We start from the raw sequence: 47627 nt of genomic DNA, 5'->3' as shown, positions 1-47627 counted from the left end.
AATGATGCCTAGTAAATAATCTCTCCAGTCGCTCTGCTTCTTTAATGGCTGGTCGAGGTGAAATTCAAATCCATTATTAAAAGTATCACTGTATATCCTGCAGAAGTTTTCCGTATCATTTATTCTGAATTTGAAACTTATTTGCTTATCGATCGCGGTTGGCATCGCGAAGCCTTCATTATAATCTGTATGTTCTCCAATCAAATTGATTCGACCAGGAGAATTAACGAGTAATTCCGCTTGGAAATCATCAAAAACCGAAGGCTTCGTAGAAAAAGATCTGATATTTGTCAAGACTTGATTAATTTTGAGTAATTCAAATATAATAAATGTCATAATTACATTTATTGTTTCAGAATATAATTATGCACACTAAGAACTCACAACCGGAAGTTTTCGAGCCAACAGACCTTTACCAGATCAGGGAGAAAATGTATGTCGCAACAGACTGTATTATTTTTGGCTTTCATGAGGGCAAGCTTAAATTGCTGGTTTTCGAGCGCCAGGTAGAGCCCTTCAAAGGTTCCTGGTCACTTGTAGGCAGCTTTGTACGGCTTGATGAAGATCTTGAGCTGGCAGGGCAGAGAGTTTTAGAAGAGGCTACCGGATTGAAAGAGGTTTTTATGCAGCAATTAAAGACTTATGGTAAACAGGACCGTGATCCGGGTTACCGATGTATTTCTGTGGCTCAGTACGCTTTAATTAGAGTGGAGGATTATATAGACAAGCTAGAAAAGCATTATGGTGCCCGCTGGTTTGAAATTGATGATCTTCCCGAATTGGTTCTGGATCATGATCAAATGGTACAGGATGCATTGGAACAACTTAGACATAATGCGCGTCACAGGCCCATTGGATTTGAGCTGCTGCCAGAAAAGTTTACGATTCCACAATTACAAAACCTATATGAAGCGATCTACCAGAAGCCACTGGACGCTAGAAACTTTAGAAAAAAGGTTTTATCCCTTAATGTTTTAGAAAAACTGGAAGAAAAAGATAAATCGGGTAGTAAAAGAGGAGCATTTTTGCATAAATTCAATAAAGAGAATTACTTACAATTATTAGAAGCAGGATATAATTTCGAGATTTTCTAAAGTCTGAAAATAGTTTCTTTAAATAATAATTGTATGAATTACATTTATTATTAATTTAGGAAAAACATTTCAGGATGGCTAAAGATCAATCTCGTAGAACACTATTAAAGAACCTGGGAATTGGAGCTGGGTTACTCGCCATTCCATCATTTTCGAATGCATCCGGTTTCGATATTGCAATTAACAATCGACAGGACTCTACTTCAAAGATCAATCATTCTGTTTGTCGCTGGTGTTTTGCAGATATTCCACTTAAGGAGTTTGCCAAGGCCTGCAGAGAATTAGGAATTAGCGCTATTGATCTTTTAAAACCTTCAGAATGGGAAATCGTGCAGGAGGAAGGTCTGGCATGTTCCATGGCTACCGATGATTTTATCAGTTTAACCGATGGATTCAATGACCCTGAAAATCATCAGAAATTGCAAACTTCTTATAGAGAACTCATCGACAAAGCTGCTGATAATAATATTGAGAATGTCATCTGTTTTTCCGGAAGTCGGCGTGGGATGGATAATGAAACTGGCTGGAACAACTGTGTAGAAGGATTAATGCCCTTGTTGGACCATGCTCAATCACGCAAGGTCACGCTCGTCATGGAATTGCTAAATAGCAAAGTAAATCATCCAGATTATATGGCAGATCATACGTCGTGGGGAGCTGAGCTTGCCAGAAGGCTGGACCGACCCAACTTTAAATTACTCTACGATATTTACCATATGCAGATCATGGAGGGTGACGTTATTCGAAACATTAGAGAATTTCATCCGTACATCAATCATTATCATACCGCGGGAAATCCGGGGAGGAACGAGATCAATAATTCTCAGGAATTGAATTACCCTGCAATCATTCAGGCAATTCTTGATACCGGTTTTAATGGTTATATCGCACAGGAATTTATTCCAACCTATGATAATAAGCTAAAAGCGCTTGAAGAAGCCATTGGCATCTGTACACTCTAAACTTTAAATTTTAATGTCTCGTATATTCGATTGGATTACTGTTCTTACTGTACTTTTTTTAACTATTTGTCCTGTTTTTTCTCAAATAACTACAGTTGTAGACGAACATGGGATTATTCGCTGGGAGCCTTCCGGAGAGGAGGTAAAGGGCTTTGGAGTCAATTATTCGGCACCATTCGCGCATGCTTACCGTTCTGCCGAGAAACTTGGACTTGAAATCAAAGCTGAAATTGATAAAGATCTCTACCATTTTTCCCGACTCAACTTTGATCTGTATCGTCTTCACGTCTGGGATACAGAAATTAGCGATGCAGAGGGGAATTTACTGCAGAATGAACACCTGGATGCGTTTGATTATTTATTGAGTGAACTTAAAAAACGCGAAATCAATTTTGTGATCACTCCTATCGCATATTGGGGAAATGGCTGGCCGGAACCAGACGAGGATACTCCGGGATTTTCCAATAAGTATGGCAAGGAAGGAAGTTTGACCAATCCCAAAGCGGTCGCTGCCCAGCAAAATTATCTCACGCAATTTATGAACCACGTGAATCCTTATACGGGAATTGCCTACAAAAATGATCCGAATCTAATCGCTATTGAAATTAGCAATGAACCACATCATCGCGGTACTCCTGAAGAGGTAAAAGAATTTATTAATAAACTCGCGAAGGCTGTTCGGGATTCCGGTTCTCAGAAACCTGTTTTTTATAACGTCACCCATAGTGTTCACCTTGCAGATACTTATTTTGAATCTGATATTCAGGGTGGTACTTTTCAATGGTATCCAACCGGACTTGGTTTTAAGAAGGAGATCCCGGGGAATTTGCTTCCCAATGTGAACGATTATAATATTCCATTTAGCAGTGCTATCGAAAATAATAATGCCGCTAAACTGGTGTATGAGTTTGATGCTGCCGATGTTAATAAATCATATATCTATCTCGCAATGGCACGCAGTTTTCGAGAAGCGGGAATACAGATCGGGACGCATTTTGCCTATGATCCATCTTTTCTGGCCTATGGGAATACAGAATATAATACCCATTATATGAATCTCAATTATACTCCGCATAAAGCTTTGGGTCTTATGATCGCCGGGGAGATATTCCATCATACCAAATTAGGCGAAGAGCAGGGAACCTATCCCGAAAACTTAAAATTTGGAGACTTTCTCATTCAGTATGAAGATGATCTTGCTGTCTATAATTCTGCGGAAAAGTTTATTTACACGAATTCTAATGCTGAAAAACCTAAAGCGATTTCAGAACTAAGAGAAATAGCGGGTCACGGTAGTTCTGAAGTGATCGAATATGAAGGAAAAGGAGCTTATTTTTTGGATAAACTAGAAGAAGGAGTCTGGCGTCTGGAAGTAATGCCCGACCCATTTCTAATCAAGGATCCCTTCGGAAATAATAGTCTTGAAAAAACAATTGCCGTGATCAGGTACAATTTGAACGAGATGAAAATAGCTATTCCCGGGCTTGCTGGAAACTTTGAGTTCCAACAGATAAATATTGCGGAATCTGAAGTTCAGGAGGCTGAAGCTGGTGCGATTTCAATTTCTCCTGGTACCTATTTACTAACTCAAAAAGGGCAGAATTTTGATGTCAAAAATTATAAAGGAGACTTTCGTTTGGAACTCGACAATTTTGTGGCGGTGGAAGAGTCGGTTGACCGTACCTACGTCCTGCATAAAGCAGTTAATGCCGCGGGGACCAATCAGAGTTTTTCTATTGATGCAGAGATCGTTTCAAATGAGGAGATTAATAAAGCCGAAATATGGTTTCAGAATGGAAATAGCTACGAAGTAGTAGAAATGAAAGCAGAAAATCAATACGATTATTCCGCAGATGTACCACAAAATCTACTTGTGCCAGGAATACTTACTTACCGCATTATTCTGGAAACAACGAATGGAAAACGAACATTCCCGGGTGATGTTTCGGGTAGTCCGGAGAACTGGGATTTCTATTCAGAAGATGTTTATTCTACTCGTATTTATGATAAAGGTTCTGCTATCTCACTTTTCGATGCGTCTATGGATGCAGATATGGTGGTTCATTCATGGATGCCTGGCAACCAAATTGTTCCCCTAAATTCAGTTGAAAACGAATTTCAGGTAAGACTGGATGAATTATTTTCAGAAGATATAGAGTACAAAAACGCAACTCCAATTTATGATTACTCTTTTCGGTTTAATTTTCAGAAGAAAATAGGAGCAAGGCTTCCTGGAGATCAGAAGGAACTCATCATTAAGGCTCGTAATCTTAAAACGGGTACCGAGAAACTTCAGGTTGCTTTATTGATGAAAAACGGTTCGGCTTTCGGGAAAGTGATCGAATTAGATCAACATTTAAAAGAGATACGGATCAGACTTGATGAGCTTAAACCAGTGAAAACGGTTACGCTGCCACGTCCTTATCCTGGTTTTCTACCCTATTATTTTGAGCACCAGAACCCGGAAGGTTTTGATCTGCAGGAGGTGGAAGCGCTTCAGTTTTCTATTGGTCCCGGGATCGAGCCTGAAAATCTTCAGAAGAAGCATGAAATTGGTATTGTAAAGGTTAAACTTCAGTAGTAGAAATATTCAAACAAAAAAAGGTCTCGTTCTCACGAGACCTTTTTTTCAGTTTAACACTCACAACAATTAAATTATCCACATTTTGAAGAGCCACAATCTTTACAGGTGAGGCAACCTTCCTGGTAAATAAGATTAGAAGAATTACAGTTATTACATTTCTCCTTCTTGGCGACGGTCCCATCAGCGATAAAACGTTTTAGAGCACGTACCACTCCATTTTTCCAGGTGTTGATGGATTCACTGTCCAGCTGCAGACTGTTAATCAGGTCTACAACCTTGTCGATAGACATTCCATGACGCAGCGTACTGGAGATCAATTTCGCGTAATTCCAGAACTCTGGATTGAATTTATGTGAAAGTCCTTCGATCGTAGTTTTGTAACCACGCTTGTTCTCATATTGGAAATCGTAACGAGAGGATCCGTCTTCATTTCTGGCTTTGATGATATAACCTTCAGTCACCCAGCGAGGAATAAGAATACCTTCTTCATCATCTGCAAAACCGGTAAAAATCTCGTACGGTCTGTCATCTACAAGTCCTATAAATGCGATCCATTTATCCTTGTTATTCTGGAAACGAACCACATCTGCAGTAAGAACGTCTGGTCTTTTTAGAGGGAAAGATCCGGATGTCTGTTCTTCGTCTTCCTCTTTTTTCTCGTCGTTAGAGATTAAAACACCAGATCTTGAACCATCACGATATACAGTAACACCTTTACAACCAGCTTCCCATGCTTCCAGGTACAGTTTTCCAACCAGTTCCTCGGTAGCATCGTTTGGAAGGTTGATGGTCACACTAATAGAGTGATCGATCCATTTTTGTACAGCTCCCTGCATTCTCACTTTGCTAAGCCAGTCTACATCATTAGACGTTGCCTGGTAGTAAGGCGAAAGTTTAACCAGTTTGTCAAGTTCTTCGTTCGAGTAATTCTTATCGGTATCATAACCTTTGGCGCTCATCCACTGCTTAAAACGATGGTGGAAAACCACATATTCTTCCCATGAATCTCCAACTTCATCAACAAAATCTACGCGAGCCTCCTTGTCATTTGGATTTACTTTTCTTCTTCTTTTGTAAACCGGTAGGAAAACAGGCTCAATTCCCGAAGTGGTTTGCGTCATAAGACTGGTCGTTCCAGTTGGAGCGATCGTTAATAGCGCGATATTTCTACGACCGTGCTCAAGCATTTCGTAATACAACTTTTCATCAGCTTCTTTCAATCGAAGAATGAATGGGTTGTTTTTCTCTCTTTCTGAATCAAAAATTCCAAAAGCACCTCTTTCTTTCGCAGTTTCTACGGAAGCTCTATAGGCTTCAACAGCAATATTCTTATGAATGTCTACAGAGAAATCGATTCCTTCCTTGCTACCGTATTTAATACCTAAACCGGCAAGCATATCACCTTCCGCAGTGATACCTATTCCAGTTCTTCTACCTTCATGTGCTTTTTTACGGATATTAAGCCATAGATTTTTCTCTACTGCCTTTACCTCTTCATTTTCTGGATCTGCATCGATCTTACCAATGATGTTGTCGATCTTTTCCAGTTCAAGATCAATGATATCATCCATAATTCTTTGAGCAGCAGAAATATGTTTTTTGAATAGTTCGTAGTTAAAGTGCGCATTTTCTGTAAATGGCTCTTCTACATAAGAGAAAAGATTGATCGCAAGCAAACGGCAGGAATCATAAGGACAAAGTGGAATCTCTCCACAAGGATTGGTAGAAACCGTTTTATAACCAAGATCTGCATAGCAATCTGGCACAGATTCGTTGATCACTGTATCCCAGAAAAGAATTCCAGGTTCAGCCGATTTCCATGCATTATGTACGATCTTTTTCCAGAGTTTATCTGCCTCGATCTCTTTTGAAACCTTTGGCTCTGCGGAAAAGATTGGATATTTCTGAGTATACTTAGTGTTGTTCTTTACGGCTTTCATGAACTGGTCATCGATCCTAACCGAAACATTGGCACCTGTAACTTTGCCCTGCTCCATTTTAGCATCGATAAAGTCTTCAGAATCGGGATGATTTACTGAAACCGAAAGCATCAAAGCTCCACGACGTCCATCCTGTGCTACTTCTCTTGTTGAATTAGAGTAACGTTCCATAAAAGGAACAATTCCGGTAGAGGTAAGCGCTGAGTTCTTCACAGCCGATCCTTTAGGCCGTATGTGGGAAAGGTCATGACCTACGCCACCACGTCTTTTCATTAACTGAACCTGCTCCTGGTCGATTTTCATGATCCCGCCATAAGAATCGGAATTTCCATCATTCCCTATCACGAAACAGTTAGATAACGAACCAACCTGATAAGGATTCCCAATTCCAGCCATAGGACTTCCCTGTGGAACGATATATTTAAAATCCTTGATAAGATCGAAAACTTCGTCTTCGGTCATAGGATTTGGATACTTTTTTTCAACTCTTGCAATTTCGCTGGCGATACGTCTATGCATATCGTTTGGAGTGAGTTCATAAATATTCCCGTCAGAATCTTTAAGGGCGTATTTATTTACCCAAACTCTGGCGGCAAGATCATCGCCTTTGAAGTATTTTAATGAAGCTTCGAAGGCCTGTTCCTGAGTATACGTCTTTGGAACAACTGGATTTTCCTGTACAGGCATAAAAATGAGATTTTTAGGTTAGAAATGCTCTAATCGGCTGGTATAAAACTAGGCATTATTTCTGGACAATTAACAAAGCGTTTGGAAAAAGTTTTCAAACAAAAACAGTTAAAATACTGACTATCAACAATATAAAAATTTACTAACAATAAAAAGTTGACAAATAATGAAAACATTTAATGAAAGGTTTGGTAATTCTATACTATTGAGATTCAGTAGTAGAAATAGGGGATTGGGTTCGAAAATAAGCTAAATTATATTCTTTTTGTAGCGTATTTCAGAGAAAAAGTAACAAAAAAAGAGGCCTCACAAATCTGTGAGGCCTTCTTTGAATTAACACCTATGAAAATTCAAAATAAAAATCTTTATTCTGTAATAGACCAGATCGAATATCCATTGGCAGGAGCCTCGATGGTCACCGCTCCATTTTCATCGGAGGTAGGGAAATATGTTGAATTCGAACTATAATCCTGTAGCGTAACATTACTCCAGTTCGAACTTACCGTTCTTCTTTTTGTACCATTATTGATGCTAATATAAAGAATTAATCCAGGATTAGTACCTGATCCATTTCTTTTCATCACGTATTCATCCTGGTCTGCATACAAGATCTCTGTATCACCGATTGCAAGACTATTGTGGATGGAAATTAACCTTTTTAGTTCATCTTTAAATTCCTCATTTTCGTAATCTGAATAGAAGATCGTAGGATAACCAGGGTGAGTTAAGATATATGCATAGGCCTTCATTTTGTTCGAGCTCATGATATAATTATCCTCATTAGAATCCTTTTCAGTATCATGATTCGCTGTGAAGGTTACTGCATCTTTAGGATTTGTTTTCCAAAGCATGTCACTTTCAAGAATACTAAGGTTTTCAAACCTGTCCAGACTTTCCTCCAGTTTGTAGAAGGTAGAGAAATCAAAAGCAGGTGATCCTGAAGCTTCGATCCAGTCACGAAGTACATCTGGATTTCCGTCGAAATTTTCTCCTACAGAGAATCCTCCAACAGCCTCATTCCATTCTTTTACAACCCATGGTTCAAAACCTTTTACATAATCAAAACGCCAGCCATCAAACCCCATTACATTTTTGTAATATTTGGCTACTGAATTTTCGTCTTTCCATAACCAGTCCTGAACTCTTTCTCTATGGTGATCAAGGTTGGTTTCTTCGTAGAAAAGACTACCTGGATCGTACTGGCTCACACTGTTAGGATAAAAATCCTCGTAAGTTCTGTTGAACATCCCTGAAGCATTTCCATTCTCTTCATTAAATAGGGTATACGTATCGTAGTCCCTGTAAGGGTTGTATTGCAAACCTCCACCAGAATTATGATTCAGTACAATATCTGCGATCACTTCAATATCATTGCTGTGAGCTGTAGCAATTAGATTTTCAAGTTCGGTTCTTGAACCAAATCTTGTTTCTACAGTTCCATGCTGGTCATAATTACCAAAATCGAAATAATCTGAAACATCGTAGCCCATGGAATAGCCACCAGACTGTCCTTTGGCAGGAGATGGTATCCAGATTCTGTCCACACCGGCTTCAGACCATTCCGGTACTTTTTCTGAAAGATTGTCCCACCAGGCAAATCGTGGTTCTACATCCCAATAGAATGCCTGCATCATCACTCTGTTGCCATTGTCCAGAGAAGCCAGGTCCAGCGCCTGAGGCTCAGATGGAGCAGGAATTTCTGGGGTGCCGGTTATATCATCTGTTGCATCCACGACGTCATCAGAATCATCACCGGAGCACGAACCCATAAAGAGGGCACCCCCAAGGAGCAGGCTGCATAAAAATTTATTCGTATTCATCATTAGTTCAGTTTAAAGAAAAAAAAGGGGCTAATTGAATTAGCCCCGATATAAAATAGTGTGATTACTCTCCTGCAGGAATAAGAATATATCTTGCAGTAAGGTCATTAAACCAGATGTCATATACACCTGCAGAAACAGGGATATTTGGATCATTTGCATTTGCTCCCTGACCGCTTATAGGTGTACTTGCACCCCAGCTTACGTCCCAGGCGTTATTTGCTCTGAACTTCAACTCACCGTCGAAAAGTTCCACATCATTCATGTACCAGATGTGAGAATCAAAGTCTGATTGAGTCATGTCCATATCGTCATTCCAGCCTTCATCTGTACCTGTAGTGGCAGTACCAATAATACCCACCATATCGTACACGGTCGCTGCGGAAGCATCCATAGCTTCAAACGTATACGTCATATCGTCTGTATTCAGAGACAGCGTGTAATAAGCATCGTCGTCTACTCCAAATGCTGCAGGATCTGATGCATCTCCAGGATTAACTCCTAAAGTTCCATCTGTACCACCCCATTGAGGTTGCCATGCGCCAAGCATTTCAAGCAATTTAAAACCTTCAACATCGTCACCACCAGCAAATCTTCCAGTAAAGTTGAAAATGTTATCATTTTCAGGATCTCTGAACATTGGCGTATTGTTATTGTTATTGTTCCATCCAGCGGCAGTTGCATCTCCTACAAAGAAAAGATTCATTTTTGTTGGATTTTCTTCTTCTTCGATCACAGCTTCAGGAAGTACAACTCTTAGAGACATTACTTCAGAAGTTGCGTTAAGGCCGTTGCTTCCATCAGTTCCGGCATAAGCGCGAACTCTGAAGTAGATATCTCCTGCATTCGGCATTTCGGTTTCAGGATCGTTATCTAAACCTGCTTCCATAGCCAAAGACATAAATTGGCTAACAGTAACTCCAAGATTATTTTCTCCTGTCGTTCCAATGATATTGAATGAAGAAAAGTCTGCATCAGATGAACCCTGAAGTTCATAAGTAACAGTGGTTGGAGCATCGAAATCAACTTCACTCCATACAAATCGCTCAGCGATATTATTGGCAGTTTCAGAAGTGAGAGTGTAAGATTCTGCGGTAGAGCTCATAAACACGATCCCTTCTGGATCAGGTTGAGCTGTAAAAACCACATCATCATCATGTTCACAGGATGTAAATCCTACGAATGCGATCATTATTAATAAGAAAATTGAAAACTTTTTCATTGTTGTAATAGTATTTTGTTAGTATCCTGGATTTTGTGTCAAATTCGTGTTCACTCCTAGATCTGAAGACGGTATAGGCATCAGGTCTCTGAAAGATTGTGTAGTAGTTCCCTGTGGAACACCACCTTTAAACGGCCATACGCCACCATCAGAAAATTGTCCAAATCTTATAAGATCTGTTCTTCTGTGAGCTTCCCAGTAAAGTTCTCTAGCTCTTTCTTCCAATAGAAAGTTTAGTGTTAGATCTGAAGACGAGATATTGTTGCTATCATCGTTAAAAGCTCTTTCTCTCAACTCATTGATGTAATCTACAGCAGCAGATTCACTTCCACCACCACCTCTAACTACGGCTTCAGCATACATTAAGTAAGCATCTGCAAGACGGAACATAGGGAAATCTGTATCTGGAAAATCTCCTGTAGGGTCTGATCCTGCGTTTCCATTCACATCTACGTTCTTGTATTTAGCAACGGCATAACCATCAGTGAAATTTGAGATATTACTAATCTCTTTAGACTGACCGTCTGTATAAAAAATAGCTCTTTCATCGGCTACTGTTTCAATATCATCATCCTCATTCTCAAGGAAATCATTGATAAGCGCAGAAGTGGTTCTTAGACCGGCCCATCCACCATTAATTCCGAAGTTATCTGGATCCATAGATCCTCCAACTGCTGCATGAATGATAAAAGTCATTCCACCATAAGCCTGAGTGTTGATCCCATCAAAAGTGATTGGGAAAATGATCTCATTCTGTGCCCCGTTCATGTTGTTATCTGCAAGGAATAATTTCTGATAGTCATCAACTAAAGTAAATCCTGAGTTGATCACCTTTTCAGTATAAGTGATCACATCTGAAGATCTATCAGATCCAGTGTACTTTTCTGAATTCTGGTAAAGTTTTGCCAGTAACATCCAGGCTGCTGCCTTATCTGCACGACCATATTCATTAGCACCTGCAGCGGCTAGTTCACTCTCGATCGCTAAAAGTTCACTTTCAATATAAGTGAAAAGCTCTGCTGAATTGGTTTGCTCCGGAAGGAACGCCCCCACAGGATCCTGCTCTGTAACGAAAGGAGGATTACCATAAAGGTCAAGTGCATGCCAGTAGCTTAATGCTCTCAGGAATCTTGCTTCTGCACGATATACCTGGATATTAGCTTGTGTTGCAGCATCCACACCACGACCTTCAACTACTGAAGTTTCAGTTTGTCTAAGGAATTCGTTAGACTGTGCAATCTGGTACATAATTCTGGAATACATTGTACGAATAAATTCGTTTCCTGATGTCCAGTTCTGGTTATGTAGATCTTTGATCGTTCCATCATTCCATCCAATTACCGCTTCATCTGTAGTAAGTTCCTGCACCATCCAGTACAAACGCATGTACTGTGAGAATCCTTCATCCAACCCAGATAGGTCGGCATCTCCAGCAGGACCATCCTGACCACTAATTGCAAAACCTGCATATAGTTTAGCCAAAAACTGTTTGTAAGCTGCGGGATCTTCAAAAGCTGAAGCCGCAGTTTCCCTGTTATCTTCAGGAGTAAGTTCCAGATCGCTTTCGCATGACCATAGAACCGCCATTCCGAAGAGAATAAGGAAAGTAGATTTTAATTTATTAAACATAGTTCTAGTAATTTTTCTATTATTCATTAAAAAGCAAAATTCAATCCGAGTACGAATCTTCTTGATCTTGGGTAGAAGTTGTTATCGATTCCACCAAAAACTTCAGGATCAAGCCCGTCGTAATCTGTGATCGTAAGTACATTTGTCGCCGTTAAAGAAGCTCTGAAATCAACTTTTTCTCCCGGGATTGTGTATCCAATGCTTACGTTATCAAGTTTTACGAAATCTGCTGCCTGCAGGTAGTAATCTGAGAAGAACTGACTGTTTACAAAACCTGACTCCAGTACGTTCGAATTAAAATTCGAGTAATAATCTGAAGGTGTGTTTGTTCCAGCTTCTATAAAACCATTTGCAGATTGCGTGTTGTTGTAAATATAGTTTCCAAAACTTCCTCTAAAAGTAAAGCTGAAGTCAAAGTCTTTATAATTCATGGTGTTGGTAAGACCCATATAGTAATCTGGAGTTGCTTTCTTGTATGGCTGCTTATCTGCTTCTGTGATCTGGTTGTCACCATTTACATCTACATAAGCACCTTCAATTGGCTGCCCGGCATCATTATAAACCTGTCTGAACACAAAGAAAGTAGTAGGATCAAATCCTTCTTTCCAAAGCTGAATGTTGTTTCCAACACCACCACTAATTCCACCTTGTGGGATGAAGAAATTTGGATCATCACCTAACGAAAGTTCTGTAATCTCCAGTTCCTGGAAAGAAATGTTATAACCCAAAGTCCAGTTAAAATCTTCAGACCTGGCGATATCACCGCTCAATCCAATCTCGATACCTTTACTAACAGTCGTACCAACATTCGTTAGTAATTGATCTGAAAGGTTAGCTCCTGCTGGTACTGGTACGGTGGCGATAAGATCTTTAGTCTCTCTGTAATATCCATCCACAGAACCACTCAATCTATTATCGAATAAACCGAAGTCGATACCTGCGTTATAGTTGATAAGGCTTTCCCATTTAAGGTCCTCATCATACTCTTCAGGTCTAATAGTACCAATGAATTCATTTCCAAACTGGTATCTCGCACCACCCTGACTAGGCGTATACAATCCTAAATATCCGTAGTTTCTTCCAATTTCATAGTTTCCGGTTTCACCGTAACCTCCACGAAGCTTCAATTCGTTAAGCACTCTTGAACCTTGAAGAAATTCTTCATTGTGAATTTTCCAACCAATAGAGGCTGCAGGAAAATATCCCCAACGATTGTCTGGAGAAACTCTGGAAGAACCATCGGCACGAATACTACCAGAGATCAGGTATCTGTTATTAATGTCAAAACTAGCTCTCGCGAAGTAAGACTCTAAAGAGTTCCTGTTAATATCTCTTGGAAGTGCTCTAATTTGATCCTGCTCAGTTCCAAAAACATTGCTGGTAGAATAAAATTCCTGGTAAGAATGACCTGCTGTTACATCAACATCTGTTTCAAAGAAACCAAGTTCAGTCTTATAGTTTAAGTAAGTGTCAAGAAGAAGGTTACGGTTTATATTACTATAATCTTCAAATTGATCGATATTAGAAGTGTTAGATGCTGCAAATACCGGAGTGAATTTATCACCATCAGCTTCAGCATAATCAAAACCAGCACTTACTACTGCTTTAAGACCCGTTAAGAAAGGAACTTTATATTCCGCATTCAGGTTCGTAATAGAACGTCTGGTCTGGTTCTGGTCTGTCGTTTGCTCCAAAAGAGCGATCGGGTTTCTGGTCGCAAGATTTTGTTGTGTGATCTCACCTCCTGAAAGTCTGTTGAATTCAAAGAATCCACCGAAAGGAAGGGTTTCATCATATATAGGCTGAGTAGGATCGAAAGCTACTGCAGATCCAATAGCACCACCGTTAGAAAACTTGTTCTTATCCAGAGAGTTCTTCGAAGTAAGAGTCAGTTTCAACGAATTGTCGAAAAGGTCCTGGTTCAAAGAGATATTAAAAGCATTACGCTCGTAATAATCTTTTCTGATAACTCCGGTTTCAGCAGTATGGTTAAAGTTCAAACGATAGTAGAAATTCCCGATACCCTGTGTAGCTGTAAAGTTATGAATAGCTCCAACTGAAGTTTCATAAATTTCATCCTGCCAGTCTGTATTTGCATTTCCTAATAGAGAAGGATCTGTTCCTGCGGTATTGTTGATCAGGTTTCTAAATTCATCGGCATTTAAAACGTCTACTTTGTCCAGAACATTCCCAATGGATGTTTTTAGATCATACGTAAACTGAAATGGAGAATCCTTTTTACCTTTTTTCGTGGTAATAAGAATTACCCCGTTGGAGGCTCTGGAACCGTAAATAGAAGTAGCCGCAGCATCCTTTAATATAGTGAAATCTTCGATCTCATTTGGGTTTATAGAGTTAAGCGCATTTCTTGAACCTGCAACTCCACGTTGATCTAATGGTACACCATCGACTACGATCAAAGGATCGTTAGAGGCCGATAGGGATGAACCACCACGTATTCTAATTGTTCCTCCCTGTCCTGGAGCTCCACCACCCGGGGTGATCTGTACTCCGGCAGATTTACCAGCGATCAGCTGTTCCGGAGCAACTACGGCACCCTGGTTAAAGGTTTCCGAAGAAATCTTCTCAACGGCTCCGGTCGCATCCTGCTCTGAGGTTGCTCCATAACCAATAAGAACGACTTCATCCAGCGTAGCTGAGTCCTCATCAAGGGTAATGTCTATAGTAGACTGACCTTCGAAAGGAACCTGTTGTGTTACGAATCCTAAAAAGGAGAAAACAAGTACGTCTTCATTAGATACATTAGATATGGTATAATTACCATCAAAGTCGGTCGTTGTACCATTGCTGGTACCTTGAACGATTACGTTCACACCTGGAACCGGAAGGCCTGTGGCAGTCTCTGTCACATTTCCGCTAACGGTGTTTTGTGCAAAAAAGCTCATTGGTAGCATGAACAGCAAAAACAATGTGCTTTTAATTAAAGTCCTCATAAATTTTTTATTGATTTTTTGATAAAAATTAACCTTATACTTTTACTTCCTGAGGTTAAATGTATGTAAATTCAAACCCAATATTTGACGAAACCTTACTATTACTGGAACGAAAACGTTTTCGTGTTGAAAACTTTTTCTTCTTAAGAGATTCACAATCAAATATTGCTAATTTTGCGAGATCGAAAATATATCCCACCTAAATCATGAATATCCGAAAAGAATGAAGCCGAAACTTACCCTGAAAAAAATTGCGAAAGAGCTTGATGTATCTATCTCCACCGTTTCAAAAGCACTTCGAGACAGCTCGGAGATTGGTGAAGAAACACGTGCTAAGATCAAGGCTTTTGCGAAACACTATAATTATAAGCCTAATAACATAGCATTAAGTCTTAAAAACCGGAAAACCAAGACAATAGGGATCATTATTCCCGAAATTGTACATCATTTCTTTACTACGGTCATTAGTGGAGTGGAAAAAGTGGCGAATGAAATGGGATATAACGTTTTGGTGTGCCTTTCAGATAATTCTTTCGACAAAGAGGTTTTGAATATGGAAATGCTGGCGAATGGAAGTACCGATGGATTTATTCTGTCACTTGCCAAGGAAACCATGCAAAAAGGCGATTATCACCACCTGGCAGAAGTGATCAACCAGGGAATGCCTTGTGTGCTTTTTGATCGTGTTGCTGAGGATATTTCCTGCGATAAAGTGATCATTGATGATGTTACCGGAGGAAAAAAAGCTGTTCAACACCTTATAGATATAGGCTGCAGGAAGATCGCTCTAATTTCTACCGTGGATTACGTGAGTGTGGGTAAACTGCGTACGCATGGTTATAAGCAGGCTTTAGCTGAAAATGGTATAAATATAAATGAAGATCTTATTCTGAAGATCGAGGAAATGGAGGACAGTGAAAAGGAAATTGAAGCCTTTCTGAAGGAACGTGATGTGGATGGAGTTTTCGCTGTAAATGAGCATTTTGCCATCTCTGCTGTTAAATCCATTCAGGATCAGGGGAAGAAAGTTCCGGATGATGTCTCAGTAATTGGTTTTACAGATGGTGAATTGTCAAAAAGATTTATCCCGAGTTTGACTACGGTAAGTCAGCATGGGATGAGAATGGGAGAGGAGTCTGCACGTCTTTTAATCGAGAAACTTGAGCGCACACCTTCCGAAGATGATTACTACAAAACTATTATTGTAGAGACCGGCCTGGTGGTAAGAGATTCAACAAAATCGAGGAAATAGCTATTGCGTTTTAAAAAAACTATATATTTGCCGTAGTTAAAATTTTATCAGAACTTATATTTTTACTTCCTACCTTTTATAAGTTTTGATAAGTCTTAGTGCTTATCGTAGAACAATCAAAATCACGATATGCATAAACCCCGTTTAAAGTTTTGGGATATCTGGAACATGAGTTTCGGATTTCTGGGTATACAATTTGGTTTCGCGCTGCAAGGCTCGACCATGTCCCGTATATTCGAAACATTAGGTGCTGAGAAGGATAACATTCCATTATTATGGATCGCTGCTCCACTGGCAGGCCTTATCGTGCAACCAATTATTGGTTATCTAAGCGATAATACCTGGCATAAAAGCTTAGGTAGAAGAAGACCATTTTTTCTCCTTGGTGCCATACTTAGTTCCATCGCTCTTTTATTGATGCCATATTCATCTGCAGTATGGATGGCAGCAGGATTGTTACTTGTGCTGGATGCATCCATTAATATATCCATGGAACCATTCCGCGCCCTTGTAGCAGATAAGTTACCAGATTCTCAAAGAAGTTATGGATTCGTTATTCAGACATTAATTATAGGAATTGGAACCTGGGTGGCCAGTAACCTCCCTAAATTCATGAATAATGTGCTTAATATTAGTAACGAGGCCGCTCCAGGAGTAGTTCCAGAGTCGGTTCGAGTTGCTTTTATCGTTGGAGCTGTTGTATTCATTGGATCTATTCTGGTGACCATTTTCACTACCAAAGAATATTCGCCAGAACAAATGCAAAAATTCGAGGATGGCGATGAACCTGAGAAAGATCAGGGTATGATCAAGACCATCCTGGGAACCTATGCTTTGATGCCTAAGATCATGAAAAAACTGGGTATAGTTCAGTTTTTCTCGTGGTTCGCTTTTTTTGCGATGTGGACTTTGGCAAACCCGGCGCTTACCAGTCATATTTATAATGCACCTAAGCCTCAGATCGAAGAATTCGCCCAGTTGGATAGTGAAGGAGAACTTCAGTATGACGCAGACAGGGTGATCTTATTTCAGGATGACCAGGCGAGGCTGGAATATTCAGAACAGGATAAGAGCTACAACGAAGCCAGTGATGATGTAGGATCCAAAATGGGAATCTACGGACTATCTTCCATGGCCTTTGCTTTGTTATTAACCTTCTATACTTCAAGATTTGCGATCAATCGTAAACTAGTACATATGGGAAGTTTGATTCTTGGAGGAGCTGGGTTTTTATTGATGTACTTTATTCCGGGGGAACCAGAAATGCTTTATGTATGCTTTGTACTCATTGGTTTTGCCTGGGGAAGCATACTTTCCATGCCTTATGCAATGCTGTCAAGTTCAGTAGCATCATCAAAAATGGGATTAATGATGGGTGTTTTTAATATGTTCATCGTGATTCCACAAATTATCGCAGCACTTGGAGGTGTTGTATTTCTACAAAAACTTATTGGAGAAGAATCGATCCATGCAATGACCGTGGCAGGTGTATTCCTGTTATTCGCGGCATTTTCAAACTTATTAATTACAGATAGAAAAGCTATTAAATATGACCCAGCATAGAACGAATACAAAAGCTGCCGTAATTTTCGATCTCGATGGAGTGATCGTTGATACAGCAAAATTTCATTTTCAAGCCTGGAAAAAACTGGCTAATGATCTTGGTTTTGACTTCACTAAGGAGCAAAACGAGCAATTAAAGGGAGTGAGCAGAGTGGAATCTCTAAAAAAGATCCTACGCTGGGGAAATATGGAACTTTCTGAAGAAGAATTTAATAGACAGATGGCATTGAAAAATGAGAATTATCTGGGTTATGTTGAAAAAATGGATGAATCTGAAATCCTTCCGGGAGTTAGAAAAATCCTGGACTATTTAAAGCAGAATAATATTCCATTTGCTTTAGGTTCTGCCAGCAAGAATGCGCGCCGAATTTTAAAGCAGATCAATTTGTATGATGATTTTGACGCGATCGTGGATGGAACCGATGTTTCAAAAGCGAAGCCAGATCCGGAAGTTTTCCTGATCGCCGCGGTTAGACTTGGTGTACAAGCGCATAACTGTGTGGTATTTGAAGATGCTCTTGCAGGAGTACAGGCGGCCAATGCAGGAAATATGACGAGTATCGGTATTGGCTCTGCCAGTGTCCTAGGCGAAGCAGATCATGTCTTTAATGACTTTACCGAGATCGAACTAGAATTTATTGAAAATTTATTGAGAAACGAGAAGTAATGAATCAGGATTATATAAAGCCGGACGAGTGGTCCATCATTGAAGAAGAATTTGACGCAGGTAGAGTGAAATCCTCAGAAAGCCTTTTCAGTATTGGAAATGGAGCTATGGGACAGCGTGCAAATTTTGAAGAACAGTATTCCGGACCAAGTTTCCAGGGAAGTTACATTGGAGGGGTTTATTACCCCGATAAAACCAAAGTAGGCTGGTGGAAAAATGGTTATCCCGAGTATTTTGCGAAAGTTTTGAATGCTCCGAACTGGATTGGTATCAACGTTTTCGTAAACGAAGAACCACTGGATCTGTTCAATTGTAAATCGGTTAAAAACTTTCGCCGTGAGTTGAATATGAAAGAGGGTACTCTTTCAAGAAGTTTTGAAGCAGAGCTTCCAAATGGAATTGTAGTGGAAGTAAAAGCTTTGCGTTTCGTTTCTATTGTTGAAGACGAACTTGGAGCGATAAAATTTGAAGTAACTCCGCTAAATCAGGATGCCGAGATCAGGTTCGATCCTTATCTTGATGGAAGTATTACTAATACAGATGCAAACTGGGAAGAACGATTCTGGGAAACTCTGGAAGTACAGGAAGACTCTGAGCGCGGCTATATCGTGAGTAAAACTCTAAAAACCGGTTTCCATGTTGGAACCTTTATGCAGTCTGAAATTTTACTGAATAACGAAAAAGTTACTACTGAAGCAACTTCTTCAATTGGAGAAGATCGTATTTCTTTTGCTTATAAAGTAAAGACCGCAAAACAGGAAACGGCTGCTATTATAAAGTATGCCGGTTATGTTTCAGATATGAACCATAAGAAGGAGCAACTGATTCAGGCGGCAGGCAAAGTTCTTGACTCGGCTACTTCAAAAGGATTTGAATCTTTAAAGAAAGAGCAGAAAGAAGCCTGGGCTTCGATCTGGGAAATGGCAGATATTACAATTTCCGGCGATGTAAAAGCTCAGCAGGGAATTCGTTTTAATATTTTCCAGCTCAATCAAACTTATTTAGGAGAAGACGATCGACTAAATATTGGTCCGAAAGGTTTTACCGGTGAAAAGTATGGAGGTAGCACCTACTGGGATACAGAAGCCTATTGTATTCCTTTTTATATGGCGACCAAAGATCAGAAAGTAGCACGTAAGCTACTTACGTATCGCTATAATCACCTTCAGAAAGCCAAGGAGAATGCTGAGAAATTAGGCTTTTCGAATGGAGCCGCGCTTTACCCGATGGTTACTATGAACGGCGAGGAATCACATAACGAGTGGGAAATCACTTTTGAAGAAATTCATAGGAATGGTTCCATGATCTTTGCGATCTATAATTATGTGCGTTACACCGGCGACTTCAGTTATATTCCTGAAAAAGGACTGGAAGTAATGATCGCCGTAGCCAGGTTCTGGTATCAAAGATCAAACTTCAGCAAGGATAAGAATAAGTACGTGATCCTTGGGGTGACCGGTCCTAATGAATACGAGAATAACGTGAATAATAACTGGTACACGAACTACCTTGCTAAATGGTGTATTGATTATTGTCTGGAAACAATCAATAAAGTTAAAGATGGTCACCAGGAAGATTACGCGAGAGTGATGGGTTTAACAGATCTTAATGATGGCGAATTAGCCAAATGGAGAGAAGTTGCTGAAAAAATGTACTTCCCGTATTCTGAAGAACATGGCGTGTATCTGCAACAGGATGGTTTCCTGGATAAAGAGATCATCCCGGTAAAAGATCTGGAGAAAAAGCATAGACCAATTAACCAGAAATGGAGCTGGGATAGGATTCTTCGTTCCTGTTATATCAAACAGGCAGATGTGCTGCAGGGATTCTATTTCTTTGAAGATCATTTCAGCAAAGACCAACTCGAGAAACATTTCGATTATTATGAGCCGCTAACGGTTCATGAATCTTCATTATCTCCTTGTGTACACAGCATTCAGGCGGCGGTTCTTGGAAGAATGGAACAGGCTTATGAGTTTTATGTGAGAACTTCGAGATTGGATCTTGATGATTATAATAAGGAAGTAGAAGAAGGATGTCACATTACCAGTATGGCTGGAACCTGGATGAGTATTGTAGAAGGTTTTGGAGGTATGCGTGTGGAAAATGACCAGTTATCATTCAAACCACAGATTCCTGAAAACTGGAATGCCTATTCTTTCAAAGTAAACTTTAGAGATCGCATTGTCAAGGTCTCAGTTTCTTCCAAGGGGACCGAGTTTTTTCTTGAAGGATCAGAATCCCTGGATATCCAGGTAAATAATAAGGAGCTTACATTAGTCCCTAACGAACAAATTACTGCTTAGTAATTCTGGCTCTCTTTTCAGGAAGGGAGCCTTTTTTTATTGAAAACATATGAGGAAAATTTTAATACTTTGTGGTCTGTTTATCGGGCTACAGGCTTTTGCTCAAATCGAGCGCGTCGAACCACCAAACTGGTGGACAGGTTTTGAACAGGACAGTTTGCAGTTAATGATCTACGGACGCAATATTGGTACTGCGGAAGTATCTTCAAATTACCAGGGAATTCAAGTGCTGGGAACAGAAAAAGCAGATAGTCCGAATTATATATTTGTAAATCTTGTAATTACTGAAGCTGCCAAGCCCGGTAACATGAAACTGAATTTTAAGTTTGAAGATGGTTCTTCAGAAGTAATTGATTACGAATTAAAAGAACGTGAACAGGCGGCTGAAGATTTCGTAGGATTCGACAACACTGATGCAATCTATCTGATCACGCCAGACCGCTTTGCTAATGGTGATTATAGTAATGATGTGGACGAAATTCTTAACGAGAAAACAATTGATCTTGAAGATGATTACGCCCGTCATGGCGGCGATATTCGTGGGATCATAGATCATCTTGATTATATCGATGACATGGGATTTACTGCTATCTGGTCTTCTCCGTTATTGATCAATGACATGAAGTCCGGCTCTTACCATGGTTATGCGATGACCGACTTCTATAAGGTAGATCCACGTTTTGGAACTCTGGAAGAATATAAAGAACTGGCCCAAAAGGCAGACGAAAGAGGTATCAAATTGATCATGGATATGGTCGCGAACCATACAGGCGTGGAACACTGGTGGATGGATGATCTTCCATTTAATGACTGGATCAACTACCAGGAAAAGTTTGAAAATGATGAAGAGTTGATTTACTCTAATCACCGTAGAACTGCTAACCAGGATCTATATGCTTCCGAAGCAGATAAAAAGGTAATGAGCAATGGTTGGTTTGTGGAAACCATGCCAGATTTGAACCAAAAGAACCCGTATCTGGCTAAATATATTATTCAGAATAACATCTGGTGGGTAGAAACCTTGAAACTCGGAGGAATTCGGCAGGATACCTATCCGTATCCAGATATGGATTTTATGAGTGAATGGGCCGGAGCGATCATGAAGGAATACCCGAACTTCAATATTGTTGGAGAAGAATGGTCCAATAACCCACTGCTTATTCGTTACTGGCAGGATGGGATTGAAAATGGATATGATTCTAATCTGAAATCTACGATGGATTTTGCCATGCAAAGCAATATCGTAAAAGGATTGAATGAGGAATCTGGCTGGGACACAGGATTACAGCGTTTATATGACGGGCTGGCGAACGATTTCGCCTATGCTTCACCTGAAAATATTATGATCTTCCCAGATAATCATGATATGAGCAGGATCTATACTCAGCTTAATGAAGATTTGGAAAATACGAAGATGGCGCTTAGTTACATTCTTAGCCTTCCGCGTATCGCCCAGATTTACTACGGAACTGAGATTCTTATGAATGATACTGCAAAACCAGGGGATCATGGTCTTATTAGAACCGATTTTCCCGGTGGCTGGAAAGATAGCGACAGGAATGCGTTTACCGGCGAAGGACTTTCCCAAGAAGAGAAAGAAATGCAGAAATTTCTAAAAACTGTACTGAATTACAGAAAGTCCAGTAAAGCCATCCAGGAAGGAAATCTGGTGCATTTTACACCACAAAATAAAATCTACCTACTCTCAAGAACTTCTGGAGGTGAGACGATCGTGCTAATCCTCAATAAAAATGAAGAATCTGTGGATCTTGATCTTTCCAGGTTTGCTGAACTTGAACTTGAAGGAATGCAGTTTCAAAACCTAATGACCAACGAAAAAATGACCTGGGATAAAAGCCTGGAACTTCCATCACGTGGAGTATATTTTTTCACTACAAAAATGAATAATTCAAACTAATACACATGAAGAAGATAACCTTTATACTGGCTCTCATGATTCTCTTTGTTTCCTGTAAAAATGAAACAAATCAGCCAGAGAATGCAGAGAATGAAACCGCAAAAGATTCACTGGCACCAGTGAATGACGATATGCTGGAGTCGGCTATTATTTATGAAGCGAATATCAGGCAATATTCCCCAGAAGGTACTTTTGATGCCTTCACGAAAGACATTCCGCAGCTTAAGGAACTTGGAGTAAAAGTGATCTGGTTAATGCCAATGTATCCTATTTCCATGAAGAAAAGGAAAGCGACCGGAGATAAATCCATTGAGGATATTGAAGATCCGGAAGAGCGTAAGATGTATCTGGGAAGCTATTATGCAATTTCAGATTACAATGCGGTAAATCCAGATTTTGGGACCATGGAAGATTTTGATGAACTGGTGCGAACTGCTCATGATAATGATATGTATGTTATTCTTGACTGGGTGGCGAATCACACCGGCTGGGATCATGCATGGATCGAGGAGCATCCTGAATATTACACTAAAAATGATAAGGGTGAGATCACAGATCCTATCAATGATGCAACTGGAGAACCATGGGGCTGGACAGATGTTGCCGATCTAAATTTTGACAACGAAGGTTTAAGGGAAGCGATGAAAAAAGACATGCTTTTCTGGATCGAGGAACACGATATCGATGGGTACCGTGCAGATGCTGCACACTCGGTTCCTACAGATTTCTGGGAAGATATCGCGGCAAAATTGCGTGAAGTGAAACCGGTGTTTATGTTGGCTGAAGCAGAAAGTCCTAAAGAATTATTCCACAATGCTTTTGAAATGGGATATAACTGGGAAGGACACCATATCATGAATAGCATTGCGCAGGGAGATAAAACTGCCAAAGACTGGGATGATTATATGGAAAAAGTGGATTCTACATTTCAGGAAGATGATTACCTGATGAATTTTGTAACAAATCACGATGAGAATTCATGGGCTGGAACCGTAGAGGAAAGAATGGGAGATGCTTCGGAAGCAATGCTGGCCATGTCCTATACTTTACCGGGAATGCCTTTGATCTATAGCGGACAGGAATACGACATGAATAAAAGACTGAAGTTCTTTGTAAAAGATACAATTCCGAAGAAAAAAGGCAAAGTATATCCATTACTTGAAAAACTTGGCAAATTAAAAACTTCCAGTGTGGCATTGCACGGAGGGAAGTCGGCTGCCTCTTATAATGATGTTGCAACATCTGCAGATGAAAAGGTGCTGGCGTTCAAAAGAGAGAAGAATGGAGAAACTCTTTATTATATAGCAAATATGACTGCCGAACCTGTAGAATTTTCAGCAGAAATAGAAGGTGATTTTATGGATTATATGAACGATTCTGAAATGAAACTTGCCAAAGATCAACAGATGAGTTTTAAAGGCTGGGAATACCGAATTTTGATAAATAAGTAATTAAACTGCCAATAAATTGAAAAAAGCCACATTATTGTGGCTTTTTTTATTAGTTATTAACCGAAAACGTTTTAGTTTTTTCCGAAATTAGGTAATTGGTTTGAAAGAAGTTAGCTTTGAGGGTAATGGTCGAAAAAATTAGAAACATCGCTGTTCTAACTTCCGGAGGAGATGCTCCGGGAATGAATGCTGCTATAAGAGCAGTTGTTCGTGCCTGTTCATATCATGATCTTGAATGTACAGGAATATTTCGTGGATTTCAAGGTCTTATCGAAGCAGATTTTGAACCACTTGATGCACGTTCAGTTAGAAATATAATCAATAGAGGAGGAACTTTTTTGAAGTCTACCCGTTCCAAAGAATTTCAGACTAAAGAAGGTCGTCAAAAAGCCTACGATAATCTTAAAGCAAACAATGTAGATGCACTTATCGTAATTGGTGGAGATGGTACTTTTACTGGCGGACAACTATTCAGTAAAGAATTTGGTTTTCCGGTAGTAGGAATTCCTGCGACCATCGATAATGATATTAATGGAACCGACTTTACCCTGGGTTACGATACTGCTTTAAATACAGTCGTTGAGGCGATCGATAAGATTCGTGATACGGCAAGTTCCCATAACAGGTTGTTCTTAGTGGAAGTGATGGGACGTGATGCTGGTGATATTGCTTTAAATAGTGGTATTGGTGCTGGTGCTGAAGAAATTTTGATCCCTGAGGAAAATCTTGGAGTAGAAAGACTACTGGATTCACTTAGAAAGAGTAAAAAGACTGGTAAAACTTCCAGTATCATCGTGGTTGCAGAAGGAGATAAGAGCGGGAAGAATATTTTCGAACTCGCCTCATTTATAGAAGAGAACCTCGATGAATACGAAGTAAGAGTTTCTGTTTTAGGTCATATACAGCGTGGAGGTTCTCCAAGTTGTTTTGATCGTGTTCTGGCTAGTAAGCTAGGAGTTGGAGCAGTAGAAGCTTTGATGAACGGAAAAACTGAGATCATGGTAGGAATTCACCACCAGAAAGTCGTAAACGTAGATTTACTAACGGCGATTAAAGGTGAAGCAAAAATAGATAAAGAATTACGGAGGGTGGCAGACATCACTTCGGTATAATTAAAAACCAAAGAAAATGAGTACTAAAATTGGAATTAATGGATTTGGTCGTATTGGAAGAATTGCTTTCAGAATTGCGGCGCAAAGCGAAAAAGTAGAAGTTGTAGCTATCAACGATCTTCTTGATGTAGATCATTTGGCATATTTACTGAAGTATGATTCGGTTCACGGAAAATACGCAGGTTCTGTTGAAGTAAAAGACGGAAGTCTTATCGTTGACGGAAACAAAATTAGAGTTACTTCAGAAAAAAATCCAGCAGACCTTAAATGGGGTGATGCAGGAGTCGATGTAGTAATGGATTGTACTGGAATCTTTACAGATCTTGACAACGCACAGGCTCACCTTGATGCTGGTGCTAGAAAGGTTGTAATTTCAGCTCCTTCTAAAACCGCTCCAATGTTCGTAATGGGAGTTAATCACCAGGATGTAAAGGCAGATCAGAATATTGTTTCCAATGCTTCGTGTACTACTAACTGTCTTGCACCGCTTGCAAAAGTGATTGATGATGAGTTTGGTCTTGTAGAAGGATTAATGACGACTGTTCACGCAACCACATCTACTCAATTTACGGTTGATTCTCCATCTAAGAAAAACTTCAGACTAGGAAGAAGCGCAATGGCGAATATCATCCCAAGTTCAACTGGAGCTGCAGTAGCAGTAACTAAAGTAATTCCTTCTCTTAAAGGAAAACTTACTGGGATGGCATTTAGAGTTCCAACTACAGATGTTTCTGTAGTGGATCTTACTGTTAAAACTGAAAAGTCTACTAGTTACGAAGAGATCAAAGCTGCTTTTAAAAAGGCTGCCGAAGGAGATTACAAAGGTGTAATTTCTTATACTGAAGAAGAAGTAGTAAGCCAGGATTACGTTTCAGATCCACATACCTGTAATTTTGATGCAGGTGCTGGTATCGAACTTAATGACAAGTTCTTCAAACTAATCGCATGGTACGATAACGAGTATGGGTATTCTTCCAAGCTTGTAGATCTTGCAGCTCACGTAGCTTCACTATAATTCATTCTGAATAAAACTAAATAGCAGTTCGGTGTTACAGCTGAACTGCTTTCTTTTCAATTTAATCCATCTCAGAACATGATATTGATTGCCGATGGCGGGTCCACTAAATGTGACTGGATCTTACTGAACAATGAAGGTGAGCAGATTTTCAAAACCAGAAGTAAAGGTTTGAATCCTGCTGTTTTTAAGGAAGCTGTTCTTGAAGAACGTCTTGCTGAAAATCCTGAACTTGCAGAAGTAAGAGATACGATCGAAAAAGTACATTTTTATGGTGCCGGTTGCGGTACACCAACTCCTACTGAACTTCTTAGAAGTATTATCGCGAACTATTTCACGAATGCAGATGAAGTAAAAGTGATGGAAGATACGGTAGCAGCTGTTTATGCTGCGACTACCGAGCCTGGTATCGTATGTATTCTTGGTACCGGATCCAACAGCTGTTATTTTGATGGTGAAAATATCTCTCAGGCAGTTGCATCTCTAGGCTATATTCTAATGGACGAGGCCAGTGGTAATTACTTCGGAAAAAGACTGATCCGCGATTATTACTACAAAAGAATGCCTCCTGAAATTGCTGAAAAATTTGAGCAAAAGTTCGACCTCAATTCAGATACGATTAAGATGAACCTTTATCGTAAGGACAACCCTAATACATATCTGGCACATTTCGCAGAATTTATTTTTACGAATGAGCGTAATGGCTACTTCTATAAGTTACTACACGAAGGCCTTTCAGATTTTGTCCATTCAAGAGTGATGAGCTATCCACAGGTGACTTCTGTTCCTGTTCATTTTATAGGTTCTATCGCATACTTCAGTCAGGATATTATCAAGGCAGTTTTGCAACCTTACGGGATCGAAGTTGGAAATATCGTAAGAAGACCCATTGATGCATTAATTGAATATTACCGTCAAAATGTGATCGGTAAATAATACAACTCATTTTCAAAAACTAAAAAGACTCGCAGATAGCGGGTCTTTTTTTTATGAAAAATTTGGCGATACAACCCATTGGATATGTATGACTTATAAGTTTAAAATGTACATTTAGCGGCGTTTAACGACCCTACATTTTAAGTGATTTTATGCTTGTAAAAGTTTATGGAAGTGCTGTTTTTGGTGTGGATGCCACCACTATCACTATCGAGGTCAATGTTGCTTCAGGTATTGGATACCATCTCGTAGGCTTACCAGATAATGCAGTCAAGGAATCTAGCTACCGCATTACTGCTGCACTTCAGAATAACGGTTACAAACTACCAGGGAAAAAGATCATCGTAAACATGGCACCTGCCGATCTAAGAAAGGAAGGTTCAGCTTATGATCTTAGCTTTGCCATGGGCATTCTGGCCGCATCTGAGCAAATAAAAGCGATCAATATTTCAGAGTATATCATAATGGGCGAATTATCTCTGGACGGCAGCCTTCAACCCATCAAAGGAGCACTCCCAATCGCAATACAGGCTAAGAAAGAAGGTTTTAAAGGTTTCATTCTGCCTGAGCAAAATGCCAGAGAAGCAGCGATCGTTTCAGGTCTGGATGTATTCGGAATAAGTAACATCAAGGAAGTTATCGATTTTTTTCATTCAGGTAAACAATTGAAACCTACGATCATCAATACCAGGGAAACTTTTTTCCAGGATCTTGACAATCTTGAGCATGATTTTGCCGATGTGAAAGGCCAGGAATCAATCAAGAGATGTATGGAGATTGCTGCTGCGGGAGGCCATAATATTATACTTATAGGTCCGCCGGGTGCGGGAAAAACCATGCTTGCCAAAAGGTTGCCCAGCATCCTCCCGCCTATGACTCTGCAGGAAGCACTGGAAACTACTAAAATTCATAGTGTGGCCGGCCGAATTAAAGACAATGTTGGTCTGCTGGCTCAACGACCATTCAGGAGTCCGCATCATACAATTTCTGATGTTGCTCTTGTTGGCGGGGGTGGATATCCACAACCTGGTGAGATCTCGCTATCTCATAACGGCGTGCTATTTCTGGATGAGCTGCCAGAATTTAAAAGAAGTGTATTGGAAGTGATGCGGCAACCACTGGAAGACCGGGAGGTCACCATCTCCAGAGCTCGATTTACCGTTACCTATCCTTCCAGTTTTATGCTCGTCGCCAGTATGAACCCAAGTCCAGGTGGTTATTTCAATGATCCAGATGCGCCTGTATCTTCATCTTCTTATGAAATGCAACGATACCTGGGCAAAATTAGCGGACCGTTACTCGATAGAATCGATATTCATATTGAAGTGACGCCCGTTCCATTTGATAAACTTAGCGAAGAAAGAAAAGGCGAATCCAGTAAATCTATTCGTGAGAGAGTAAGCAAGGCAAGAAGTATTCAATCTGAAAGATTCCAGGATCTTGAAAATGTACATTACAATGCCCAGATTGGTCCAAGGCAGATAAGAGAGCATTGCCAGTTGGATGATGCGTCGAAGACTTTATTGAAAACGGCAATGGAGAAACTAAATCTCTCAGCCCGGGCTTACGATCGTATTTTAAAAGTTTCCAGAACGATTGCAGATCTGGCTGGTAGTTCTCAAATTCAGGGAGAACATATAAGTGAAGCAATACAATATAGAAGTCTGGACAGGGAAGGATGGCTGGGTTAATATCTTGAGTTTTAATTAACGAAACCTTTGCCTGTTTTTTATATTTTTGGATAAAACCTACTAAATCAATCTGTAAATTTCGAAATTCATCGAAAGAGACGCAATAACAACCAATGAAACAACTTCTTTTAGCCTCCGTATGTTTACTTATTTTATCCTGTAAAGGAAATTCAGAAGATCCTGTTGAAAATTCTGGAGATACTGACAGTTTAATAACTGAGAGTATCCTGCCAGATGCACTCAAAACCACCGATAAAGTAACACTAAATCTTACTGAAGCTAATAATCTTGCGGAATTACCATTAAGTTGCTTAAATACAGAATATCCTAATAAATTGGGGCAAACTCTCGAAAATGCAGAGGCCATGGACGAACCCAAAGCTTTACATCCAGCCTTTTATGGGTGTTTTGACTGGCATTCGTCTGTTCACGCACACTGGTCATTGGTGAGTTTGTTGAAGCAATTCCCGGATTTAGAGAAGAATGAAGAGATTCGTGAAAAATTAAAAACCTCTCTCTCTTCAGAAAATATTGAAGGAGAGGTTGCATACTTCAATCGTAAAGAAAGTACAGCATATGAACGTACTTATGGCTGGGCATGGTTGCTGAAGTTGTCACAGGAGCTTAAGTCCTGGGAAGATCCTCTTGGACAGGAACTTGCTGCAAATCTTCAACCACTTACAGATTTAATAACGACACGATTCATTGAATTCCTTCCGAAGTTAAATTACCCGGTAAGAGTAGGAGAGCATACCAATACTGCATTCGGGCTTACTTTTGCATATGATTATGCAGAAGCAACCGATAACCAGGAATTAATGGAAGTGGTTAAGAAAAGTGCACAGAGTTTCTTCCTGAATGACGACAACTGCCCGGTAAGCTGGGAACCAGGAGGATACGACTTTATTTCTCCCTGCCTGGCAGAAGTGGATATCATGAGAAGAGTTCTTCCAAAAAGTGCTTTCAACCTTTGGATAGAAGATTTTATGCCACAATTGAAAAACGAAGATTTTGAGATGGAAGTTGGTGAAGTTTCAGATAGGACTGATGGTAAACTAGTTCATCTCGATGGTCTTAACTTCAGCAGAGCGTGGATTTTCTCCGGTCTTGCTAATCAATATCCTGAAAAATTCGGTCATTTACGAGCTCTCGCTAATGAGCATGTGGCCTATTCTTTTCCAAATGTATCCGGTGACGGTTATGAAGGTGGTCATTGGCTAGGAACGTTTGCGATTTATGCTTTACAGGAATCTGGAAAGCAACCCGTAAAATGAAAAACTTCTTCAGAAATCTAGGTCCTGGAATCCTTGTTTCTGCTGCATTTATTGGTCCTGGAACCGTTACCGTATGTAGTCTTGCAGGTGTGGAATTTGGTTATAGTCTGCTATGGGCTCTACTGGTTTCAATAATTGCCTGTATCGTATTGCAGGAAATGTCTGCCAGGCTTGGTTTGGTAACGGGCAAAGGTCTAAGTGATTCCATACGACAATCCATAACCTCTCCGGTACTCCGCTTAGTAGCGCTAATTCTAATTTTTTCTGCAATTGTAATTGGAAATGCAGCTTACGAAGCTGGAAATATATCTGGTGCGGTCATGGGTGTGCAAAGTATCATGCCTATTGAGGAAATATCAATTTCTGGAAATGTCATCAATCTTTGGAGTTTTATAGTTGGAGGTTCCGCATTTATACTGCTTTACCTGGGAAGTTATAAGCAGCTGGAGAAAGTATTTATAGGATTAGTAGTTTTAATGAGCCTGGCATTCATTATCACAGCTTTTCTTACCCAGCCATCCTGGTCTGGAATTTTTCGAGGCTTTGTGCCGACTTCCATAAGTGATGAAGTTCTAACAATCATCGCATTGGTGGGAACTACCGTAGTGCCTTACAATCTTTTCTTGCATGCATCTTTGGTTGGTGAGAAATGGACCGGCGTTAATCATCTAAAAACTGTACAGAGTGAACTAGTATTTTCGATCATTCTGGGCGGCCTGGTTTCCATGGCAATCCTAATATGCGCAGCTTCATCCGGATTGAGCTCCATTGATGATGTAGCTGGTCTGGCAGTAGGACTGGAGCCATTGTTTGGAAATATGGCCACTACATTTCTAGCAATCGGATTACTGGCAGCCGGGATCACCTCGTCCATAACAGCCCCTTTGGCGGCGGCATATGTTGTGAAGGGTTGTCTTGGATGGAAGGGCGGAATGGCCAATTGGAGGTTTAAAGCAGTTTGGATGAGCATAATTATCCTTGGTATATTGTTTAGTTCCCTGGGGATAAAACCGGTCGAGATCATTCAGTTTGCGCAGGTGGCAAATGGAATTGTGCTTCCTGTCATTGCGATATTTCTCTTATGGATCGTCAATCAAGAATCAATCTTGGGGAAATTCAGAAATTCAGCCTTTCAAAACATAATTGGTATCTTGGTAATCGCCCTGGCAATATTCCTTGGGGCGAAATCAATTTACACAGTAATACAGAATCTATGACAAAAGAAACCATCCATATAAATTGTGATCTTGGAGAAGGTGGAGAGTTTGACGAAAAGTTAATGCCACTTATTTCTGCTTGCAATATTGCCTGTGGAGGGCATGCTGGAAACCTCGAAACAATGCATAAAACTGTAAGGCTGGCTCTTGAAAATAACGCGGAAATTGGAGCGCATCCATCTTACCCGGACCGGGCAAACTTCGGAAGAAATCATGTGGAAATGACTGCTGAAGAATTGAAGCTTTCCATAGAAGGACAGGTGCTAAGTCTAAAGCAAATTGTGGAATCTGAAGGAGGGAAACTAAGTCATGTAAAACTGCATGGTGCTCTCTATAATGACGCCGCAAAAGATAGGAGTATTTCCGAGATAGTAATGGAAATTCTTGAAGATTATGGAGATGATCTAAGGCTCTTCGTGCCTCTTAATTCCCAACTTGGAGAACTTGCTTTAGGTAGATTTGAGCTCTTTCATGAAGCATTTGCAGATCGAAACTATGAAAAAAATTATGGTCTGGTTCCTCGGTCGAAATCGCATGCGATCATCGAGGATAGGGAAATGGTTTTTCATCATGTGAGAAGTATCTATAAAGAGAACAAGATATTATTGCAAAACGGTGAATTTTTAAAGGCCCAGGCAGACACATTTTGCGTGCATTCTGATACCCCTTCGGCGGTGCAAATTCTACAATATTTACAACGTAAATTAGCTGCAGAAAACATCTATATTAAATCTTAAAACCGATGAAGTGGAAGAGTATTTCGAGAATGGGAGATCGCGGAATTCTGATAGAATTCCCTCAGGAAATTTCAGAAAAAATACTTCAAACTATACTGGAGGCAAAAACTGCGCTATCAAAAATAAACCTTGAACAAAAGGTTGAAATAACTAATACATACCACTCGTTATTAATAAGTTATCCTTCAGCTATAAGAGATATCTATAGTGAGTTAAAAGTCGTTTCCAATATTCTTAGAGCTACGAATATATCAAAAAACATCGACAAGCGAATTTTCAAGATTCCTGTTTGCTATGAAGCAGAATATGCTCCAGATTTGAATGAGGTAGCCGAGCTTAAAAACATAAAAAAGGAAGAGCTGATTTCCCTTCACTCCACTCCAGAATACCTTGTTTATTTTACCGGGTTTTTACCGGGCTTTTTATACCTGGGTGGGTTGAATCAAAAAATTGCAACGCCACGAAAAATCACTCCGCGTAAAATTGTGACAAAAGGTAGCGTGGGAATTGCAGAAGATCAAACCGGAATATATCCGCAAGAGAGTCCTGGTGGATGGCAAATTATTGGTCGAACACCCCTGAATCTTTTCTGTGCGAAAAGTAAAATTCCCAGTCCGTTTGTTGCCGGAGATTTTGTCCAATTTCATCCAGTAAGTAATTCGGAATATTTCCAAATTGAGGAAGAGGTTAAGCAAGGAATTTATGAATTCGAAATCATCAAAATCAATGGGTGAGGTAGTTGTTAAACAGCCGGGGTTATTTTCCACGATTCAGGATTTTGGAAGATTTGGATCGAGAAAATACGGTGTTCCTGAGAGTGGAATTATGGATAGATATGCCTTCATAATTTGCAATCTAATTCTTGGGAATTCTGAAAATGATGCCGTCCTGGAAATAACATTTTTTGGACCTGTTCTTGAATTTAATGCAGCTACAAATATTTGCATAGGAGGAGCAAATCTTAGTCCGAAGATTAACGATTTAGAGATCGATTTAAATACTGCTTATCAAATTAAGGCCGGAGATATTCTATCCTTCGAAAAAAGAAAATCGGGATTCCGATCCTATCTCGCGATTAAAAATGGTTTTCAATCTCCGGAATTTCTGGGAAGTCGAAGTTGGTTCGAAGCTGTTACAGGAAATCATCGACTTCAGAAGAACCAGCTTTTACATTATCAAGCTTCAGAAGCTATCAAAAGTTTTTCTCATTCAGCTATTCAGGTAGATACAGATTACCTTAATTCAGAAATCATCGAAACTTATGAAGGGCCAGAATTTGGAAAACTACCAGAATCTTTGCAGAAACTAATTTTTCAGAAGAAATTTAAGATACATAGAGACAGCAACCGTATGGCTGTACAATTTGAAGAATATATCCAAAATGATCTCAAAGGCATTCATACATCCCCGGTCATGCCGGGAAGCGTTCAACTTACTCCATCAGGAAAACTGATTGTGCTTATGAGAGATTGTCAAACTACGGGAGGTTATCCAAGGGTTTTACAATTATCAGAATATGGAATCCAGGTAATTTCTCAAAAAATTCCTGGTGAAGCTGTACAATTTTATAGAAAAAGATGATTTATGTAAATAGCAAAAAGTGCCAACTAAGTTTATTAATGCTATAGAAAAGACCCTACTCAGAACTACAACTAAACTATGATTGACACTTTTTTTGTCCCCAAAACATTTTAGATAAACTAAAATGACTCTACAAATATAGATACAGTAGTGGCTGTAGAGTAGGGGAATTTTCCCCTTTCTTGTAGATAAACTCAATGTTATTTTTAGAAATTATAATTTAGAGCCAGCAAATCAAACCCTTATCATCGTGAATCCACCAAATAAGTGCATTACTGTCCAGAAAGCTAAGGAACTTCAAAAGGAATGGCGTGAAACCAGGTCTATAGTTACTACGAATGGAAAAGAACATAAAGATACCTGTGAGTTCCATTTTGATCTTGAAGAACTTCAGGAATATATCAACTACGTTCGGGAACAATCTAAGCAGAATAATGCGGAAAGGCCTGGAATCAATGTCTGGCTCGGCGCTTATCAGGCTGAAGGCGATAAACCTAGTCTTAGCACCGTTTTTTTCTCCGCTACGCGTAAAATGAAAGCTGAAGAGGAAGATGGTTCTGGGAGAGATTACCTCGAAAATGATGAAATTGAACCAATGAATACTGTAGGAGGTATGTGGCCTCCTTTACCATATAAAGGCTAGGATTTTCTGTGATAAAATTCATTATTGAAAACAAGCTATACATAGGATATCTCATGGAATTCCTCGCGGCTTGTGCTGGAACATTACACCTCATCAAAGCCCGGAATTTAAGAACTGGTGTAAAACTTTTTGTTGGATTCCTATGGTTCAATTTTTTCTACGACCTGCTGGGCATGTACCCGATCTGGGCATATTATGATAATTACCAGTCGGCACCATTTTTAAAAGACACTGCTTTTGCACGTAATTTCTGGTATTATAATAATTTCTATGTCATAAAGTATTTTGTGCTGGGGCAGTTATTTATTTTACAGTTAAACCATCCTGAAAGTCAAAGTCTAAGGAAGATCCTGGCTAAGCTAAAATGGGCCTTTGTGATCTACAGTGTACTATGTTTTGGAAGTTTTGGTAACTATTTATATCAATATGACTATACGGTCATCATATTTGGAACATTCTTTCTGGTGGGGTGTATCATGGCGTACCTGATTCAAATGCTTCGTACAGATGAAATTCTTCAATTTAAGTCAGATATCATTTTCTATATCGCGGTAGGGCTTATCCTATACGAGTTATGCATTGCACCTATTAATATTTATGGAGGATATTTCAATGAAGGTAATCTGGAATTCGTCCAGTTTTATGCGCGTATTCTCAGGTACGGGAATATTTATTTATACGGAATCTTTATCATAGGTTTTCTGGTAACTTTGAGGAATGGAAGAAAAACTGATATCTTAGCTTAGAATTAATGTTTAATTCTAACAGCTAAATAAGGCCTGCCAGTATTTAAAATCACATAGAAATGCTTCGGAAAGAAGAGCTCATTCTAATTCTCTATTTTATACTGGTGATCGTTGTACTCACCGTTTTTACCGTCTTTTTTGTGATCACTTATCAAAAGCGGAAGAATAAGATCTTACAGGAGAAATTTGAGGCAGAACAACAATTTTTAATTGAACTCAATAATACAAAGATCGAGATACAGGAAGCTACATTGAAAAATGTAAGCTGGGAACTCCACGACAATATTGGTCAGTTACTATCTGTGGCCAGTATCCAGTTGAACATCCTATTAAAAAGATCTAAAGAGGATGCCGCTCCAGCGGTTACAGAGATCAAAGACTTGGTGGCTAATTCTTTAAATGAAGTGCGTTCACTTTCCAGGACGCTAAATAACGAAGTAATTCATACAACCGGGTTGCACAAGTCTGTTCGCGACGAGCTGGAGCGCTATAATCGTATGGATATCCTGCAGGCAGAATTGGAAATTAAGGGTGAGGCCAGAGAAATTAAACCTGAAAGTGAGATCATTATATTCCGGATTATGCAGGAGTTTTTTAATAATGTCATCAAATATGCTGAAGCCTCTTCACTTGAAGTTCAATTAAACTACCTCGAAGATTCACTGCAGATTCATGCTAGAGACAACGGGAAAGGTTTCGATGATACTGAAGTAGAAAAAGGTTCCGGAATAATTAACATGTATAGCAGGGCCAGGCTTATAAATGCTAAAATTGATATCCAGAGTAAAGTTGGAGAAGGAACTTCACTGAAATTAAACTATCCTATTCAAATAACCAGTAATGTCTAAAAATATAAGCATAGTCGATGATCATAAGCTGTTCGCAGGTTCACTTCGCGTTCTGGTGAATTCCTTCGACGGTTTCAAGGTGCTTGATTATTTTAAAAATGGTCAGGAGCTTGTAGACCATGTGCAAAGTGACCTGGAACTTCCAGATGTTTTACTTCTGGATATGAGAATGCCAGTAATGGATGGTCTACAGACAATGACCTGGTTAAAAGAAAATCAGCCAGATCTTAAAGTTCTTGCCCTGACTGTAGATCAGGAAGATGAAACGATCATCAGGATGTTGAAACTCGGTGCTCGAGGATATCTTCTGAAGGATATAGATCCAGATGAATTCGAACTCGCCTTAAACAGGATCGTTGATACGGGTTATTATACGAATCAGCTAATTTCTGAAGCTTATAGAAATGAAGGAAAAGCTGAGAAATATGAAGTACTTACTGGCAGGGAGCAGGAGTTTTTACGTTACGCCTGTAGTGAGCTTACTTATAAAGCGATCGCTTCAGAAATGAATCTTAGTCCTAAAACTGTAGAAAATTATCGGGAGAGCCTTTTCAATAAGTTACGGGTTAAGAGTAGAGTAGGCCTGGTCATGGTTGCTATAAAAGAAGGGTATTTCAAGATCTAAAAATTTAAGAATACTTTATATCAAAAGCAGCTTTACGTCATTACATAATTCGCGAACTGCAGTATCTTCGTACTTTCAAATTAAATATTCGTGATAGATTCAGCAAAAATAGAACTTCGGAACTTACAGGTTAAGGATTACGAGGAATTGAAGATTTCCATGGTTAAAAGTTACCAGGCTATGCCCGATGAATACTGGAGCAAGGCTGAAATCAAAACCTTGATCAGTAAGTTTCCGGAAGGCCAGTTGTGTATCATTATAGATAATCGAATTGCGGGTTGTGCGCTTTCAATTACCGTAAATTATGACAAGTTTGATGATAATCACACTTATGAGGAGATCATTGGGGGAGAAAACTTTTCCACGCATACCAAAAACGGGAATGTTCTCTACGGAATTGATGTATTTATTCACCCTGAATTCCGCGGAATGCGATTGGGTCGAAGACTCTATGAAGCTCGAAAAGAATTATGTGAACACCTGAATCTGAAAGCAATCGTTTTTGGAGGAAGAATTCCGAATTATGCAAAATATGCAGATGAGTTAACTCCAAAGCGTTATATCGAGAAAGTAAAATTGCAGGAAATTCATGATCCTGTACTATCCTTTCAGTTAAGTAATGACTTTCACGTAAAGAAAGTGATCAAGGGATATCTATCCGGAGATCATGAATCCAAGGAATTTGCGACTTTAATGGAATGGAATAATATCTATTATTCTAAACCTCAAAAACTTGTAAATACTACCAAAACGGTGGTTCGACTTGGGCTTGTGCAATGGCAGATGCGTTTGTTCAAAGATTATGAAGCGCTGGTTTCCCAGATAGAATTCTTTGTGGATGCAGTAAGCAATTATCAGAGTGATTTTATACTTTTTCCGGAGCTTTTTAATGCACCATTAATGGCCCAGTTCAACCATCTTTCTGAGCCGGAAGCCATTCGTGCGTTATCAGATTATACCGAAAAATTGCTGGAAAACTTCCGGGAGTTCGCCATCAACTACAACATTAATATCATTACCGGAAGTATGCCAATGCCGGAGGGTGAGCATATGTACAATGTAGGATATCTTTGCAGAAGGGATGGAAGCTACGAACGCTATGAAAAACTGCATATCACGCCAGCAGAGGAATCTGCCTGGGGAATGAAAGGCGGTAATAAACTGGAAACATTTGATACCGATTGCGGGAAAATTGGAGTCCTAATTTGCTATGATGTTGAATTTCCTGAAGTTTCGAGATTACTTGCCGAGGAAGGAATGAACATATTATTTGTACCATTCATGACCGATACCCAGAATGGATACTCCCGTGTAAAGATCTGTGCACAGGCACGTGCTGTAGAAAATGAATGTTATGTTGCCATCGCTGGTTCTGTTGGAAATCTGCCGAAGGTTGATAATATGGATATTCAGTACGCTCAAAGTGCCGTATTAACCCCTTCAGATTTTGCTTTTCCTGTAAACGGAATCAAAGCGGAAGCCACTCCTAATACTGAAAGTACTTTACTGGTAGATGTCGATCTGGATCTACTAAAAGAGTTACATAATTTCGGCAGTGTTCGAAATATGAAGGACAGAAGAAAGGATCTATATTCTTTACGAAGAAAAAAATAGAATATTCAGCTGAAAATGAGGAGGTTTTAGAACTTTTTATTAGTTTTAAACCATGATTAGTATTGTTGAAAAATTCGTTGTGGCGGTGTTGGAAATTTTGTTCTAAAAAATTCCGACATTCCATTTTATCATAAGCTCACGAAGCCACCATTACTGGTGGCTTTTTTTATTCTGGTAATATTAATTTCTACACAGGAATAGTTCCAGGGATCGTAAACAAATGCTCTTTAAACAACTGTAATTCAACTATATAGGTGATTAATTCTTCAATTAGCGTTCATTCAGTCATTTAATATCACGACCTAAGGTGTTCGATTCCCAGTATTTTTAATTCTTACAGAACAGAATTGAAATTTAATGAACACCAAATATAGCAGTACCATAACGCAAAGTGATTCTCAACCAGCTTCCCAGGCCATGCTTCACGCCATTGGATTGAGTAGGGAAGATCTAAAAAAACCATTCGTAGGGATAGGAAGTACCGGGTATGAAGGTAATCCCTGTAACATGCATCTTAATGACCTTGCAAAAGAGGTTAAAAAAGGAACGCAGCAAGCAGGTATAAACGGACTTATTTTTAATACGATTGGTGTAAGTGATGGAATTTCAATGGGAACTCCAGGAATGCGTTTTTCTCTTCCTTCACGGGATCTAATTGCAGATTCCATGGAAACGGTGGTTAGTGGAATGTCTTATGACGGACTTGTAACTGTAGTTGGCTGCGACAAGAATATGCCGGGTGCACTCATGGCAATGCTAAGATTAAATCGACCTTCAGTATTAGTGTATGGAGGAACGATCTCTTCTGGATGTCATAATGGTAAAAAGCTGGACGTGGTTTCGGCTTTTGAAGCCTGGGGTTCCAAGGTTTCCGGAGAAATGCAGGAAGAGGAGTATCAACAGGTTATCGAAAAAGCCTGTCCTGGTGCCGGCGCTTGTGGTGGTATGTATACTGCAAATACGATGGCTTCAGCAATTGAAGCTCTGGGAATGAGTTTGCCATTTAATAGCTCTAATCCCGCAACCGGTCCTGAAAAAATTCAGGAAAGTGTAAAAGCTGGTGAAGCTATGCAAATGTTGCTCGAAAAAGATCTTAAACCTAAAGATATCGTATCTGCTAAATCTCTCGAGAATGCCATAAGATTATTGACGGTACTTGGTGGTTCTACCAATGCGGTACTTCACTTCTTAGCGATCGCTAAAGCTGCGGAAATCAATTTCGGATTAAAGGATTTTGAAAGAATTTGTGAAGAAACACCGTTTCTGGCTGATCTCAAGCCTAGTGGTAAATATCTAATGGAAGATATTCACAGGATTGGTGGAATCCCAGCCGTCATGAAATACATGCTGGAGAAAGGATTACTTCATGGGGATTGTATGACCGTAACCGGCAAAACTATAGCAGAAAATCTTGAAGAGGTAGAACCTATGCCTTTTGATCAAGATGTAATACACCCAGTGGAGAAACCTATAAAAGCGACAGGACATATTAGAATACTTTACGGAAATCTCGCTCAGGAAGGTTCCGTAGCAAAAATAACAGGAAAAGAAGGTTTGAAATTCCACGGTAAAGCGAAAGTTTTTGATGGTGAATATGATGCCAATAAAGGTATTTCATCTGGAAAGGTGCAGAAAGGTGATGTAGTGGTTATTAGGTATGAAGGTCCTAAAGGTGGTCCTGGAATGCCAGAAATGTTAAAGCCTACTTCAGCAATTATGGGAGCTGGTCTGGGTAAAGATGTAGCGTTGATCACCGATGGTAGATTTTCTGGAGGAACTCATGGATTCGTAGTGGGGCATATCACTCCGGAAGCACAACAGGGCGGACTAATTGGATTGCTGAAGGATGGCGATGAAATAAGTATCAATGCCGAAACAAATAAGATCGAAGCTCATTTGAGTGATGAAGAAATAAGTAAGAGAAGAGCATTATGGAAAGCACCCGCTTTTAAAGCAAAAGGAGGTGTGCTTTATAAATACGCAAAAACAGTAGCATCAGCATCAGAAGGATGCGTGACAGATGAATTTTAATTAGGTGAAATATGGAGGTTAAAACAGCAAGTTTCGAAAAGCAAAGCAAGAAAAAAAGCCTGACCGTTTCAGGAGCAGAGGCGGTGATCAAATGTTTGCTCGAAGAAGGTGTGGATACTATTTACGGGTATCCTGGAGGGGCGATCATGCCTGTATATGATGAACTGTATAAATATCAGAAAGAAATTCACCATGTGCTCACCAGGCACGAACAGGGTGCAACGCATGCTGCCCAGGGTTATGCCAGAGTTTCAGGAAAAGTAGGGGTCGCTGTGGCAACTTCCGGTCCGGGTGCTACCAATCTTGTAACCGGTATTGCAGATGCGCAAATCGATTCCACTCCAATGGTTTGTATCACTGGCCAGGTTGGGTCCCATCTTCTGGGTTCAGATGCTTTTCAGGAAACCGATATTGTAGGTATTTCTACTCCGGTAACCAAATGGAACTACCAGATCACCAATGCTGAAGAGATTCCCGAAGTAATGGCGAAAGCTTTTTATATCGCAAGGTCCGGAAGACCAGGACCAGTACTTATTGACATCACCAAAGATGCCCAATTTGCCTCGTTGGAATTCAGTTATAAAAAATGTTCCGGAATAAGAAGTTACCAGGCGATCCCGGAATTAAATCTTCTGGAAGTACAACGCGCTGCAGAAGTGATCAATAATGCTAAAAAACCAATGATCGTTTGGGGACAGGGAGTGATCCTGGGAGGAGCTGAAGATCTGTTCAAACAGGTTGTAGAAAAATCGGGAATTCCTGCTGCATGGACCATTTTGGGACTTTCGGCATTACCAACAGATCATCCATTGAACGTGGGAATGGTGGGAATGCATGGAAATTACGCACCAAATATGCTTACCAATGAATGCGATGTTTTAATTGCTATTGGGATGAGGTTTGATGACCGGGTTACCGGAAATCTGGAAAAATACGCGAAACAGGCAAAGATCATTCATTTCGAGATAGACCCGGCTGAAATTAATAAAAATGTTCATGCAGATTACCCGGTTCTGGGGGATGTAAAAGAAAGTCTGAAGGCATTGCTTGAATTACTGGAGCCATATTCTCATAAGGAATGGCACCAGAAGTTTAAGGATATGTACAAAACTGAATATCAGAAAGTCATTCAGGGAAATTTAGATGTTAACAAGAAAGATCTGGGAATGGCTGAGGTCATTCAGGAAGTAAATATTCAATCTAAAGGAGATGCCATCATTGTTTCAGATGTTGGTCAGCACCAGATGGCAGCCTGCCGTTATGCCAAATTCAATCAGTCAAGAAGTAATGTGACTTCCGGGGGATTAGGAACCATGGGGTTTGCGTTACCAGCAGCCATAGGAGCGAAAATGGCAAAACCAGAAAGAGATGTTGTTGCGGTTATAGGTGATGGTGGTTACCAGATGACCATACAGGAATTAGGAACCATTTTCCAGACCAAAGTTCCAGTCAAGATCGTGCTTTTAAATAACGGATTCCTGGGAATGGTAAGACAATGGCAGCAAATGTTTTTTGATAGGCGTTATGCTTCCACAACCATGGTAAATCCAGATTTTATAACGATCGCCAAAGGTTATCACATTAAAGCAAACCAGGTAACCGAAAGGAGTCAGCTTGAGTCGGCAGTAAAAGAAATGATGCAAAGCGATGAAGCCTATTTCCTTGAAGTAAAAGTTGAACAGGAAGAAAATGTGTTCCCAATGATTCCAACCGGAGCATCAGTTTCAGAAATATTATTAGAGTAATGGAAAAACAGAACTATACAGTATCGATTTATACTGAAAATAATCTTGGTCTACTTTCCAGGATTGCTGCAATCTTTTTGAAAAGGCATATTAACATTGAAAGTATAACGGCTTCCCCAAGCGAGGTGAACGAAGTGATGCGCTTTATTATTATCGTGAAGGTTTCCGAAGAACAGATCAAGAAGATCGTAGGACAGATTGAAAAGCAGATCGAGGTGATCAAAGCTTTTTATCATACCGATGCGGAAACGATCTACCAGGAAACAGCTTTGTATAAGATCAAATCTGAAGATTTTCTGGATGATCATAATATTCAGGATTTTATTAAAGAGACCAATGCGCGTATTGTGACTGTAACCAGGCAGTTTTTTGTAATAGAAAAGACCGGAAAACGCACAGAGGTCGATCAGCTTTATGAAAAACTAAAACCCTACGGACTCATGCAATTTGTAAGGTCTGGAACCATCGCAGTCACCAAGAATGAAATGCCGATATCAGGAATACTAGAAAAATTTAATACCACAAACTTATTATCATGACCAACTATTTTAACAGCCTGTCCAAAGCTGAAAAACTCGATCAATTAGGTACCTGTAGATTTATGGAGCTGGATGAATTCAGTAACGAAGCAGCTGCTTTAAAAGATAAGAAAATAGTCATTGTAGGCTGCGGTGCACAGGGTCTCAATCAAGGGCTTAATATGCGTGACAGCGGTCTGGATATTTCATATGCACTTAGAGAAAGCGCGATCAAGGAAAAACGTCAATCCTGGAAAAATGCTTCAGAAAATGATTTCACAGTTGGAACTTACGAAGAATTGATCCCGGATGCAGACCTTGTGATAAACCTTACCCCGGATAAGCAACATACAAACGTGATCAAAGCTATTCAGCCTTATTTGAAAAAAGGAGCCGTACTTTCCTATTCTCATGGTTTTAATATCGTGGAAGAAGGAATGAAGATCCGGGAGGATGTTACCGTGATCATGGTGGCACCTAAATGTCCAGGTTCTGAAGTTCGTGAAGAATACAAACGTGGGTTTGGAGTTCCAACTTTAATCGCCATTCATCCGGAAAACGATCCGAAAGGAATTGGTCTGGAATGGGCGAAAGCCTATGCTTATGCCACAGGAGGTCATCGCGCCGGAGTACTGGAATCTTCTTTTGTTGCTGAAGTAAAATCTGATCTTATGGGTGAACAAACCATCCTCTGTGGTGTTTTACAAACCGGATCCATTCTAACTTTTGACAAAATTGTTTCTGAAGGTCTGGATAAGAACTATGCAGCAAAACTAATTCAGTATGGTTGGGAAACGATTACGGAAGCTTTGAAGCACGGCGGAATCACACAGATGATGGACCGGCTTTCAAATCCTGCAAAGATGAGAGCCTATGAAATTTCAGAAGAGCTAAAGGAAAAAATGCGTCCGTTATTTCAGAAGCATATGGATGATATCATTTCAGGTCAGTTCAGTAGCCGAATGATGAAAGACTGGGCCAATGACGATACCGAGTTACATACCTGGAGAGCTGAAACCGAAAATACTGCTTTCGAAAAGACAGAAGCAACTTCTGAAGAGATCTCAGAACAGGAATATTTTGATAAGGGAGTCTTGCTGGTTGCTTTCGTAAAGTCGGGGGTAGAATTAGCCTTTGAAACTATGGTAGATGCGGGAATTATTGAAGAATCGGCTTATTATGAATCCTTGCATGAAACTCCCCTTATCGCTAATACCATCGCCAGGAAAAAACTATATGAAATGAACCGCGTAATTTCAGATACGGCGGAATATGGATGTTATTTATTCGATCATGCTGCCAAACCATTGATCAAGGATTATGTGAATTCTTTGGAACCTGAAGTTGCTGGAAGAAAATTTGCTTCAGAAGATATAGGTGTGGATAATGAGAAATTATCAAAAGTGAATGAGCAGATCAAGGAACATCCCGTAGAGAAAGTAGGCGCAACTTTACGATCTGCGATGACTGCAATGAAGAAAATATACGCTTAATGGAAACTCTGCTGGAAAAAGATACGATTTACAAACCTAGTTTCGAAGCGGTTAAAGAGGCTTCGGAAAGGATCTCAAAGGTGGTGCTGAAAACTCCTTTAGCTGAATCTTTTACCTATAGCAAGCGCTTTGATGCGAAGGTGATGCTGAAGCGCGAGGATCTGCAACAAGTTAGATCTTACAAAATTCGAGGAGCCTATAATAAGATCTCCAGTTTACCACAGGAACAGCTCGAAAAAGGTGTGATCTGTGCCAGTGCGGGGAATCATGCTCAGGGTGTTGCCTTTGCCTGCAATAAGCTCAAAGTTAAAGGAGTGATCTATATGCCCGGCACCACGCCACAGCAAAAAGTGGAGCAAACTGAGATGTTTGGTGGTGAGTGGGTGGAAGTAATACTGAAGGGTGATACCTATGATGATTCCTATAAGAGTGCAATGGCACATATGGCTGAAAAAGGACTTATTTTCATTCATCCTTTCGACGATGAAAAAGTTATTGAAGGTCAGGCTACCATTGCCCTGGAGATCCTTGAGCAATCAAATGAACCTATAGATTATATTTTTGCCCCACTTGGAGGTGGCGGACTGCTGGCGGGAATTTCTTCCATGTTCAAGGAACTATCACCCAATACTAAAATCATTGGTATCGAACCCGAAGGCGCTCCTTCAATGAAAACTTCTTTGCAGGAAGGCCGGGTGATCGAGCTGGAAAATATAGAGCGATTTGTAGATGGCGCTTCTGTACAAAAGGTTGGTACACGAAATTTTGCCATTTGTAAAGAAAACCTGGATGAAATGATCACAGTGCCGGAAGGAAAGATCTGCCAGACCATCCTAGATCTCTATAACCAGGATGCCATGGTAGTGGAACCGGCCGGAGCCATGGCGATTTCAGCCCTGGATCTCTATGCTGAAAAGATCAAGGGTAAGAACGTTGTATGTATCGTTAGTGGTAGTAACAACGATATCATCAGGATGGCCGAAATCAAGGAACGTGCATTGTTATATTCCGGATTAAAACATTATTTCGTAATCGTTTTCCCTCAAAGGGCAGGAGCCTTAAAGGAATTTGTAGCAAAAGTCCTGGGACCAAATGATGATATTACTCATTTTGAATATTCTAAAAAGCATAACAGGTCGAACGGGCCAGCGGTTGTAGGTATTGAGCTGAAGGATCCAGCTGACTTTGAACCCCTGGTAGAGAGAATGAAAAAGAAGAATTTCTACGGGGAATATTTGAATAATAATCCAAATTTATTTCAATTTTTGATCTAGAACTGCCTGTACCTTAAAAATTTATATACATTTGTAATATGATTTCGATCAATAAGATAATATTAGTCCGTTTCCATTTCAGGCCCCGCCGCCGCTTCTAGGCAGCACCCCGAAACGACTTTTTATTACTATTATCTTACATCCCAATTTTGAACTACATAAACGGCATAGAATACCAACTAAATATCAGATCATTCTCTGAGATTTCCCCTATGCGCCGCCGTTTTCCCCGTCGCACGTAAGTGCGTCTATATATCTATGGAACCTAGGTGAGTCCGGTTCCGCTCTCGAAAACCCAGATCAAAATATAATTTCCAACATAAATCTTTTAGCAGATGAAAATTCTCATTGCTAATAAATCTCACGCTTCGTATGCTGAGATCATTTGTAATACTATCGAAGAATCGGCAAAGGTTCGGGGTACCGGTATTGCGCGCAGAACTCCTGAATATATCATCAATAAGATGGAGAAGGGAAATGCTGTGATCGCTCTGGAAGAGGAAAAGTTTGCCGGTTTCTGTTATATAGAAACCTGGAGCCACGACAAGTATGTGGCCAATTCCGGACTCATTGTCCATCCCGATTTTAGAAACCAGGGACTGGCGAAAGAGATTAAAAATGTCATCTTTGATCATTCCCGAAAGAAATATCCGGATGCTAAGATATTCGGGATCACCACAGGTCTAGCAGTCATGAAGATCAATTATGATCTAGGCTATCAACCGGTCACTTTTTCTGAACTTACCGATGATGAGACATTCTGGAAAGGATGCCAGACCTGTAAGAATTACGACATTCTAACACGTACCGATCATAAAATGTGTTTGTGTACCGGCATGCTCTACGATCCCGAGAAAAAGAAAAATCCTAAGCAGATCGAGAAGCCTAAAAGTAAATTCAATGAGAAGGCATTTCAGCGATTAAAACATATCAAGCAGACTCTTTTCTATAAGAAAGAGAAGAAATAATATCAATAATGAATATACATCCTTCGGTTTTTACTTCTGAAGGACATTTGAATACCAGTAATTATGAAAAAAGTAGTTATAGCATATAGTGGAGGATTGGATACCTCATATTGTGCAAAATATTTATCTGAAGAAGAAGGTTTTGAAGTTCATGCCGTGAGTGTGAATACCGGAGGATTTTCAGAAGAAGAAATAAAAAATATCGGTGAAAATGCCAAAAAGATAGGAGCAAGTAGCTATAAAAATATCGATGCGGTCAACTCTTTTTACGAGAAAGTGGTGAAATATCTCATTTTTGGAAATGTTCTAAAGAATAATACATATCCTTTATCTGTAAGTGCAGAAAGGATTATTCAGGCCATCGAGATCGTAAATTATGCCAAGAAGATCGGGGCGGGCCATATAGCGCATGGAAGTACAGGAGCCGGAAATGACCAGGTTCGATTTGATATGATCTTCCAGATTATTGCTCCAGAAATCCAGATTATAACTCCTATAAGAGACAAACAACTAAGCAGACAGGAAGAGATCGAATACCTTAAAAGAAAAGGGGTCGAGATGAACTGGGATAAAGCAAAATATTCGGTTAATAAAGGCCTTTGGGGAACCAGTGTTGGAGGAGCAGAAACTCTGACTTCAGAAAAAGCACTGCCAGAAAATGCCTATCCTTCTCAATTGAAGGAAAAGAAACCAAAACAGGTTAACTTAAGTTTTACCAAAGGGGAGCTTACCGCAGTTGATGGCGAGCAGAATTCTCCTGAAAAGAATATCGAAATACTTGAATCTATCGCCTCAAAATATGCAATTGGGAGAGACATTCATGTAGGTGATACGATCATAGGAATTAAAGGTAGAGTAGGTTTTGAAGCTGCTGCAGCATTGATCACGATTAAGGCTCATCACTTATTAGAAAAGCATACCTTAAGTAAGTGGCAGCTCCAGCATAAGGATTATACCTCCAACTGGTATGGAATGCATTTGCATGAAGGTTTGTATCTGGATCCGGTTATGCGAGATTTTGAAGCTCAATTAGAGAGTTCTCAATCCAAGGTCACCGGCGACGTTTTTGTAAGCCTGAAACCTTACCATTTTACGCTGGATGGTATAAACTCGCCGAATGATCTTATGAACAGCAGCTTTGGAAATTATGGGGAAGAAAACAAAGCCTGGACAGCCGAAGATGCCAAAGGATTTATAAAGATCCTTTCTAATTCAGGAAAGATCTACCAACACGTAAATCAGGATTCATGATAGGGGCAGGAATTATTGGAGGAGCGGGTTATACTGCGGGAGAATTGATCAGGATCTTATTATACCATCCTGAAGTAAACCTGAATTATATTTACAGTACTTCTCAACCCGGAAAGCCTGTTCACAGTGTTCACCAGGATCTTATTGGAGATACTGAACTTAAGTTCACTAACCTTATCAATAAGGAAGCAGATGTGGTTTTTCTTTGTCTTGGACATGGAAATTCCAGAAAGTTTCTTTCAGAGAATAAGTTTTCAGA

The 47627-nt window shown here is 39.8% G+C and carries 36 protein-coding genes and 1 pseudogene; 31 read left to right on the top strand and 6 right to left on the bottom strand.

The genetic code is table 11. The features are described 5' to 3' along the window. Nucleotides 1-294: galactokinase family protein (locus ACNKXS_RS07980; protein WP_417920424.1), on the bottom strand; the 294-nt coding region annotated here is incomplete at its 3' end. 71 nt (nucleotides 295-365) lie between these two features. On the opposite strand from ACNKXS_RS07980, the gene ACNKXS_RS07975 reads away from it, so the two are divergent. The 3 genes from ACNKXS_RS07975 to ACNKXS_RS07965 all read left to right on the top strand — a co-directional run bounded on the left by ACNKXS_RS07975 (nucleotide 366) and on the right by ACNKXS_RS07965 (nucleotide 4637). Beyond that, nucleotides 366-1094: an NUDIX hydrolase gene (locus tag ACNKXS_RS07975; RefSeq protein WP_417920423.1), complete on the top strand. Its 729-nt coding sequence runs from the start codon at nucleotides 366-368 to the stop codon at nucleotides 1092-1094. Between the two features lie 74 nt (nucleotides 1095-1168). Next, nucleotides 1169-2056 (top strand): hydroxypyruvate isomerase family protein, encoded by an 888-nt coding sequence (locus tag ACNKXS_RS07970; protein WP_417920422.1) that lies wholly within the window; start codon nucleotides 1169-1171, stop codon nucleotides 2054-2056. A 13-nt stretch (nucleotides 2057-2069) separates the two neighbouring features. Then, a complete protein-coding gene (locus ACNKXS_RS07965; protein ID WP_417920421.1) occupies nucleotides 2070-4637 on the top strand; it encodes a glycoside hydrolase 5 family protein in 2568 nt (855 codons plus the stop codon). A 74-nt stretch (nucleotides 4638-4711) separates the two neighbouring features. Here ACNKXS_RS07965 and ACNKXS_RS07960 read toward each other — a convergent pair whose 3' ends face one another. The 5 genes from ACNKXS_RS07960 to ACNKXS_RS07940 form a co-directional block, all read right to left on the bottom strand. After that, nucleotides 4712-7267 (bottom strand): adenosylcobalamin-dependent ribonucleoside-diphosphate reductase, encoded by a 2556-nt coding sequence (locus ACNKXS_RS07960; RefSeq protein ID WP_417920420.1) that lies wholly within the window; start codon nucleotides 7265-7267, stop codon nucleotides 4712-4714. Between the two features lie 365 nt (nucleotides 7268-7632). Next, nucleotides 7633-9090 carry an alpha-amylase gene (locus ACNKXS_RS07955; protein ID WP_417920419.1) on the bottom strand — a complete coding sequence of 486 codons (1458 nt, stop codon included), beginning with the start codon at nucleotides 9088-9090 and terminating at the stop codon, nucleotides 7633-7635. A 61-nt stretch (nucleotides 9091-9151) separates the two neighbouring features. Beyond that, nucleotides 9152-10309, bottom strand: a complete 1158-nt coding sequence (locus tag ACNKXS_RS07950) for a SusE domain-containing protein (protein WP_417920418.1) — start codon at nucleotides 10307-10309, stop codon at nucleotides 9152-9154. Between the two features lie 18 nt (nucleotides 10310-10327). Next, nucleotides 10328-11938 (bottom strand): RagB/SusD family nutrient uptake outer membrane protein, encoded by a 1611-nt coding sequence (locus ACNKXS_RS07945; RefSeq protein ID WP_417920417.1) that lies wholly within the window; start codon nucleotides 11936-11938, stop codon nucleotides 10328-10330. A gap of 26 nt (nucleotides 11939-11964) precedes the next feature. Next, a complete protein-coding gene (locus tag ACNKXS_RS07940) occupies nucleotides 11965-14892 on the bottom strand; it encodes a SusC/RagA family TonB-linked outer membrane protein (RefSeq protein WP_417920416.1) in 2928 nt (975 codons plus the stop codon). Nucleotides 14893-15115: 223 nt separating this feature from the next. Here ACNKXS_RS07940 and ACNKXS_RS07935 point away from each other — a divergent pair, with 223 nt between their 5' ends. The 28 genes and pseudogenes from ACNKXS_RS07935 to ACNKXS_RS07800 form a co-directional block, all read left to right on the top strand. Further along, entirely contained in the window at nucleotides 15116-16144 is a 1029-nt protein-coding gene (locus tag ACNKXS_RS07935) for a LacI family DNA-binding transcriptional regulator (RefSeq protein ID WP_299153745.1), read from the top strand. Nucleotides 16145-16273: 129 nt separating this feature from the next. Beyond that, nucleotides 16274-17707, top strand: a complete 1434-nt coding sequence (locus ACNKXS_RS07930; RefSeq protein ID WP_417920415.1) for an MFS transporter — start codon at nucleotides 16274-16276, stop codon at nucleotides 17705-17707. Next, nucleotides 17694-18374: a beta-phosphoglucomutase gene (gene pgmB / locus ACNKXS_RS07925; RefSeq protein WP_417920414.1), complete on the top strand. Its 681-nt coding sequence runs from the start codon at nucleotides 17694-17696 to the stop codon at nucleotides 18372-18374. Before ACNKXS_RS07930 ends, pgmB begins: the two co-directional genes overlap by 14 nt. Continuing rightward, nucleotides 18374-20680 carry a glycoside hydrolase family 65 protein gene (locus ACNKXS_RS07920; RefSeq protein ID WP_417920413.1) on the top strand — a complete coding sequence of 769 codons (2307 nt, stop codon included), beginning with the start codon at nucleotides 18374-18376 and terminating at the stop codon, nucleotides 20678-20680. Before pgmB ends, ACNKXS_RS07920 begins: the two co-directional genes overlap by 1 nt. A gap of 49 nt (nucleotides 20681-20729) precedes the next feature. After that, nucleotides 20730-22598, top strand: coding sequence for a glycoside hydrolase family 13 protein (locus tag ACNKXS_RS07915; RefSeq protein ID WP_417920412.1), 1869 nt, complete (start codon nucleotides 20730-20732; stop codon nucleotides 22596-22598). Between the two features lie 5 nt (nucleotides 22599-22603). After that, nucleotides 22604-24049: an alpha-amylase family glycosyl hydrolase gene (locus ACNKXS_RS07910; RefSeq protein WP_417920411.1), complete on the top strand. Its 1446-nt coding sequence runs from the start codon at nucleotides 22604-22606 to the stop codon at nucleotides 24047-24049. Nucleotides 24050-24174: 125 nt separating this feature from the next. After that, nucleotides 24175-25161 (top strand): 6-phosphofructokinase, encoded by a 987-nt coding sequence (gene pfkA, locus ACNKXS_RS07905; RefSeq protein ID WP_417920410.1) that lies wholly within the window; start codon nucleotides 24175-24177, stop codon nucleotides 25159-25161. Between the two features lie 16 nt (nucleotides 25162-25177). Then, a complete protein-coding gene (gene gap, locus ACNKXS_RS07900; RefSeq protein WP_141877294.1) occupies nucleotides 25178-26176 on the top strand; it encodes a type I glyceraldehyde-3-phosphate dehydrogenase in 999 nt (332 codons plus the stop codon). A 78-nt stretch (nucleotides 26177-26254) separates the two neighbouring features. Then, nucleotides 26255-27112, top strand: a complete 858-nt coding sequence (locus ACNKXS_RS07895) for a BadF/BadG/BcrA/BcrD ATPase family protein (protein WP_417920409.1) — start codon at nucleotides 26255-26257, stop codon at nucleotides 27110-27112. A gap of 152 nt (nucleotides 27113-27264) precedes the next feature. Then, nucleotides 27265-28803, top strand: a complete 1539-nt coding sequence (locus ACNKXS_RS07890) for a YifB family Mg chelatase-like AAA ATPase (protein WP_417920408.1) — start codon at nucleotides 27265-27267, stop codon at nucleotides 28801-28803. Between the two features lie 113 nt (nucleotides 28804-28916). Then, nucleotides 28917-30077, top strand: coding sequence for a DUF2891 domain-containing protein (locus ACNKXS_RS07885; RefSeq protein WP_417920407.1), 1161 nt, complete (start codon nucleotides 28917-28919; stop codon nucleotides 30075-30077). Continuing rightward, nucleotides 30074-31294 (top strand): Nramp family divalent metal transporter, encoded by a 1221-nt coding sequence (locus tag ACNKXS_RS07880; protein WP_417920406.1) that lies wholly within the window; start codon nucleotides 30074-30076, stop codon nucleotides 31292-31294. The genes ACNKXS_RS07885 and ACNKXS_RS07880 overlap by 4 nt, the downstream gene beginning before the upstream one ends. Continuing rightward, nucleotides 31291-32031 carry a 5-oxoprolinase subunit PxpA gene (gene pxpA, locus ACNKXS_RS07875; protein WP_417920405.1) on the top strand — a complete coding sequence of 247 codons (741 nt, stop codon included), beginning with the start codon at nucleotides 31291-31293 and terminating at the stop codon, nucleotides 32029-32031. Before ACNKXS_RS07880 ends, pxpA begins: the two co-directional genes overlap by 4 nt. A gap of 5 nt (nucleotides 32032-32036) precedes the next feature. Continuing rightward, a complete protein-coding gene (pxpB, locus tag ACNKXS_RS07870) occupies nucleotides 32037-32765 on the top strand; it encodes a 5-oxoprolinase subunit PxpB (RefSeq protein ID WP_417920404.1) in 729 nt (242 codons plus the stop codon). Further along, a complete protein-coding gene (locus ACNKXS_RS07865; RefSeq protein WP_417920403.1) occupies nucleotides 32734-33612 on the top strand; it encodes a 5-oxoprolinase subunit C family protein in 879 nt (292 codons plus the stop codon). Before pxpB ends, ACNKXS_RS07865 begins: the two co-directional genes overlap by 32 nt. Nucleotides 33613-33862: 250 nt before the next feature. Further along, a complete protein-coding gene (locus ACNKXS_RS07860; protein WP_417920402.1) occupies nucleotides 33863-34255 on the top strand; it encodes a hypothetical protein in 393 nt (130 codons plus the stop codon). A 53-nt stretch (nucleotides 34256-34308) separates the two neighbouring features. Continuing rightward, nucleotides 34309-35001: a hypothetical protein gene (locus ACNKXS_RS07855; RefSeq protein WP_417920401.1), complete on the top strand. Its 693-nt coding sequence runs from the start codon at nucleotides 34309-34311 to the stop codon at nucleotides 34999-35001. Nucleotides 35002-35060: 59 nt separating this feature from the next. Continuing rightward, a complete protein-coding gene (locus ACNKXS_RS07850) occupies nucleotides 35061-35849 on the top strand; it encodes a sensor histidine kinase (RefSeq protein WP_417920400.1) in 789 nt (262 codons plus the stop codon). Continuing rightward, the gene (locus tag ACNKXS_RS07845) at nucleotides 35842-36474 is read left to right on the top strand and encodes a response regulator transcription factor (protein WP_417920399.1); all 633 of its coding nucleotides are present in this window, start codon (nucleotides 35842-35844) and stop codon (nucleotides 36472-36474) included. Before ACNKXS_RS07850 ends, ACNKXS_RS07845 begins: the two co-directional genes overlap by 8 nt. Before the next feature lie 90 nt (nucleotides 36475-36564). Then, nucleotides 36565-38088, top strand: a complete 1524-nt coding sequence (locus tag ACNKXS_RS07840; RefSeq protein WP_417920398.1) for a GNAT family N-acetyltransferase — start codon at nucleotides 36565-36567, stop codon at nucleotides 38086-38088. A gap of 357 nt (nucleotides 38089-38445) precedes the next feature. Beyond that, entirely contained in the window at nucleotides 38446-40119 is a 1674-nt protein-coding gene (gene ilvD / locus ACNKXS_RS07835) for a dihydroxy-acid dehydratase (protein WP_417920397.1), read from the top strand. Between the two features lie 11 nt (nucleotides 40120-40130). Next, nucleotides 40131-41864 (top strand): biosynthetic-type acetolactate synthase large subunit, encoded by a 1734-nt coding sequence (gene ilvB / locus ACNKXS_RS07830; protein WP_417920396.1) that lies wholly within the window; start codon nucleotides 40131-40133, stop codon nucleotides 41862-41864. Continuing rightward, nucleotides 41864-42403: an acetolactate synthase small subunit gene (ilvN, locus tag ACNKXS_RS07825; protein ID WP_417920395.1), complete on the top strand. Its 540-nt coding sequence runs from the start codon at nucleotides 41864-41866 to the stop codon at nucleotides 42401-42403. Before ilvB ends, ilvN begins: the two co-directional genes overlap by 1 nt. After that, nucleotides 42400-43875, top strand: coding sequence for a ketol-acid reductoisomerase (gene ilvC, locus ACNKXS_RS07820; protein ID WP_417920394.1), 1476 nt, complete (start codon nucleotides 42400-42402; stop codon nucleotides 43873-43875). Before ilvN ends, ilvC begins: the two co-directional genes overlap by 4 nt. Then, nucleotides 43875-45149 (top strand): threonine ammonia-lyase IlvA, encoded by a 1275-nt coding sequence (ilvA, locus tag ACNKXS_RS07815; RefSeq protein ID WP_417920393.1) that lies wholly within the window; start codon nucleotides 43875-43877, stop codon nucleotides 45147-45149. The genes ilvC and ilvA overlap by 1 nt, the downstream gene beginning before the upstream one ends. Nucleotides 45150-45484: 335 nt before the next feature. Then, nucleotides 45485-46117 (top strand): GNAT family N-acetyltransferase, encoded by a 633-nt coding sequence (locus ACNKXS_RS07810; RefSeq protein WP_417920392.1) that lies wholly within the window; start codon nucleotides 45485-45487, stop codon nucleotides 46115-46117. 63 nt (nucleotides 46118-46180) lie between these two features. Next, complete coding sequence (locus ACNKXS_RS07805) at nucleotides 46181-47368, top strand: argininosuccinate synthase (protein WP_417920391.1); 1188 nt, start codon at nucleotides 46181-46183, stop codon at nucleotides 47366-47368. Further along, a pseudogene (locus ACNKXS_RS07800) lies at nucleotides 47365-47627 on the top strand (N-acetyl-gamma-glutamyl-phosphate reductase); the annotation flags it as partial. The gene ACNKXS_RS07805 and the pseudogene ACNKXS_RS07800, both read left to right, overlap by 4 nt.

Source organism: Christiangramia marina (assembly GCF_048285865.1).
GTDB classification, from domain to species: domain Bacteria; phylum Bacteroidota; class Bacteroidia; order Flavobacteriales; family Flavobacteriaceae; genus Christiangramia; species Christiangramia marina.
Note: the sequence above shows the minus strand (reverse complement) of the source record. Positions and strands in the feature narration are given on the sequence as shown.

Bases quoted from the DNA above. Each gene is read 5' to 3' on its own strand.
- ACNKXS_RS07920 (WP_417920413.1), top strand. From the start codon at position 18,374: ATGAATCAGGATTATATAAAGCCGGACGAGTGGTCCATCATTGAAGAA.
- ACNKXS_RS07865 (WP_417920403.1), top strand. From the start codon at position 32,734: ATGAATTCGAAATCATCAAAATCAATGGGTGAGGTAGTTGTTAAACAG.
- ACNKXS_RS07915 (WP_417920412.1), top strand. From the start codon at position 20,730: ATGAGGAAAATTTTAATACTTTGTGGTCTGTTTATCGGGCTACAGGCT.
- ACNKXS_RS07910 (WP_417920411.1), top strand. From the start codon at position 22,604: ATGAAGAAGATAACCTTTATACTGGCTCTCATGATTCTCTTTGTTTCC.
- ACNKXS_RS07965 (WP_417920421.1), top strand. From the start codon at position 2,070: ATGTCTCGTATATTCGATTGGATTACTGTTCTTACTGTACTTTTTTTA.
- ACNKXS_RS07845 (WP_417920399.1), top strand. From the start codon at position 35,842: ATGTCTAAAAATATAAGCATAGTCGATGATCATAAGCTGTTCGCAGGT.
- pxpA (WP_417920405.1), top strand. From the start codon at position 31,291: ATGACAAAAGAAACCATCCATATAAATTGTGATCTTGGAGAAGGTGGA.
- ACNKXS_RS07890 (WP_417920408.1), top strand. From the start codon at position 27,265: ATGCTTGTAAAAGTTTATGGAAGTGCTGTTTTTGGTGTGGATGCCACC.
- ACNKXS_RS07850 (WP_417920400.1), top strand. From the start codon at position 35,061: ATGCTTCGGAAAGAAGAGCTCATTCTAATTCTCTATTTTATACTGGTG.
- ilvN (WP_417920395.1), top strand. From the start codon at position 41,864: ATGGAAAAACAGAACTATACAGTATCGATTTATACTGAAAATAATCTT.
- pxpB (WP_417920404.1), top strand. From the start codon at position 32,037: ATGAAGTGGAAGAGTATTTCGAGAATGGGAGATCGCGGAATTCTGATA.
- ACNKXS_RS07950 (WP_417920418.1), bottom strand. From the start codon at position 10,309: ATGAAAAAGTTTTCAATTTTCTTATTAATAATGATCGCATTCGTAGGA.
- ilvC (WP_417920394.1), top strand. From the start codon at position 42,400: ATGACCAACTATTTTAACAGCCTGTCCAAAGCTGAAAAACTCGATCAA.
- ACNKXS_RS07880 (WP_417920406.1), top strand. From the start codon at position 30,074: ATGAAAAACTTCTTCAGAAATCTAGGTCCTGGAATCCTTGTTTCTGCT.
- ACNKXS_RS07805 (WP_417920391.1), top strand. From the start codon at position 46,181: ATGAAAAAAGTAGTTATAGCATATAGTGGAGGATTGGATACCTCATAT.
- ACNKXS_RS07960 (WP_417920420.1), bottom strand. From the start codon at position 7,267: ATGCCTGTACAGGAAAATCCAGTTGTTCCAAAGACGTATACTCAGGAA.
- ACNKXS_RS07810 (WP_417920392.1), top strand. From the start codon at position 45,485: ATGAAAATTCTCATTGCTAATAAATCTCACGCTTCGTATGCTGAGATC.
- ilvD (WP_417920397.1), top strand. From the start codon at position 38,446: ATGAACACCAAATATAGCAGTACCATAACGCAAAGTGATTCTCAACCA.
- ACNKXS_RS07955 (WP_417920419.1), bottom strand. From the start codon at position 9,090: ATGATGAATACGAATAAATTTTTATGCAGCCTGCTCCTTGGGGGTGCC.
- ACNKXS_RS07895 (WP_417920409.1), top strand. From the start codon at position 26,255: ATGATATTGATTGCCGATGGCGGGTCCACTAAATGTGACTGGATCTTA.
- ACNKXS_RS07940 (WP_417920416.1), bottom strand. From the start codon at position 14,892: ATGAGGACTTTAATTAAAAGCACATTGTTTTTGCTGTTCATGCTACCA.
- ACNKXS_RS07945 (WP_417920417.1), bottom strand. From the start codon at position 11,938: ATGTTTAATAAATTAAAATCTACTTTCCTTATTCTCTTCGGAATGGCG.
- pgmB (WP_417920414.1), top strand. From the start codon at position 17,694: ATGACCCAGCATAGAACGAATACAAAAGCTGCCGTAATTTTCGATCTC.
- ACNKXS_RS07975 (WP_417920423.1), top strand. From the start codon at position 366: ATGCACACTAAGAACTCACAACCGGAAGTTTTCGAGCCAACAGACCTT.
- ilvA (WP_417920393.1), top strand. From the start codon at position 43,875: ATGGAAACTCTGCTGGAAAAAGATACGATTTACAAACCTAGTTTCGAA.
- pfkA (WP_417920410.1), top strand. From the start codon at position 24,175: ATGGTCGAAAAAATTAGAAACATCGCTGTTCTAACTTCCGGAGGAGAT.
- ilvB (WP_417920396.1), top strand. From the start codon at position 40,131: ATGGAGGTTAAAACAGCAAGTTTCGAAAAGCAAAGCAAGAAAAAAAGC.
- gap (WP_141877294.1), top strand. From the start codon at position 25,178: ATGAGTACTAAAATTGGAATTAATGGATTTGGTCGTATTGGAAGAATT.
- ACNKXS_RS07935 (WP_299153745.1), top strand. From the start codon at position 15,116: ATGAAGCCGAAACTTACCCTGAAAAAAATTGCGAAAGAGCTTGATGTA.
- ACNKXS_RS07885 (WP_417920407.1), top strand. From the start codon at position 28,917: ATGAAACAACTTCTTTTAGCCTCCGTATGTTTACTTATTTTATCCTGT.
- ACNKXS_RS07930 (WP_417920415.1), top strand. From the start codon at position 16,274: ATGCATAAACCCCGTTTAAAGTTTTGGGATATCTGGAACATGAGTTTC.
- ACNKXS_RS07855 (WP_417920401.1), top strand. From the start codon at position 34,309: ATGGAATTCCTCGCGGCTTGTGCTGGAACATTACACCTCATCAAAGCC.
- ACNKXS_RS07970 (WP_417920422.1), top strand. From the start codon at position 1,169: ATGGCTAAAGATCAATCTCGTAGAACACTATTAAAGAACCTGGGAATT.